Consider the following 57,621-nt stretch of genomic DNA (forward strand, 5'->3'; position numbering starts at 1 on the left):
CCGACGCCGTGGCCCGCGCCAAGGAGTTCACCTGGGACGAGCTCGACACCGCCCCCGCGCAGGCGAGGCTCGACGACCTGCGCGCCCAGCTGGACCGCATCGCCGTCGAGCGTCCCGAACTGGCCACGTTGCAGGCCGAGGCCGCGCAGCACGACGACGACCGCTCGGCCGCGACGCGCCGCCTGGCCGAGATCGACCAGGTGCTCGCGCAGCTCGACGAGAAGCACGCGACGCTCGTCGACATCGAGGACGAGTTCGCGGACGCCGCCGACGCCGACCCCCTGACCGACGACGAGCGGGCACTCCTCGCCCCGCTGCCGTTCGCGGCACCGCGTGAGGCGACCGACGTCGTGCGGCTGTACCGGGACGCGGCGTCGCAGCTGCGGGCCCAGGTCGACGCGCACGACCGCGACCGGGCGAACGCCGAGTCGACGCTCGTCGTCGTCTTCGAGCGGTACCTCGAGCTCGACCGCACCGCGGGCATCGACGCCACGATCGAGAGCCTGCCGGCGGTCCGGGCGATCCACCGGCAGCTCGTCGAGGACGACCTGCCGCACGCGAGACAGCGCTGGCTCGAGAGGGCCGGCAGCGACGTGGGCGACAGCCTGCGGGCGCTGCTCGTCCAGATCGAGGAGGACGGCCACGTCATCCGCCGCGGCGTCCGCCCCATCTCGCAGGCCCTGCGGTCGATCGAGTTCCGGCAGGGCTCGACGCTCGACATCGAGCCGCGGCCGGTGTCGAACGGCGACCTGCTCGAGTTCAAGCGGACGCTGCGCGAGCACACGGGCGGGGCCGGGAGCGGGGCCACGTCCGAGGCACGTGCCTCGGACGGACGGGCTCCGGAGGCGCGGGACGCGTCCGAGGTCGAGCGCCGGTTCCTGAGGCTCCGCCGCGACCTCGCCCACCTCGAGGAGAAGTCGAAGGTCGGTGACGCCTGGCGCCGCCGGGTGCTGGACGCACGGGAGCACTACCAGTTCCGGGCGATCGAGACCCGCGCCGACGGGACGCAGATCGTGCACGAGGGCGTGGCCGGCAAATCCGGCGGCGAGGGGCAGGAGCTCATCGCGTTCGTGCTGGGGGCCGCCCTGCGGTTCCGGCTGGGAGACGGCACCGACCGGGTGCCGACCTACGCGCCGATCGTCCTCGACGAGGGCTTCGTCAAGGCCGACGCCGAGTACACCGGCCGGGCCCTGGCGGCGCTGACCTCGCTGGGCTTCCAGCTCGTGGTGGGCGCGCCGCGCGACAAGGTCAACGCCTTCGAGCAGCACGTCGAGAGCGTGGCGTACATCTCGAGCGATCCGTCGAACCCCGAGCTGTCGCGCATCTACCCCTTGACCATCCGGCAGGCGATCCAGGTCGAGCAGCACGGTCTCGACCCCGCGGCGCTCGCCTGACCCGCGCCTCCTCGTCCCCCTCCGTCCGAGTGGGCAGAAGATGTCCTCCGCACGCCGGGGAAGGACATGTTCGGCCCACTCGGACGCAGGGAAGGCCGCTACGCGGCGCCCGGCGCGAGGAAGCCCGTCTCGTAGGCCATGATCACCAGCTGCGCCCGGTCGTGGGCATCGAGCTTGGTCATGATGCGGTTGACGTGGGTCTTCGCGGTGTGCGGCGAGATGACCAGGTCGGTGGCGATCTCGGCGTTGGCGCGACCCCGGGCGACGAGCAGCAGCACCTCGCGCTCACGGTCGGTGAGGTGCGCGAGCTCGGCCGGCACGACCGGCGACGACGCCCCCGACGACGACTCCCCTGACGACGTCGTCCCCGAGACCGATCCCGCCCCGCCGCCATTCGGCAGGACGTACTTCTCGATCAGGCTGCGGGTCGCGACGGGCGACAGCAGCGACTCCCCCGCGTGGACGGCCCGCACCGCCCGGACGATCTCGTCGGGCTCCGCGCCCTTGCCGATGAACCCGCTCGCCCCGGCGCGCAGGGCCGCGACGAGGTACTCGTCCTCCTCGAACGTGGTGAGGATCAGCACCTTCGTCCCGGCGAGCAGCGGGTCGGCGCAGATCTCGGCCGTCGCGCCGATGCCGTCGAGTTCGGGCATGCGGATGTCCATCACGACCACGTCCGGACGCAGGGCCGACGCCCGCATCACCGCCTCCCGGCCGTTCACGGCGTCGCCCACGACCTCGACCCCGTCCTCGCCGTCGAGGATGTCGGTCACGGCCTGACGGATCAGCGGCTGGTCGTCGACGACGAGCACGGTCGTCACGAGGCTCCCCCGCTCCCACCGGACGAGCCGGACGAGCCGGCCGAGCCGGACGAGCCGGCCACGTCGACCCCACGCGTCACCGGCAGCACGGCCGCCAACCGGTAGCCGCCCGGTGTCGGCCCGGTCTCGACGACGCCCCGAACCGAGGCGACGCGTTCGCGCAGACCGAGCAGCCCGTACCCGCCACGGACGTCCGCCGCTTCGGTCACGTCCCGCGACGCCGGCACGGGGTTCGTCACCACGACCGACACCTCGTGCTCGTCGACCGCGACGAGCACGTGCGCACGGTGTTCGGCACCGTGCTTGCCGGCGTTCGTCAGCCCCTCCTGCACGACCCGGTACGCGACGAGGTCGACCGCGCCCGTGACCGCGGCGAGCGGGCCCTCGACCCGCGTGCTCACGACGAGGCCCGCGTCGGCGAACCCTGCTACGAGTTCGTCAAGTCGTGCGAGGCCCGGTTGCGGCGACGCGACCCGCTCGGAGTCACCGGCACGCAGCACCTCGAGCAGGTCCCCGATCTCGCCGAGGACGGTCCGGGAGGCGCGGCGGATGGTCGCGAGGGCCGTCACCGCCTTCTCGGGTCGCGTCTCGATCGCCGACGACGCGACGCCCGCGTTGAGGCTGATCACCGAGATCTGGTGGGCGACGGCGTCGTGCAGGTCGCGGGCGATGCGCAACCGCTCCTCGGCCACCCGGCGCGAGGCCTCGGCCTCACGGGTGCGTTCGGCTCGTTCGGCGCGTTCGGTGACGGCCTCGATGTACTCCCGTCGGGAGCGGCTGGCGTCGCCCGCCGCGGCGGCGAAGGCGACCAGGAGCGTGAACTGGACCACGGGCAGGTCGACGACGCGTCCCCCCACGCCCAGCAGGCCGAGCAGGGCGACGGCCAGGACCGTGGCGACCGTCACGACGATGGTGCGGCGGCGCGGGGTCCGCGCGGCCACGGCGAAGACGGCGATGCCGGTGGCGAGGACGACGCCCGGTGCGAGCGTGCCGAGCAGGGCGGCGATGCCGAACAGGCCGACGATCGCGGCGAGCACCGGGACGGGGCGTCGACGACGGAACGGCAGCAGGACGACGGGGGCGACCACGACCGCGACGGCCAGCCCGCCGGTCGGCCGGAACCCCGCGACGGGGAAGGGGGCGAACGCCGCACCGACGACGAGCACCGCGGCGATCGTGTCGCCCAGCCACCAGGGGACGCGAGGTCGCGGGTAGGCGGGCTCGCGCCTCCCGCCGTCCGTCGTCGTCATGACCCCATCGTGCCCTGGAACGCCAGCGGCCGAGTCCCCCTCTGGCCCGACGTCGCGTACCGCAGGTGCGGTACTCGACGGCCGGCAGGTGTCCGCGGTGGGGGGACGACCCGGTCGGCGCGGCCCGCGAGGGTGGGTCTCGGCCCCGGAGACACCGGGGCCGTCAGCGACAGGAGCACCATGGCGCCGATCATCTCGGTCCGAGACGTCCACCGTTCGTACGGGCGCGGCCCGAACCGGTTCGAGGCCCTGAAGGGGGTGAGCTTCGACATCGCCGAGGGCGAGAGCGTCGCGATCGTCGGCAAGAGCGGCTCGGGCAAGTCGACCCTGATGCACGTGCTCGCCCTGCTCGACGCCCCGACGACCGGCACCGTCGAGCTCGAGGGGGTCGACACGAGCACGCTCAAGGGAGGGCGCCTCAACCGGACGCGCAACAAGACGTTCGGCTTCGTGTTCCAGCAGTTCTTCCTGACGTCGAGCTCGTCGGTGCTCGAGAACGTCGTGCTGCCGATGAAGATCGCGGGCGTGCCCCGCGGCGAACGCCGTCGCCGCGGCCTGGCGGCCCTCGAGCAGCTCGAGCTCGCCGACAAGGCGAAGAACAAGGCCCTGAACCTGTCGGGTGGTCAGAAGCAGCGCACGGTGATCGCGCGCGCGCTGGTCAACGACCCGCGCATCATCTTCGCCGACGAGCCCACCGGCAACCTCGACACGGCGACCGGGGCGGTCGTCGAGGACATCCTGTTCTCGTTGAACCGCGAGAACGGCATCACGCTGATCGTGGTGACCCACGACGAGGAGCTCGCGGCGCGCTGCGACCGGCGCATCGTGATCCGCGACGGGTTGATCGTCGACGACGAGGCCGAGGTGGCCGCATGACGACCATCGACCTGCTGCTGACCGCCGTCTCGAACACGTTCCGGTCGAAGACGCGGACGATCCTGACCGTCCTGGCGATCTTCGTCGGCGCCTTCACGCTGACGCTGACGAGCGGGCTGGGCACCGGCATCAACGCCTACATCGACGACACGGTCTCGGCCGTGGGCTCGTCCGACACGATGACGGTCACGAAGGCCTCCGACGACGCGCAGGGTCTCGGCGGGGCGAACTCGGGCCCGGCCGAGTACGACCCCGACACCGTCGCCGCGGGCGGGTTCGGCGCCCCCGGGGCGACCGTCGTCGCCCTGACCCCGGACGACGTGACGACCCTCGAGGGCGTCGACGGCGTGCTGGCCGTGCAGCCGACCGAGTCGCTCGCGACCGACTACGTCGAGGGCGAGAGCGGCACGAAGTACGTCGTCTCGGCGAGCGCCCTCGTGCCCGGGCAGCAGCTCACCCTGACGGCGGGCGCCCAGCCCGACGACGACGCGACCGACCTGCAGGTGGTCGTCCCGACGTCGTACGTCGGTCCCCTGGGGTTCGCGGACGACGAGGCGGCCGTGGGTCGGTCCGTCACGCTGGCCGTGACCGACGCCACGCGCACGCAGCACACGGTCACCGCGACCGTCGTCGGCGTCGCGGAGGAGAGCATCGCCTCGCCCGCCGGAGCGGCGGTCACCCCGAACGCGGCCCTCGGCACGGCCCTGTTCGACGCGCAGAACGTCGGGCTGCCCGCCGACCAGGTCGACCGCTACGCGCAGGCCACGGTGCGGTTCGCCGCGGACGCGTCCGACGGGCAGGTGAGCGACCTCAAGGAGCGTCTCGCCTCCGCCGGCTACACCGGCACGACCGTCGCCGACCAGCTGGGCACCTTCACGACGGTGATCGACGGCATCGTGCTCGTGCTCAACGCCTTCGCGATCATCGCCCTGCTCGCGGCGAGCTTCGGCATCGTCAACACGCTGCTGATGAGCGTCCAGGAGCGCACCCGCGAGATCGGCCTGATGAAAGCGATGGGCATGGGCAGCGGCAAGGTGTTCGGCCTGTTCAGCCTCGAGGCCGCGTTCATCGGGTTCCTCGGCAGCGCGATCGGCGTGGGCGTCGCGATGATCGCGGGCAGCGTCGTCAGCGCCACCCTGGCCGGGTCGCTGCTGTCGAACCTGCCCGGGCTGACGCTGATCGCGTTCGACCCCGTGTCGATCGCGCTGATCATCGTCGTGGTCATGGTGATCGCGTTCCTGGCCGGGACCCTGCCCGCCGCCCGCGCCGCCAAGGCCGACCCGGTGGAGTCGCTCCGCTACGAGTGAGGCCGAGGAGGCGCGGGGCAGCCCCGGAAGGACGCCCCGGTCTCGTGCTCCAGCAGCGTCCACATCCAGTCGAGCGCGACGCCGGGCGTGAGGCCGGGGGCCTTCTGGGCGAGCTGGGTCGCGAGGCCGTCGCTGTAGGCGGCGAGCTTGAGGGCGAGCGCCGACGGGTCGGCCGTCGCGAACCGGCCCTGCTCGACCCCGCGGCGGAGCGTGCGGGTCAGGCAGGCCTCCCACACGCGGATGCGCTCGACGTACTCGGCGGCGACGGCGGGCTTGCGCGCCACGGCCGTCCAGTAGTCGGACCAGAGCCGCCAGTGCTCGTCGGTCGCGTCGGTGTCGGCGAACAGGGGCTCGACGAGCATCCGCACCCCGACGACCGGGTCGGGCTCGACGTCGACCGCCTCGATGATCGACGAGTAGAACCGGGCGGTCTCGAGCACGACGACCTCGTTGAGGATCTCGGCGACGCCGTCGAAGTGGTAGGTCACGGTGCCGACCGAGACCCCGGCCGCGGCGGCGATGTCGCGAAGCCGGGTCGCGCCCATGCCCTCGCGGACGATCACCTCACGGGCGGCCTCGACGATCGACGCCCGCCGGACGACCGGCTTCTGTCGCACGCCCGCGCCGCCGGTGGCCACGCCGCTCACGCCGCCGCCGCTCACGCCGACGTCCGGGGCACGAGCTCGTCGAAGGTCCGGTCGGCGACGAGCACCGTCTCGGCCCCGGGCCCGCCGTCCCGGGCCCAGGCGCGAACGGTGTTCTCGACCCGGAACGCCTCGGCCGTGGCCGTGATGCGCGACGTGGTCTCGAGCCACGCCTTCCAGGTCGGCTTCTCGAGTCCGATCGCCCAGCGCGACTCGGCCGACGCCGACAGCGGGTCGCCGTCGACGATGCGGTAGGTCTCGCGGCTGTCCTCGGTGAAGACCAGGCCGTCGGGGTACTCGCGTCCGCCGCCGTAGCCGGGGTCGACGTCGAGCACCCACTCGCCCGTGCCGACGTCGTGCGAGACGCTGCGCTGCGGCAGGTCCGTGGCCGGCGGCAGGGCGCGGACGGCCAGGGGCTCGGCCCGCTCGGGCGCCTCGAACGCGACGCCGTCGTCGACCGGGTGCTCCGCCGACCCGTCGCCGGGCCCGCGCGTCCACACGGGCAGCGTCACGCTGCTGCGCGTCGGGTCGAGCGTGAGGGTCGCTTCGACCGGGTGCGGCCAGACCCACGGCCAGTAGGCGCTCGACACGGCGATCCGGAGGCGGTGGCCGGCCGGGAAGGAGTGCCCGGTCGAGACCAGGGCGACGCGCACGACCTGCTCGACCCGCGCCTCCATCGGGTCGTCGGCGCGGTCGCGTCCGTTCCGCTTGTTGAGGTTGAGCACGCCGCGGGTGACGAGCGTCGACGAACCGTCGGGGGCGACGTCGCAAAGGCGCACGACGACGGTGCCGTCGGGCACGTCGCTCGCCACGGCGAGGTCGGCGACGACGCTGCCCAGGACGTCCAGCGGCGAGTCGACCGGCAGGTCGAAGCAGACCGAGCGGCCGTCCTCGGCGCGCTGGTCGGGCGGCAGGTCGGTCGCGTTGCCGAACGGGAAGAAGCGCCCCGCGTCGAGGCCGGTGCTCTGCGGCGAGCGCACGACGACGGGGCCGTCCGCCCCGCCACGCAGCGAGACCAGCGGCACGATGCGCGCCTCGGTCGAGGGCGACGGCCAGGTCGAGGCCGCGACCCAGCGCCCGGTCCGCTCGGCGTAGTACGTCGCCGGCGGCTCGGAGTCGTTGATCCAGGCCCGCAGCGCGGGCTCCGCGTCGACGCCGTTGGGGCAGTCGAGCAGCCAGCGGTCCCACCAGCGCAGGGTCTCCTGCAGGAACCCGATGCCCGGGCCGGGCGCCAGCCCGCGGTCCGGGTACTGGTGCGACCACGGCCCGATGATGCCCTTGACCGGTGCGTCGACGTTCTCGACCAGCCGCAGCACGGCGTCGCGGTACGGGTCGGCCCAGCCGCCCACGGCGAGGACGGCGGCCGTGATCGACGAGTAGTCCTCGCAGACGCTGCCGTGCCGCCAGTAGTCGTCGCGTTCCTGGTGCGAGAGCCAGGTCGTCGTCATCGGTCGGTTGTGTTCGAGCCGCTCGCGCCAGCGGGCGACCCAGTCGGCGCCGACGACCTCGGGCCTCGGCGGGCGCGAGTTGAACGCGAACATCGTGCCGCCCCACGACGCCATGTCGATGCCGAGCACGGCGCCGCCCATGTAGTGCACGTCGTTGTCGTAGCGGTCGTCGGTCGAGCAGACGGTGACGATCGCCTTGAGCGCCGCCGGAGCCCGCCCGGCGAGCTGCAGCGCGTTGAACCCGCCCCACGAGATGCCGAACGCGCCGACCGCGCCGGTCGACCAGGGCCGGGCGGCGAGCCACTCGATCAGGGCGATGCCGTCGTCGAGCTCCTGCACCGAGTACTCGTCGTCGAAGAGGCCGTCGCTCGACCCCGTGCCGCGGATGTCGACCCGCACCGACGCGTAACCGTGCGCGGCGTACCAGGGGTGCCGCTCGCTGTCGCGCGGAGCCGTCCAGTCGTCGAGCCGGTAGGGCAGGTACTCGAGCAGCACCGGCACGGGCTCGTCGACCACGGGGGCCCAGATGCGGGCGTGCAGTCGCGTCCCGTCGGGCATCGGCACCCATTCGTCGCGCACCTCGACCTCGAGCGGGCCGCTGCCGTGCGGGCGGTCGGAATCCTGCCGCCCGGGGGCGTCGGCGAGGTCGGCGCGCGGGGCTCCGAGGGTGCGGACTCCCCCGGCCCACGCGGGCTCCTGCAGGAGGCGCGGGTCGCCCAGGAGGCGCGGGTCGCGTGCGCCGTCCCCCCGCTCGTCGCCTCGGGGGCCCGGGTCGGGTCGGCCGCTCGTGCTCACATCGCCTCCCAGCGCTTCACGTGGTGTCCGTCGCCGTGGTCGTCCCAGCCGTCGGCGTCCCGCCAGCGGGGCCGGGCGTCGCCCACGTCGGGCAGCTCGGTCGTGCCCGGGTCGAGGGTGGCGTCGAGCAGGGTGCGCGTGTACGGGTGGTTCGGCCCCTGGAAGACGCGTTCGGTCGGGCCGACTTCGACGATCCGGCCGCCGGTCATGACGGCGACCCGGTCGGCGACTCCGCGGACGACCGCCAGGTCGTGGCTGATGAAGAGGCAGCTGAGCCCCTTCTCGTCGCGGAGCCCCGCGAGCAGGTCGAGCACCCCGGCCTGCACGCGGACGTCGAGCGCCGTCGTGATCTCGTCGGCGATGATCAGCTCGGGCCCGGCGGCGAGCGCCCGGGCGATGCCGACGCGCTGGCGCTGGCCACCCGAGAGCTGGGCGGGCAGGCGCGAGGCGAACTCGGGCGGCAGTCCGACCTCGACGAGCAGCTCGGCGACGCGCTCGGGGCTCGACTCGCCCGTGAAGAGCTTGAGCGGTCGGGCGATCGCGGCGCCGACGGTGCGGCGGGGGTTGAGCGAGGTGTCGGCGTTCTGGAAGATCAGCTGGATCGACCGGCGCAGCGTCGAAGTGCGCCCGGCGACGGGCCGGGTGAGGTCGCTCTCGACCCCGTCGGCCCCGTGGAAGGCGAACCGGCCCGACTCGGCGGGGATCAGCCCGGCGAGGGCCGTGGCGAGGGTCGACTTGCCGCTGCCGGACTCCCCCACGACGGCGAGGGTCTCGCGGCGGCCGATGGTGAACGACACGCCGTCGACCGCGGCGGGTAGGCCACGCCCGTACCGGACGACGAGGTCACTCGCCGTGACGACCGGCCCCGTGGCGGCTGCTGCGGGTGCGTCAGGTGCCGCGGGTGCTGCGGGTGCTGCATGCTCGTCGCGCCGCGTTTCGTCCTGCACACCGTGACTGGTCGCGGTGCCGTGCACGGAACGCGGTGCGCTGGCATCGGAGTGCACGCGCGGGATGCTCGCGAGCAGCTCGCGGGTGTACTCGTGCTGCGGGTCCGCGAAGAGCGACGCGGTCGGCGCGTGCTCGACGATCCGGCCCTCGTGCATGACGGCGATCTCGTCGGCCATGGTCGACACGACGCCGAGGTCGTGGCTGACCAGCACGATCGCCATGCCGAGTTCGACCGCCAGGTCGCGGATCAGCTCGAGCACGGCCGACTGCGTGACGACGTCCAGTGCGGTGGTCGGTTCGTCGAGCACGAGCAGCTTCGGCCGCGCGGCGATGGCCATGGCGATCGCGACGCGCTGCTGCTGCCCACCCGACAGCTGGTGCGGGTAGCGCCGCACGATCGTCTCGGGGTCGGGCAGGCGGACGTGGCGCACGAGTTCGAGCACGCGGTCGTCGCCTCCGGGCAGGCCGTGGCTCTCGAGCGCCTCGCGCAGCTGGCGTCCGACGCGCATCGACGGGGTGAGCGCCTGGCCGGCGTTCTGGGCGACCAGGGCCGCCGTGCCACCGCGCAGGGCCCGGCGCGCCCGCTCGTCGAGGGCGAAGACGTCGTCCCCGGCGACGCGGACGCTGCCCGACACGACCCGCGACCCGCGCCGCAGGTGCGCGAGCAGGGTGCGGGCGACGGTGGACTTGCCGCTGCCGCTCTCGCCGACCAGGCCGAGCGCGCGTCCGGCGGCGACGTCGAAGCTCACGCCCCGCACGACCGGCACCTCGCGGCGACCGGCGGCGTACGAGATGGAGAGGTCGTCGACGCGGACGACGGGATCGGGGGCGACGTCGACGAGGCGACCCGCGCCTCCTGCGGTGGTGGTGGCGAGGGGCTCGTTCACGAGACCGCCCCCTTCTGTGCGCGGTCGACGCCCAGCGACTTGCTGAGCCCGTCCGCGCTGAGGTTGAGCCCGATGACGAGCGTGGCGAGGGCGACGACGGGGGCGAGCGTGCCCCACGGGACGACGGTGAGGGCGGTGCGGTTCTCCTGCACCATGAGGCCCCAGTCGGGCGTCGGCGGGTTGGCGCCGAACCCGAGGAACGACAGGGTCGAGATGAGCAGCACGATCCAGGAGGCGCGCATCGCGTACTCGACGAGCACCACGTCGGTGACGTTGGGCACGATCTCGCGGAACACGATGCTCAGCGGCTTCTCGCCGCGGGCGCGGGCGGCGGTCACGTAGTCCTGCGTGATCACGGTGCGGGCGGCACCGCGGACGACGCGGGTCACGGCCGGCGCGTAGATCACGGTGACGGCGAGCACGATCACCCAGAGGCCCGAGTCGAACACGGTCACGACGACGAGCAGCGCCAGGATCGACGGCACGCTGAGCAGGGCGTCGACGATGCGCATGACGACCTCGTCGAACCAGTTGTCGGCGTAGGCGGTGACGCAACCGAGCACGGTGCCGATGCCGACCGCGATCGTCGTGGCGAGGAAGGTGACGACGAGTGCGTACCGGCCGCCGTTCAGCGTGCGCGACAGGATGTCGCGACCGTACTGGTCGGTGCCGAGCCAGTGGGCCCAGCTGGTGCCGGTCAGGGCGGCTCCCGAGTCGGTGGCGACCGGGTCGTGGCCGGTCAGCACCGGGGCGAGCAGCGCCAGCAGGACGTGCAGCGCGATCAGGCCGAGCCCGATGCTCAAGGCCGAGGAGGCGCTGAGGCTGCTGGTCAGGGACGTCGCGCTCGCGCGCAGTCGCCTCGGCCAGCCGCCCGCGGCCTGCGGTCCGGCCGATGCCGGGCCGCCGACCTGCGCGCCCGGGGTGGCGGGGTCCGCGGTCGTGGCGACCCGCGCCTCCTCGGCGGTGCGGTGTCCGGTGATGCCCTGGCCGCTGTCGGCGGGCGGGGTCCGGTCGTGTGCGGGGCTCATGAGCGGGCCTTCCGTCGGGTGCGCAGCCTCGGGTCGAGGGCCAGCGCGATGAGGTCGGCGGCGAGGTTGCACACCACGTAGACGAGGGCGCTGACGACGGCGATCGCCTGGATCGTCGGCAGGTCGCGGTTGAAGACGGACTCGAGCATGAGCTTGCCCATGCCCGGGTAGTTGAAGACGTTCTCGACGACCACGACGCCGCCGAGGAGCCAGGCGACGTTCAAAGCGACGACGTTGAGCGTCGGCAGCAGCGCGCTCGGCACGGCGTGACGCCAGACGACCTGGCGCGTCGACAGGCCCTTGAGCTCGGCCGTCGTGACGAACTCGCTCGCCATCACGTCGATCGTCGACGAGCGCGCCGTCCGCACGATGTAGGCGGCCATGGCGAGGGTCAGCACGATGACGGGCAGCCAGATGCTCGGCAGCAGTTCGGCGACCGTCGCGTCCTGGCCACGCAGGACGACCGCCGGGAAGATCGGCAGCGCGATGGCGAACAGCAGCACGAGCACGGTGGCGACCATGAACTCGGGCACGCTCATGACGACCAGGCTGATCAGCGAGATCGCGTGGTCGCTCGGGCGTCCGCGGCGGACGCCGGCGATGACGCCGAGGGTCAGCGACAGGGTGACGCCGACGATCATGGCGGGCAGCGCGATCAGCATGCTGTTGCGGAAGGCGATCAGCAGGTCGGGGCCGACCGGCAGGCCGCTGACGAGCGACACGCCGAAGTCGCCGTGGGCGGCACCGGCCAGCCACTGGCCGTAGCGCACCCAGACGTTCTGGTCGAGGCCGAGCGTCTCGCGCAGGGCGGCGACGGCGTCGGGGGTGGCGTCCTGACCGAGCAGCTGCTGCGCGACGTCGCCGGGCAGGGCCTGCACCGCGAAGAACACGAAGAACGAGGCGAGCAGCACGGTGAGCAGGGCGGTGCCGACGCGGCGGGCGACCACGATCAGGGTCGCGGCGAGCGGGGACGTGGGGTGCGGGCCGCCGGCGTGCGGGCTGCTGGCGGTCTTACCGCCGGCGGCCGGGCCGCCGGTGCTCGGGCGGCTGGCGGTCGGTGTGGGGCTCATGCGCGGAGTCCGATCTGCAGGTAGTCGAACTCGAAGCCGAACTCGCGGTAGTTCAGGACGTTCCGGGACAGGCCGACGAGGCGGTCACCGAACATGGGGGTCATGTCGGCGGAGTCCTCGACGACGATGCGCTGGGCGTCCTGGTAGAGCGTCATGCGGCGCGTGTCGTCCATCTCGGCGCGGGCGTCGTCGAGCAGGCCGTCGAAGGTCGGGTTCGACCAGGCGCTCTCGTTGTACGACGAGCCGGTGCGGAAGATCTGGTTGAGCAGCTGGTCGATCGGGCGTCCGGTGAACCAGTAGCTGACCATGAGCGGCTTCTGCATCCAGATCTGCGTGTAGTACGAGTCGGACGAGGCGTTGCGCACGGTCAGGTCGATGCCCGCGTCGCGGACGGCGTCGCGGTAGGCGACCGCCATCGGGGTGAAGACGGATTCGTAGCTGGAGGTGTAGATCTCGGTCTTCAGTCCCTCGCGGCCGGCCTGCTTGAGCAGGGCGCGGGCCTGGTCGGGGTCGTAGGCGCGTTGGTCGTCGAGCCAGACGGCCTGCGAGGGAGGCACGGGGTTGTCCCAGCCGGGCGAACCGGTGCCCTGCAGGGCGGTGGCGACGATCGCCTGCGGGTCGTAGGCGAGCTTCATCGCCTGGCGGACGAGCGGGTCGCTGAACTCGGCGCTCGTGGCGAGCATCGGGATCGTGTACCACTGGGCGTCGGGGGCGCGGGCGACGGTGGCGCCGGCCGAGGCGCTGACGACCTGGGCGGTGGCGAAGTCGAGGTTGGTCTGGCTGATCAGGTCGATCTGGCCGGCGAGCAGGGCGTTGACGCGGGCGGTGGTGTCCTGGATCGAGAAGAAGTCGATGCCGTCGAGGACCGGACGGCCGGCGAAGTGGTCCTCGAAGGCCTCGACGCTGCCGGTGCCCGCGGGCTCGAAGCTCGACAGGCGGAACGGTCCGGTGCCGATGCCCGTGCGGCCGATGCCGCCGCCCTGGCTCGGGTCGGCGCTGCCCTCGGGGACGATGTAGCACTGGTACGCGGTGAGCAGCGAGGGGAACTCGGCGTTCGGCGTCAGCAGGTCGAAGCGCAGGGTGAGCGGGTCGACGGCGGTCATGCCGCCGGGGCCGATCATGGCGGCGAGCACCTCGCCCTGGGGTGAGGCGGTGTCGGGGTCGAGGATGTGCTCGATCGAGTAGATCGCGTCGGCGGCGGTGAAGCGGCGGCCGTCGTGGAAGCGGACGCCCTCGCGCAGGCGGAAGGTCCAGCTCGTGCCGTCGGCGTTGGCGGACCAGTCGTCGGCGAGGTCGGGCACGGTGACGCCGGCGTCGTCGAGCTTGACGAGTCGGTTGTACAGGGCACCGAGGTACTCGTAGGCCGAGAGCGAGCTGGCGGAGTCGAGGGTCTCGGCGGCGGAGGCGGCCGGCCGCGCGATGCGGAGGCGTCCGCCGCGGGCGGGGGTGCCGGTGGCGGCGGCCTCGGGGATGGTCGGGGTGCTGCGGGCGGGGGTGCAGCCGGCCAGGGTGAGCAGGCCGAGGCCGGCGAGCCCTGCGGCGCCGGCGAGGACGGTGCGGCGGCTCGGGCCCGTGCTGCGGTCTGCGCTGCTCGGGCGTGCGCCGCGGTCTGCGCTGCTCGGGCCCGCGCTGCCGTCGGCGGCTCGCGCCGGGCGGAGCGCGTGTTGGTGTTCGGGGACGATCGGTGTCATGCGGGGATGGCCTTCCGTTTATCGTTCGGGTGAACGATAAGGGAGGTTCGCGGCGGCGGCCAGCTCGCCGGAGCCCCGGAGGCGCGGCTCGGGACTCCCCCGCAGCCCCCGTTCTCCGCGCCCCGCCGCGGATGCGGGCGTGCTCGTGCGGCAGCGTGCACGGGCTGCAGTCTTCACCCACTCGTTACACGAGCTCGCCTCGCCGACGCGACCCGCGCCTCCGCGAGCTCGCCCGCTCGTCTCGGTCGAGTGGTCCCCGAACGTCCTTCCCCGCACCACGAAGACCGTTGTCGGACCACTCGATCGACTCGCCGGGGCGACGTCCGAGCAGGAGGCGCGGGTCGGCCCGCCCGCGCCCGTCACCCCCGCGACGGCTCGAGTGGGCAGAAGCTGCTCGTCGAGGACCGCCCGGCAGCATCTTCTGCCCACTCGCCCGGCTCGATCGGCCCCGGAGGACCGGCGTGCCCCTCGAAGCGGGACTCCTTCCGGTGCCGGGCCGCGCCCTAGTCTCGGCTCATGGCCACCCCGACCACGCCCCGCCTCGCGCTGGGGCGACCAGCTCTCGCCTTCGGGCTTCTCGGGGTGTTCGCCTTCCTGTCGGACACGGCCTTCACGTGGTGGACGTTCACCCGTCCGTCCGCGCCGGTCAGGTACGTCGCGGTCTCGTCGACAGACGGGTTCGACGGGTTCGACGGGGTGCAGACGGTCGGCGGCCCGTTGCTGCTCATCGCGGTCCTCTCGATCGGGTTCGCAGTCGCACTGCTGGTGGTGATGCTCGCGCACCGGCTGGTCAGTGCGCGTCCCGGCCGCGGTGGTCGCGCCTCCTGATCGTCCGGTCTGGTGGTGACACGGCCGAGCACCTAGCCTCAGCAGATGGATGCTTCGTCTCCCGCCAGGCGTCGTCGCCGCCTTGGCCGTCTCGCCCTCGTCTTCGGCATCGTGGGCGTCGCCGCCGCCGTCGGGTTGATGGTGATCAACGAGGTGGCGCCCGGCATGAGCGGTGCCGCCCGCTATTCCACCGCCCCGGCGATCGACTGGTTCACGATCATGCTGACCGTCGGCGGCCTGCTGTGGGGGCTCTCAGTCATCGCCCTGCCGACGGCGCTCGTGCTCGGGCTCATCGTTCTCGTGCGGTGGATGTTCGTCGACTGACCGCCTCGACCCTCCTGATCGGATTCCCGTGATCAACCTCGTCGCCCTCATCCCCGCATTGTTCACCGTGGCCGCTCTCGCAGTGGCCTGGTCGGCATCGGGCGGAACGACGACCCGGGCGCGCCGGTGGAGTGCCCGCGCTCTGGCGGTCTGGGCAGCCGTCGCCGTGGTCGCGCTCGCCGCGTTCCTCGTCGGCCTGCACCTGCAGCACGCCGACCTCGCCGTCTGGTCGGCGTTCGCACTGATCGCTGCAGCTCTTGCCGCCGTGACCGCGGCGGCCGCCCGCGTGGTGTCATCGCTCGTGCGGTGATCCGGTACGTACCGGATCGCCACGGGCGGCCTTGCCGTCTCTGGGCCAAGGCCTCAGGGCCCGCGGCTCAGGGCCCACGGCCCACGGCGCAGGGCACCTACCCGAAGGTCGAGACGACCGTGCTCGTGACCGTCGCCATCACCGCGATCGCGACTCCCCCGCTCGTCCCGAGAACGCCGAGCGCCGTGCCCACCCGCCACCGCCGACGCCGCCGAGCCGCGTCGTCGATGTCGCGGCGCAGGCGCTCGAAGCGGTGTTCGTGACGGAGCGTGTCCGTCAGCACCAGCGCCTCCGTGTGCCAGGTGCCGCGTTCTTCGGCGACCATGGCCAGATAGGCCAGCGCCTCGGGCGAGTGCACCCGCGGCCCGTTCATCAGCCACTTGCGAAGGCGGGCGGCCACGACCACCGGCACCGTCGGCTGCTTCTTGCCGACTGACAGCGAGGCCTCGCCCACGAGCACGATGACGGGCGTGACGACGACCTCGAAGTCGGCCGCCGTCGACAACAGCCGGGAGGCGCGGGTCGCCTCGTACGCCGAGTTGCGCGAGTGCGTGGTCCGGTGTCCGCCGACCGTCACCAAGCCGCCGCCGACCCAGACCTTTTTGCCGGCGTGGTGCTTCGTGTTGACGGTGAGGACGCCCGTCGGCCCGATGACGACGTGGTCGATGTCGGACTCGCCCGAGCCGACCGGGACGGAGTGCAGCACGGTCCACTCGGGCCCGAGCTCGGCGAGCACGCGCGCGACCTCGATCTCGCCGAGGGCGCCCTGGTACCAGCTGCGGGCGTCGGCGCTCAGGGGCGTGTGCCCGAAGAGGCGCTGCCGCCGGGTCAGTGCGGGCGCCTCGGCCTGGACGCGCAGGCACTCCTGCATCACCGAGTAGGCCGGCCGCCGGGCCTTCAACGTCATCGCCACGCTTCCGCGCGCCACGGTCTCGCTCATGTTTCCCCCTTGCCCACACGGTAGGGCGACACGTGACGTGCAGACGAGCCCCCGTTGGGGAGGTCAGCCCGCGCCCGGGTCGGAGGGCCCGCTCGAGTGGTCAGAAAACGTCCTTCCGCCGCGCGGGAAGGACACTTTCTGACCACTCGACATCCGATCAGCAGCACCAGCACCAGCACCAGCACCGGGTCGCGGGCGCCCTACGGCGAACCGAGCACGTCCGTCGCCGCCTGATCCGCCCGCCACGCCCCGACGAGCGTGCCGAACAGCAGCGCGACCATGCTCACGATCGCCCAGATGGCCATCGCGTCCTCCGACGGGCCCGTGACGAGCGGCACCACGACCGACCCCACGGCGAGCGCGCACCCCACCGTCACCGGCACGAGTGCTGCACGGTGCCCGGCCCGCCACGCCTCGGGCGACGCCATCACGTGCCGGAACCGGATGCCGGCGAGGTGGTTCACCCCGAGCCAGCCGCGGGCGGCGGCAAGCGTCGTACCGAAGACGACGGCGCACCCGGCGAACACGATGAGCGGAACGACGACGAGCATCCCGCCAGGCTAGGTCGCCGCCTCCGGACGCGACTCCCCCGCGCGGCCCGTTCTGAGCCGCCCTGGCCCACCCCGGCATGAACGAGTGGGCAGAAAGTGTCCTTCAGCCGTTCCCGAAGGACACTGTCTGCCCACTCGAGCCCGACGAACCCACCGAGCCCCAGGAAGAATCGCCCCATGCCCCTCGTCCGCATCGCCCCGACCGATGCCGATGCCGACGCCCGAGCCGACCTCCGCGCCTTCCTCGCCGCCGCCGACCTCACGCTCGCCGGTCTCGACTCCCCCTCGCCGCGCCTCCGGCTGTGGGTCGACCGTGACGCCACCGGCACGGTGGTCGGCAGCACCGGCTACGAGCTCAGCGCCGACGGCGAGCATGCCCTCATCCGCAGCGTCGCCGTCGCCCCCACCGCTCGCACGCGCGGCGCGGGCTCCCGTCTCGCCCGCCACGCCCTGGCCGACGCCGCCGCGCACGGAGCCCGCCACGCCTGGCTCTTCTCCCGCCGCTCCGGACCGTTCTGGCAGAAACTCGGCTTCACCCCCGCCGACCGCGACACCCTCGCCGCGGCCCTCCCCGACACGCACCAGGTGCAGCTCTTCCGCGCCTCCGGCCAGCTCGCCCGCGAGGTCGCCTGGTCGCGCCCCCTCGACGACCTCCGCCCGCCCACCCCCTAGGAGGCGCGGGTCGGTCCACGCCCGCCCCACCGGTCATCGAATGGTCCCGTATCGTCCTTCCCCTCCCCGCGAACGACGATCCAGGACCACTCGACCCCGACCCGCCGAGAGTGACACCCCGTACGATCGCCCCGATGGTCGATCTGCAGCCACACTCCCCCACCTGGGCCGACGACTACCGCCGTGAGGCCGAACGTCTCGCGACCGCCCTCGGCACCCGGGTCGACGCCGTCGAGCACATCGGCAGCACGGCCGTCCCCGGCCTCCTCGCGAAGCCGATCATCGACGTCGCCGCCCGCATGTCTCCCGGCACCGACCCGTTCGCCCTGGGCGCCGACCTGGTCGACCTCGGCTACGAACGACACGCAGCGGGCCCGAAGACCCACGCGGTCTACGTCCGGCTGGACGAAGCGCGACGCACGCACATCCTCCACGCCTTCCGCCCCGATCAGTGGGACGCCTGCAACCAGCGACTGTTCCGCGACCGCCTGCTGCGCGACCCGGTCGCGCGACGGCGCTACGCGACCCTCAAGGAGGCGCTGGCCGGCCTCGACGACGGACGCGCCTACACAGCCGCCAAGACCGAGCTGATCACCGACCTCGTCGCCGACGAGCGAGCGGCTCGTGGGCTCCCTGCGGTGACGGTGTGGGACAAGTGAGCCGCCCCCGTTCGATCGCCCCAGCCCGCTGCGCCCGATAGCGTCGATCCGATGAGCACTCGCACACGGATCGAGCTGGGCCGCCGCGCCGACCTCGGAGCCGACTGCGCCAACTGCTTCGGCCTCTGCTGCGTCGCGCTGGCGTTCACGAAGAGCGCCGACTTCCCGTTCGACAAGCCGGCCGGCGACCCGTGCACGAACCTCGACGAGCACGACGGGTGCCGCATCCACCCGCAGTTGCGCGAGCGCGGGTTCAAGGGCTGCACGGTGTTCGACTGCTTCGGGGCGGGTCAGAAGGTCAGTCGGCAGACGTTCGCCGGGCGATCGTGGCGCGACGACCCCGCGACCCGTGAGGCGATGTTCTCGACGTTCCCGCTCGTGCGGCGGCTGCACGAGCTGCTCTGGTACCTCGACGAGGCGGTCACGCTGGTTGAACGCGAAGGCGAACGCGACCTCGCACGCGCAGGCGGGCCCGCACACGCCGCTGCGCACGGCCGCACCCGCACCGCCGCCACCCCTGACCCGGCCCCGTGGCTCGCCACCTTCGAGCACGTCCGCCACCTGACCGACGGCACCCCCGACGAGCTGGCCGCCCTCGACGTCGACGCCGAGTACGACGCGGCGCGCCCGCTGTTGGTGCAGGCGAGTGAGGTGGCCCGGGCGTCCGTGCCCGCGCCTCCTCGGCGGTCGAGGGGCAAGGGGCCGACGCTCGAGCCGGGGAGCGACCTGATGGGAACGGCCCTGGCCGGGGCGGATCTGCGGGGGCGGACGCTCCGCGGCAGCATCGCGATCGCGGCGGACCTGCGCGGGGCCGACCTGGACCGCTGCGACCTGCTCGGTGTCGATCTGCGCGACGCCGAGCTCGGCGGGGCAGATCTGTCGGGGGCGATCTACCTAACGCAGATGCAGGTGAACAGCGCCCGAGGCGATGCGGCGACGCTCCTGCCCAAGGGCTTCGCGCGGCCGACGCACTGGGCAGGCTGGCGCTAGCTTTCGTGCCTCTGGCGGCGCCTCCGTCGCGGGGCTAGCCTCCCCGGCATGAGGACGCTCACGTACTCCATCAACGTCACGCTCGACGGCTGCATCGACCACCGTGAGGGCCGACCGGATGCCGAGGTCCACCAGCTTGCGACGGAGGCTCTCGCCCAGGCCGACGGTCTGCTGCTGGGGCGGGTCACCTACGAGCTGATGGAGCAGTCCTGGCGTCCGCCCGCCTCGGAGGCGTTCCCCGACTGGATGCAGCCCTTCGCGCGAACCATCCACGAGATCCCCAAGTACGTGGCGTCGACGACGGTCGAGAGCGTCGACTGGAACGCCGAGCTGCTCGCCGGTGACGTGCGCGAGGCGGTGCGCGAGCTGAAGAGCCGTCCCGGGGGCCCGCTCCGTCTCGGAGGTTCCACCTTCGCCACCGACGTCGTCGGCTGGGGCCTGGTCGATGAGTACGAGTTCACCGTCTACCCCTGGGTCGCCGGCCACGGCCCCTACCTGCTCGCCGGCCTCCCCCGCCCCCTCGACCTCACCCCGACGGCCCGCTATGACCTCGCCTCCGGCGCCGTCGCGACGACGTACCGTCCGCGCCCTTGACACCTCGGTACAGTCGCATTTATCGATGCCGTGAACTTAAAAGGGGGCGCGATTCACTTGATCCCCGCGACAGGACCAGACTCCAAGACCATTGCGTCGTCGCGCAGACCCTTGCGGTCCTCGCACGTTGACAGATGAGGGCCAACTGCGTGAGTGCTAGCTGCCTGGGGCATGCCCGACGACACAGGAAGCAGGCCCCTCCCCCGAGCATCCTTTGCTGACAAATTTCGAGAGGGGCGACCTACGCAGTCGGTGTCTCCCCAAACCTGGCCCATGCTGCCTCCGCCACCATCGCGTCGTGACTGAAGTAAGGATGCTCCCGATGTATGTTGCACTATCTGTGTGCCGCTCGAAGGTTCTCCAGCTCATCGCCGCCTCCGTCGCGACGAGGGATGATGTGGTCAACAGCCGGGGAAAGATCGTCGTGAACGTGAGCGTCTCGAGCGATAGGCAGCTGACAAATCTGGCACGTCCAGGCATCCCGCTTCAGCACAGCGATGTGATTGTGGGAAAACTTCGGGCTGCTACGCGGAGAAGCGCCGTTCGCACTTTCTCTTAGCCCGACACTTTCACCTCGGGAACGCGCGCAATCGAAACAGGGACATTCAGTCGACCGTCCCGAAGAGTCGAGATGACCTCGCCGACAAGTCTCATGCGCTGCAGCGAACCTGAAACCCCTGGACTCCGCCTCAGCCCGCAACTCGGGCGTGAAGTAGACGAGAAGCCGGTCGGCGTCTTTTGATCCGCAGAATGGACAAAAGCCCGAGATCGCGACGCGATAAAGCAATGAGCAGTCGTTCGAACAGTACGACCGGTTTCGGTTGTGAGTACTTACCGTGACACCACAGCCCTTGCAGATCAGATCCTGCAATGGTCGCTTCTGACGGGTCATAGGCACGAGCTCTAGCGTGCAAGCTGGACGGCGCGCGTACTGCCAGGCGCTGGAAGCGTGCCCGGCGAAACACCGACGATGCTTTCGATGGTTTGGACCGAGCTAGCAAGCTCTCCGCGGAGGTCCATGAGTGCGAATTGCCAGCGCTCGGGCTCAAAGTCCATCCGGTCTTTGTACTCCACGCACGACAGGACCATGCGCTGCAGCTCGTCGCGCAGATCGTCATTCGGTCGAATCTCATCACGCACTGCCGAAATGCGCTCTTTCGCCGACTGAACGCTGGAGAAGCACCGTTCGGCGTCGACTCCGCCGTCCCCTTCAAAGGGATCGATGGGCTCAAAGGCCCGACGAGACGCGAGATCGTCGGCCAAATTATGGACGAGCTGTCTGTTCCTGCGCTTCTGATCATTTTTGAAGGTCGCCAGTCCAGTGCCTACGGCGAGGGCCGCACTGATCAGAGCGACGGTGAGATCGGGGATGAAAGAGGTCCAGTTCATGTCGCCATGCTGGCAGTAAATGACACACGCTCAGAACTGCGACATCGGGATCGTCAATTTCGACGTTAGTCGACCAGCGTTGGGTCGGGCAGAATCACAAACACGATCAAGGGGGATGCAATGCAGGTGACGATCAACGCGTCGACGTACGAGCTGACGAAAAAGGGCATCGAAGTCGACTTGGCTTCGCGCACCCCGGAACCGGTGACCACCTACTGGGTCGACGTTGCAGGTCGACGGTTCCCGGTCAAACAGGTCTTGTCGGCCGCAACCGGGCTCACCAACCGCGACTTCGACTCGGGAAGAGCCCAGTCCGTCCTTCGACGTCTCGGCTTCGACGTCCAGAGCTCAGCTCCCGGCGCCCGCGGTCGCGTCCCCGGTTCGACGCGCAGCTTCGCCGGCGTCGAGTGGGGCCTCGCCACCTCGCCTGACGATTACGAGGAGGCCCCTTCTGGCAAGCTCCACCTGCCCGGGTGCGCGCACGGTGTCGGAACACCCGTCCGCACGTGGTCGCCTGACGAGACCCTTTCGGCCTGGCGGAACGCCCCCGACGTCGAGCTCCGTTCACAGACCGACCCCGGCTGGTGTTCCGATTGCGCCGCCATTCGCGGGACGAGAGACCCGGCCTCGCCCGCGACGCCCGAAGACAAGCCCGTCCGGACCGGCCGCGCCGAACGGCATGCCATCTCCGAAGCCGCCCGCCTGGTGCTCGGGCCCGGCTTGCGCGGTGAGGGCTCTGTCTTCGACAGCGGTGTTGTCACATGGACCGCCGAGACGGCCCGCTCCCTCGACCGTGCCATGGACGCAGCCTCGACTGACGGCACGTTCCGCGACCGGCTCGTCCGACAGCTCGCGGGCCAGCCCCGCGCCGTCGTCCTGCTCGCCGCCGAACTCTGCTTCGTCCAGCGCCTCCCTCTCGTCAACGTCCTCCCGCAGACCAAGCGGCGACTGCTTCAGGACATCCTCGATGCCCTCGATGACACGCCGTCGGTGCCCGAGCAGGTCGTCGACGCCCTCCACACGCTCGGCGTCTTCAACGGCGGGCAGGGCTTCAACCAGCAGATACCCCAGCACGTGCAGTGGCTCTGCCGCTTCATCGTGCTCTGGGACGATCTCGCCGAGGACGCCCGAGAAGAGGCACTCGACGATCCGTGGGCGTTCCGCGCTCGAGCCTTGGAAGTCGGCGACGACGGCGCTCCGATCCGCAATTCGCTCCTCGCCCTGGTCTGGCCGACCTACTTCGAGCGCATCGTCTCGGCAGCCGACAAACAGTCAATCCACGAGGCCTTCGGCGCGGCCCTCAATGATTCCACTGGTGACGTCGACCGCGACCTGCTCGCCCTCCGTGACCGCCTCGACCCCGACGGTCATCTCGACATCGACTGGTACGCGTCACCCTGGCGTGACGAGTGGCGTGCACCCAAGGCGGTCGTCGAACGCCACGGCTGGGCCGTTCCCGCCGCCATCCCCGGCCGCCCCTTGGTCGCGCCGTCTCTCGATTTCGACCCGGGCGAGGCTGTCGATCGCCGATCGATCCGCGATGCTGCCCTCCGCGCTGGAGCAGGTCGGCGACCAATCGAGGACGTCCTGTCTCAGGTCGACGCCGCTACCACCTTCTACGTGACCATGCGGTCCGGAGACCAGGTGTTCGTGAACCAGGACCAGTCCGTCCACGTCGGTGTCATCGGTGACCTCACCTCAGAAGGCGAGCGCCCCGTCGACTGGTGGCCGCCCGTCGCAGAAGCCGACGTGCCCCACGCTGTTCTCGACCTCCTGGCGAGCAACTCCACCATCTCGGACGCCCACTACTTGATGCACGATCCCACTCCCGCTGACATAGTCGCTCTCCCCGAGGCCACACCAGAGTTTGCCGCCCGCCTCCACTACGACCGCCCCTGGCTCACCGACGTCATCGACCTCCTCGACGAACGCCGGCAGCTCATCTTCTTCGGCCCTCCCGGCACGGGCAAGACCTACCTCGCGCGGGCGCTGGCCGACTTCGTCGCCCCTAGTGGCGCCACGAAGATCGTGCAGTTCCACCCGTCGTACTCCTACGAAGATTTCTTCGAGGGCTTCCGTCCCACCGTCGACGACAACGGCACCGCCACGTTCCGGCTCGCCCCCGGCCCCGTTCGTCTCCTTGCCGATGCGGCCGCAGCCAACCCCTCGGTGCCCCACGTCCTGATCATCGACGAGATCAACCGGGCCAACATCGCCAAGGTCTTCGGCGAGCTCTACCTCCTACTCGAGTACCGAGACGCGAAGGTCTCGCTGCAGTACTCCCCCGAAGACGACTTCCGCCTCCCCGAGAACCTGTTCGTCATCGGCACCATGAACACCGCTGACCGATCGATCTCACTCGTCGACGCAGCGATCCGCCGCCGGTTCGCCTTCGTCGAACTGCACCCCGCCGAAGAGCCCGTCCGCGGCCTCATCGACCGATGGTCCACCGCCCAGCATCACGACGTCAGCCGCGGAGCGCTACTTCGTCAGCTCAACGACCGCATCGGCGACACCGATCGCGACTTCCAGATCGGCCCGTCGTATCTGATGGGCGCATCAGCGCGAACCGCGCGCGGCCTTCTACGCATCTGGGAGCACGACATCCTGCCCCTCCTCGACGAGCACTACTACGGCCGCATGTCCCGCGCCGAGGTGCGGGCACGGTTCGGTCTCGCCGCCCTCGAGCCCGGCGTCGTCGACGCGGGCGGCGCCCTCGAGGTCGGTGACGATTTCCCCGAGACGACACCCCGATGACGCGCCTCGACCTCCGCGAGAACGGGGGCTGGTCACCCGCCCCCTTCGACCTCGAGGTCATCGAGCGCGCCTGTGACACGGGCCTGCTCGAGTCCAAGATCACCTCGACCGGCCCGCAGGTGAAGCCCCAGCTCAACCGGGTCGGCTCCGTCGCAGTCGGCGGCCACGAGATCGTGGTCCAGCCCAAGGCACCGTTCTCGTCCGTCCTCTTCATGCTCGGCTACGCCGCAGATCCGGGATTCCGACCCGACGAGGTCGCTGGCACGGGTGCCGACATCTTCCCGGCCATCGCCGAGACCTACGCCCGTCTCATGGAGCGTGCCCTCGGCCGCGGAGTCCTCCAGGGCTACCGCCGTCTCGACGAGACCGCCGTCGCCATCCGCGGGCGCATCCGCTTCTCCGACCAGATGTCCCGCCGAGGCGGCCAGCTCCTCCCGGTCGAACTCACGGTCGACGAGTACACCGTCGACATTGCTGAGAACCAACTCCTGAGGGCAGCGGCCCGCGTCCTGCTCGCACTACCCCGAGTCACCAAGGAGGCGCGGCGTCGCCTGGTCCACCTCGAGTCCCGTCTCGTAGACGCCTCGCTGGTGCACCCTGGCGAGTCCCTGCCGTCGTGGCAGCCCACCCGCCTGAACGAGCGGTACCAACCAGCGGTGCGCTTCGCCGAGCTGATCCTCGCCCGTGTCGCGCCGTCGACGACCGCTGGCGGTGAGGCGGTCGCGTCGTTCGTGGTCAACATGGCCGAAGCGTTCGAGGGCTTCGTCACGGCGGCGCTGACGGAGTCGTTCGCCGCGGTCTCGACCGGCGTCAGCGTCGGCCAGTACCCGACGCACCTCGACTGTGAACGCGAACAGCCCATTCGCCCCGACTTCGTCCATCTCATCGGCGACGTCCCCGCCGTGGTGGTCGATGCCAAGTACAAGATCGGTTCACTCAGAGTTGAGGACCTGTACCAGATGCTCGCCTATTGCACCGTTTTGGGCCTGGATGAGGGCACACTCATCTACGTCGCCGATACGGCGGCCCTGCCAGGGCAACGCACGTCGATCGCACTTTCTACCGTGGTGGTTCAGTCGGTTCGTGTGAACGTGACCCTGGCTCCGCGAGACATGGTCGAGGTGCTCCGCCAGTTCGTACGATCGACGGCGGAACCTCGAGTGGCTTCATGCGAACCAGTCCACTGAACGACTGACACAGACTGTCCCCCGAATGGGGCTCATCGTCGAAAGCGGATACGTCAGTGAGCAGTTCTCGCGTCCCCTAGTCTCTTGAGAAACCGTCACAACAGGGGGACAACGATGGAGTTTGCCGAGCGACTCGCCGCACTTGCGCTGAAGGTCAAGAACCAGCGCGAAGCCATTCAGACCGAAGAAGCGACGAAGAACGCGTTCATCATGCCGTTCATCTCGACGATCCTCGGCTACGACGTCTTCAACCCACTTGAGGTGGTACCCGAGTTCACAGCCGACGTCGGCGTGAAGAAGGGCGAGAAGATCGACTACGCCATCATGCGCGACGGCGAAGTCCAGATTCTGATCGAGTGCAAGAAGTCGACCGAGCCCCTGCGAATCGAACATGCATCACAGCTGTTCCGCTACTTCGCCGTGACGAACGCTCGAATCGCCGTGTTGACGAACGGCGAGAGCTACCACTTCTACACGGATCTCGACAAGCCGAACCGCATGGACGACAAGCCATTCCTCGTGCTCGACCTGTCCGACATCGACGAGACGCTCCTCCCCGAGCTCAGCAAGCTGACGAAGGATGTCTTCGACCTCGACTCAGTCATCAGTGCGGCGGAGGAGCTGAAGTACGTCGGCCAGCTGAAGCGAGCCATAGCAGCCCAGTTCCGTGACCCCTCCGACGACTGGATCAAGTTCGTCACGACCCGCGTCTACGAGGGCTCGTTCACTCAGAAGGTCCGCGACCAATTCACGCCGCTCGTGGTCAAGGCATCGAAGCAGTTCCTGAACGACCAGGTGAACGACCGTCTGAAGACCGCGCTGGGCTCCCCTAATTTCCCGTCGATGCCGGCCGAAGCCCCCGCGGGCGCTGTGAGTAGCGAAGCCGTCGTCGAAGCCGACCTCGATCGGGACACCGAGACGGAGACCACCCTCGAAGAGCTCGAGGGCTACCAGATCGTCAAGGCAATCGCCTGCAGCGAGGTCAAGCCGGAGCGCATCGTGCACCGCGACGCGAAGTCCTACTTCGCCGTCCTGCTCGACGACAACAACCGCAAGCCGATCGCGCGCCTGCACTTCAACGGCAAGAAGCAGAAGTACCTCGGCGTCTTCGATGCGGAGAAAGTCGAAACCAAACACGCTATCGAGTCCCTCGACGGCATCTATGAACACGCGGATGCGATCCGCAGCGTCATCAAGTCCTACGCCTGAGCCCGAACCTCAAGCTGAAGCATCACACCGACCTGACCCGAACGGAATCGACTGTGACCACTGCACCAATCCTGCTTTTCCTGCACGGCGTAGGAAAAGGCGACAAAGATGACAACTGGCGAGTAACCCTCTCAAAAACTCTCGAACAGCTGGGCTATCCGGCTCTCGAGGATGCGCGGATCATCGCGCCCAAGTACGCGCATGCGTTGAAAGACTGGGACGTCAAGGAAGACATCCCAGACGTCACGCTCAAGGCTCCGGCTCGTGACGCGGCCCGCCAGAACCGCCGCGCGTTTGAGGCCCGAATGGGAGCAATCGAATCTCGACTAGGCAGGCACGAGCGTGGACAAGGCATTCCGGGACTCGATGCTGCAGTAGGTGTTGGGATCGCTGCACCCTTCTTTCAACAGGCTCACAACTACCTCACGAGACCACAGATCCGAGCCCAGGTCCTCAACCGGATTCTCGCTAGTTTGCCGGCATCGGGGCGACTCGTGATCGTAGGCCACAGCCTCGGATCGGTCATTGCGGCAGATCTTCTTCGGCGTCTGCCAGCTGGTCTCGAGGTCGCGGGAATGGTGACGATTGGCAGCCCCCTTGCCAACGGCGCCTTCGACGTCGACAAGTTGAAAGAGACCCTGCGGGAGCCACCGACCAGCTTGTCGTGGTGGGTCAATTTTTGGAATGTGTCTGACCCGATCGCTGCCCACCGCGGCCTCTCGTCCGTCATACCGTGGCTGGTCGACTTCAGAATCGAGACCACGAAGGACCTCATTCAGGGGCACCTCGCGAAGGAATACCTGCAATCGGAGGCAGTAGGGACGGCAATCGGTTTTGCTCTCCATGGATCGGCGTCCCGCGAAGTCTCGATTCGCGAGCTCGGCGTGGACGTGCCCCTCGATCCAGCCGAATCGCTTGTCATGTTGGCCCTTCGCTATGCCCATCTGATGAGACAGCAGCTGAAGGGCGACGAACTCGACAGGTTCACGGGAGCCTTGCGACGGGTTCAAGCCGATGCGGTCCAGGAAATTGTTGTTCGTAACCAGGAAGCAGGAAAATCGGTTCCGGGTGAAGTAACTCGGCTCGCCTTCGATGCGAGCGATATCACTGCACCGCTCGTTGAGCCGCTCCCGAGCCGTCACCGCACGAAGGAGGACGCAGTAGTGCTCCTTACGGTCCTGGCAGCAGAGAACGTCATTCGTCCCTATGAGATCGACCTACCTCGGGACAAATGGCAAGCGGCCATGAAGGACCTCACGGCCGAAATGGGACTCGGCTCCCAATATGGCCTGGACGTCTTCGAGGCAGCAAAGGAAGCCCGCACTGAACTGACTCCAGGACGTGGCGTCAACTGGATCAAGTGGGGTGCCTTGAGTGTCGGGGCCGCGGCCCTCGTCGTCGCGACGGGTGGGCTGGCGCTGGCTGCCGCGCCCGGTCTGGCTGGTGCCGCTGCGCTGACCAGCGCCTTGGCCACATTCGGCCCGGGCGGCATGATCGGTGGCCTCTTGACAGCGGGAACGCTCGTCTCCGCTGGCGGTGGAGGAATTGCCTACGGTCTCGCTGGCCAAGGAACGAGCGCAGACACGCTGGAGGCGGTGGTGGAGCGTCGGTTGGCGGCCACCATGCTTCGCCAACGGCAAAAACTAGAACCCGACCCTGCTGTCTGGGGCATCCTGACTCAGATCGAGCGCGAGGTGAGGCGCGAATACGAGCGGATGGACGAGTTCAGTGACGAGGCATCTCCCGGCATCAAGGAATTGAAGCGAAAGATCGTAACCGTGGAGCTGGCGCTGCGTTACCTCTCCGCCAAAGGACTCGAACCCGGCCTAAACCCCGATCGAGAGACGCCGTGACGGTTGTAAGGGCTACTTCGTGACCACAGGGAAATCGATTCGCCTCTTCCTCGTCGACGGAACCCCTGGCGGTCTCGTAACTGCCGAAATCATGAACTGGACGGGTCATGTCCTCGCCGGGCCCCGGAGTGACCTTGCCGCCCTGCTGCGCAGAGAAGATGCACACCGAACGGGTGTCTATCTCCTTGTAGGTGATGACCCGGAGAGGCTCGGAGGCGTCCAGATTTACATCGGAGAAGGTGACGATATCGGCGCGAGGTTGAGTGCCCATTCACGTGAGAAGGACTTCTGGCAGAGGTGCGTCATCGTGACGAGCAAAGACTCCAACCTCACGAAGGCGCACGCTAGGTACCTCGAGGCCCGACTCATCGACGGGGCACGCAATGCACAGCGGTCACATGTGACGAATGCGACCGCACCCACCCCCATCGCCCTCCCGGAAGCCGACGTTTCCGACATGGAGAGTTTTCTCTCACAGGTCGAGATCGTCCTGCCCGTTCTCGGTCTCAATGTGCTTCGGTCTACTCACCGAGCTGCACGCCCGCCGCTCAGCTCACCGGCCCTCTCGCCCGTCATCCCAGCCTTCACACTGAACCAACAGAAGGAGAGCCTCGTCGCCCACGCGATGGAAGTCGACGGAGAATTTACCGTTCTCACCGGTTCACAAGCGCGCACCAATCGCGTCGGCTCGAGCTCATACGACCGTCTGCGCGATCAACTTGAAGCCGACGGCACCATTAACGTCACAGACACTCCAGCGACTTTTACTCGTGACGTCGTATTCGCTAGCCCATCGGCTGCTGCGTCCGTAGTCACGGGACGAGCATCCAACGGTCGAGCAGCCTGGGTGGAGGCCAGGACAGGAATGACTTACGGTGACTGGCAGCTTCGGGACCTCTAGCTACGACGAACCGGCCTCGAGTCGAGATTCACTTCTTGTTATGGTCGGGCTGACAGGATTTGAACCTGCGACCCCTTGACCCCCAGTCAAGTGCGCTACCAAGCTGCGCCACAGCCCGAGAAAACCGTTGCTGAGCAACTGCCTTCTTGGTGTTGCCCCGACCGAGGCAACCCGACAAGCATAGCCGATCCAGCGACCTCCAAAGTCCACTCACAGCCGGCCCCTCGCACTGGGTACATGACGATCTCCCAGGATTCCGCATACATGAGTCATGATCTCCTTCGTGGGGATCTCGGACTGGACGCGCGGCGAGTACGAGCGACGCCTCACGCTCTGGAGCGAACTGGCCAAAGTCGGGAACGCCGAGGGCCTCACCCCGGCCGCCATCCGCGTCCTCGGCCTCTACAAAGGCCAAGCCGGCATCTTCTTCGACGGCACCGGCGACTGGACCAAAGGCTCACCCGGCCGCGTCGCCCTCACCCTGCAGCACACCGGTACGTCCTACGCCGACGACCTCACCGACGAGCACCTCGACTACCACTACCCGTCCACACAACGTCACGCCTCGTTCGACCGCAACGAGATCGAGTCGGTCAAGCGCGCCCAGAGCCTTGGCCTCCCGCTCTTTGTCGTGACCCCCAATGCCCTGCGCTCGACCCTCAAGGACGTCCGACTCGGCTACGTCGACACCTTCGACGACGATGCCGCCGTCTTCTACCTCTCCTTCGTCGAGTCCGTCCTCCCCCTCCCATCCGACGACGAGCTGCCCGCCTCAGAAGAAGAGGTCGACCTGTTCGGCGGCCTCCCCGAGCAAACCCTCCGACTCGTGCAGCAGCGTACCCAGCAGCGCCGCTTCAAGATCGACGTCTTAAACCGCTACGGCCCGACCTGCGCCCTGTGCGACATCACCGTCCCCCGACTCATCCAGGGTGCGCACCTCATCCCCAAGAGCATCGGCGGCGCCGACGAAGCTCTCAATGGCCTGCCGCTGTGCCTCAACCACCACGTCGCCTTCGACGCGTTCCTCTTGCGCCTCGAGCCGGACGGCAGCCGCATCACTTACGCGCCTGGCATCTCGAAGGCCGACCTGCAGGTCACCCGCGACGACCTCCTCCACCTGCCGGCGGCACCGTCCGCCTCAGCCCTCCGGAAGTTCTACCGAACGGATGCCGCGCTGGCGGCCTTCTCTACCTGGTCCTAGACCGAACGGAGTGTTTCGCCCCGTTACACCCCACGGGACGGCAGGCACCCCGCCCACCTACCGTCGTGACATGCCCACCTCGACGACCCGCGCCTCCTCGGCCCTGCCGATCCGTCTGCGCGGCATCGGGAAGCGCTTCGGCGAACGCCCCGTCCTCCACGCCCTCGACCTGGACGTGACGGCCGGCGAGATCATCGCCATCGTCGGCCCGTCCGGCTGCGGCAAGTCGACCCTGCTGCGCCAGGTGGGCGGCCTCGACCAGCCCGACTCCGGCACCGTCGACATCGACGCCTCCCCCACCCGACCCACCGACCAACGCTGCGCCATCGCCTTCCAGGAGCCGCGCCTCCTGCCCTGGCGCACCCTCCGCCAGAACGTCGAACTCGGCCTGCCGAAAGGTGAGCGAGGGAGCAAACCAGACAAGGGCGCCGGCCGGGCCCGCATCACCGAACTGCTCGACCTCGTCGGGCTCGGCAGCTCGGCCGGCCTCCGCCCCCGCCAGGTGTCCGGAGGCATGGCCCAACGCACCTCCCTCGCCCGCGCCCTCGCCCGGGCCCCCAAGGTGCTGCTGCTCGACGAGCCGTTCGGAGCCCTCGACGCCCTTACCCGCCTCCGCATGCACGACCTGCTGCTCGACATCCACCGCGCCGAGCCCACCACCGTCCTGCTCGTCACCCACGACGTCGACGAAGCCCTCTACCTCGCCGACCGCATCGTCGTCCTCGCCGACCTCTCGCGGCCGCGGTCGCAGCCCGCCGGCGCCACGGGCACGGCCGACACGGGCGCAGCCAACGCTGACGCAGCCGGCCCCACCGCAGGAGGCGCGGCGCACGCCCCCACCGCAGGAGGCGCCCCCAGCATCCAGCGCATCGTCACCGTGCCCGGCGACCGCCCCCGCGACCGCGACGACCCCGCCCTGGCCGAGCTGCGCCTCCAGCTGCTCGCCGACCTCGGCGTCCACCGCGTCCATGCCGGCAACTCGACCACCAGAACGCTGACCGCGACGGCCACCGCCGGACGCCCCCGTACCGAGACCGCACCCGAACCGACCCCCGCAGACCACCGCACCGCCCCCGACAGCACGGAGACGAACCGATGACCTTCCGCACCTCCCCCACCACCCGCACCCGCGCCTCCTGGGCCGGCGGTCTCGCTCTCGCCGCGGCGAGCGCCCTCCTCCTCACCGGCTGCGTCGCGGGTGAGGACGCCGGCACCGGCGCGGCCGACGCGGCAGGCGGCGCCGGGGCGAGCGACGGCGAGTGGTCGACCGACACGCTCGACATCGACTTCGCGACCTACAACCCGCTCAGCCTCGTCGTGAAGGACCAGGGCTACCTCGAGGACGCCCTCGGCAACGACGTCACCGTCAACTGGACCCAGTCGGCCGGCTCGAACAAGGCCAACGAGCTGCTGCGCGCCGGAGCGGTCGACGTCGGCTCGACCGCCGGCTCGGCCGCGCTGCTCGCCCGCTCGAACGGCTCCCCCATCAAGACGATCGACGTGTACTCGCAGCCCGAGTGGTCGGCGCTCGTCGTCCCGGGCGACTCGACCATCACCGACGTCGAGGGCCTCCGCGGCAAGACGATCGCGGCGACCACCGGCACCGACCCGTACTTCTTCCTGCTGCAGGCGCTCGACCAGGCCGGGCTCAGCGCCTCCGACGTGACGATCCAGAACCTGCAGCACGCCGACGGACGCGCCGCCCTCGAGAACGGCAGCGTCGATGCCTGGTCCGGGCTCGACCCGATCATGGCCGCCAGCGAGGCCGAGTCGGGCACCAAGCTGCTCTACCGCAACGTGGACTTCCTCAGCTACGGGTTCCTCAACGCGACCGAGTCGTTCCTCGAGGCGTCGCCCGACGTCGCGCAGGTCGTCGTCGACTCGTACGAGAAGGCCCGCGCCTGGGCGCTCGAGAACCCGGACGAGACCGCCGCGATCCTCGCGAAGGCCGCCGCGATCGACCCCGCCGTCGCCACCACGGTGATCGACCGCACCCACCTCGACATCGACCCCGCCCCCGGAGCCGACCAGCGCGCCGTCCTCGACACCGTCGGCCCGATCCTGGTCGAGTCGGGCGACGTCCCCTCGCAGGACGACGTCGACGCCGCCCTCGACTCGCTCTTCGACGACTCGTACGCGAAAGCCGCGTCCACCTCGTGAGCAGCACCCTGACCGCCACCCCCCGAACCGAGGAGGCGCGGGTCGCCGACGACGGACGCCGCGCCTCCTCGTCCGGGTCGCCCGCCCCGCGACGCCCGGGAACCCCGGGCGAGCCTGCTCCCCGCCGCCTGGCCCTGCTCGGGGTGCTCGTGCCGGCCGCCGTGCTCGCCGCCTGGGTGCTCGCCACCACCGTCGGCGGAGTGCCCTCGTACCGCCTGCCGTCCCCTGCGGACGTGGCGCGGGCAGGAGTCGACCTCGCCGCCACGGGTCAGCTCGGCCTCTACGTCGCCATCTCGGTGCAGCGGGTGCTGATCGGGTTCGTGGTCGGGTCCGTTATCGGGCTGGTCGTCGGCGCCGTCGTCGGGTTGTCGCAGGTGGGCGAGGCGTTGCTCGCGCCGTCGATCGCGGCCGTGCGGGCGGTGCCGTCGCTGGCCTGGGTGCCGTTGCTGATCCTGTACCTCGGCATCGGCGAGGACTCCAAGGTGACGTTGATCGCGATCGGTGCGGCGTTCCCGGTGTTCACCACGGTCGCGGGGTCGCTGCGGCACGTCGACCCGCAGCTCGTCGAGGCCGGACGCGCCTACGGCCTGCGGCGGGTGTCGCTCTTCACCCGGGTGCAGCTGCCGGCCGTGCTGCCGTCGCTCGTGTCGGGGCTGCGGCTCGCGCTGGCGCAGGCGTGGCTGTTCCTGGTCGCGGCCGAATTGATCGCATCGTCGATGGGCCTCGGCTTCCTGCTGACCGAGTCGCAGTCGAACGGACGCGTCGACCGGATCTTCCTCGCCATCGTCCTGCTGGCGCTGCTTGGGACGCTGAGCGACACCGTGCTGAACGTCGTGCAGCGCGTGGCGCTGCGGCGCTGGCGGTAGGCGGCGGGCGGCGGGCGGCGGGCGGCGGGCGGTCTGCCGTGCCGCCCGGGCATGACGCCAGGAAGTGGTCACTGCGCCAGGACTAAGCCTGGCGCGGTGACCACTTCCTGGCGACGTGGCCCGCCCCACCCCGCCACGAAGTACACACGCCGCCACGACATCGCGTGGCGGCGTGTGTACCTCGTGGCGTGATGCAAGCCGACCACCTGCCGTCCGCTCGCCGCGCACCCTGCCCGGCCCGCGCCTCCGACGTTCGCCCCATCCGCACGCCGCGCGTCCTGTCCGCCCCGCGCCTCCTGCACTCGCCCCGTCCGCACGCCGCGCACCCTGCCCGGCCCGCGCCTCCTGCACTCGCACCGTCCGCTCGCCGCGCACTCTGCCCGGCCCGCGCCTCCTACCTTCGCCCCGTCCGGACGCCGCGCACCCTGCCCGGCCCGCGCCTCCTGCGCTCCGCTCCCTGCCGTCCTATAGCGGGACCTACGCGGGCAGGCTGTGCCGACCACCGCAAGCTGTGCTGAACGCCGACCGCCGACCGCCGACCGCGGCCCGCGGCCCGCGGCCCACGGGCTGTGGGCTGTGCTGCCGGCTGCAAACTGTGCCGCCCCGCGACCGACGCCCGCCGCCCGCTGCCCGCCGCCGGCCGCCGCTGGCCGCACGTCGCCCCCTACGCCGCCACCCGCCGCCGCTCCCGCCCGCGCATCACCACGACGACCGCCACCATCGCCGCGAGCGCCAGCCCCACGATCACCGGGGCTCCGACGTCGACGGCGCTCTCGAGCCCTCCGCGGGTCGCCTGCGCCCCGAGCCACAGGGCAGTCGCCCCCTGCACCAGGTAGGCGACGAGGTACACGGCCGACAGCGTCCCCGCCCGGTGGTGTTCCGGAGCGAACCGCGACACGATCCCCAGCCCCGACGCGAAGAAGAGGCTGTAGCCGACTCCCGACAGCACGCAGAACGCCAGGAACAGCCCCAACGACTGCTGTGCCGCGGCCAGCACCAGTGCCGTGAAGCTGAGCGCCGTCGCCCCCGCCGCGACGACGACGGCGACGACCACCGGGACGCGTCGTGACGCGAGCGCCACGACTGCGATGACCACCATCGACAGGGCGATCACCGCGCCGGTCACGAAGGCGTTGTCGCTGCCGATCAGCGTCACGCCGATCTCGGCACCGAGCGAGAGCACCACGGCCCCGAGAGCGTAGGAGGCGCTGACACAGACGGCCGCGGCGCCCACCGCCCCGAGGAGCGCGCGCGGCACGCTCGGCCACCGTGGCCTCCACTGCCCGGCCTGCTCGTCCCGGTCCCGCGGCAGCCGCCAGACGAGGACGAGCACGCCCACCTCGACGACGAGCAGAACCCAGTACGTGAGGTGCAGCGGTTCGGGCGCGTACTGGACGAGCGCTCCGCCGAGCAGCGTCGCGAAGACGAGGCCCACAGCGGTGGAGGCGGTGCTGATGGCTCCGGTGCGCGCCGAGTTGACGGGACCGGCGATGTCGATCATCGCGGCGGTGGCGGGGCTGAGCGACAGGCCGACGCCGAGGCCCATGAACGCGCGGCCGACCAGCACCCAACCGACGTCCGGAGCCAGCGCGAACAGCAGCACACCGACGATCGACGCGCTCACGCCGAGCAGGATGCTCGCCCGCCGGCCGATCGTGTCGCTGAGGCTGCCGAAGACGAGCAGCACGACGACGAGGACGAGCGGGTAGACGGCGAAGATCGCGGTCGTGACGAACGGTGTCAGCTGCCAGTCGGTCGCGTAGAGCGGGTAGACCGGCGTCGCGGCGCCGCTCGTCCACAGGGCGAGGGCGAGGACGGAGGCGCAGGCCCAGAACGCGAGCCGGTCCGGCCCGTCGGGACGGACGGAGGCAGCGAGGTCACGGGGCATGTCGGCGACGCTAGCACCCTGGATACGAAAAGCCTATCGAGGTAGGGTGTCGGCATGGCTTCTCGTGGACCCCTCGACCCGCGTTGCGGCATCGCGCGCAGCCTCGACCTGCTCGGCGAGCGCTGGGCCCTGCTCGTGGTGCGGGAGGCGCTGCTCGGGCACACCCGGTTCTCGCAGTTCCGGGCGCGGCTCGGCCTGTCGCCCGACGTGCTGACGGCCCGGCTCGAGTCGCTCGTCGCCGCCGGCGTGCTCGAGCGCTCGACCTACCGGGAGGACGGAGCCCGAGAGCGCGTCGAGTACCTGCTGACCGACGCCGGCCGCGACCTCTCCCCCGTGCTGGCCGCCCTCGCCGTCTGGGGCGACGAGCACGATCCGCACCCCGACGGCGCCGCACGGCGGTTCAGCGTCGCCGGCTCGGGCGAGCCCGTGCGGGTCGCGTTCGTCACGGGCGACGGCCGCGAGGTCGAACCCGCCGACGTCGAGATGGTTCCGCGCGCGGGCGCTTAGGCCGCGCCTCCTCGGGTCCGCGGCCGTTGCCGCCGGCCCACCTGCCTGCTTTCGCCCGGCTGTCGGTCCACCCGCCAATCCCGCAGCCCCGCCTGCGAGCCCGCCTGCCCGCCAGCCCGCCAGCCCGCCAGCCCGCCACGAAATAAACACCCCGCCACGGAATCAGATGGCGGTTTGTTCATCTCGTGGCGTGGTGCGGGGCGCGCGGACTCTCAGCCCGCGCTGTCGACCACGTCGGGCTTGGCCGGTCGCGGGAAGGCCGCGCGCATGTGGTCGCTCGTGAGGAGGTCACCGATGCCGATCATCAGCAGCGAGAAGACGATCTGTTCGACGACCATCCACCCGGGGTAGAGCCCGGGGATGGTCGCGATGATCAGCGTCACGATCGGGAAGATGCGGCTGAACAGGCGGAGGCGCGAGTAGGCCCAGTAGTAGCCGAGCTGGGCGCGCCACGCGAATACGTACAGCGAGGCGGTGATGAACAGGACGACCGTGGAGCGAAACCACACGGCCCACGGGACGTGTTCGCCTCGGCTGGTGAGGACGGCGGCGATGAAGATGGCGGTGAGCCCGACCACGGTCTCGCCGAACAAGAGCCACCGGATGCCGACGAAGCTAAGCACCGTGCGCGGGTGCCGCTGCATGTCCTCGTGGATGACGTAGCCCGAGTGTCGCCCCCCGGCCAGCCGGTCGAGCTGCAGCCGCTGCCACACCCGGTCGGCCGCGGCCGACAACCCCAACCCAGAGGAGGCGCGGTGCCACAGCCCAGCGCCCGTCACCCTCGCACCCCGTCCGCTCGTCTCACGAACACCTATGGTGCCCTATCCCACCCTCAGAACTGACCACCCTCTGCCTGCCCGGGCTGCAGCGTGAAGCACCACGAACTCGACGACACCTGGACCTTCGAGCGGCCCGTGTAGACCGTGATGGAGTAGCGAGTTCCATCTGTGCTCCACACTACGAGCCATTCGTCCCTGCCATCAGGCGTAAAGACCCGCTCGGTCCGGAAGTCCGCAGAGTCAGCCAGTTCTGATTCCACGAGGGAGAAGTACGCCTCTTGTTCTGGGGCTTCGGCGTACTCGATAGTCGTCGACCCGGTCCATTGGTGTCGACCCTCGGAACACGACATCAGGACCCCGTCGGCTGGCTCCAGGATGCCCACGATGCCCTCCGCGCCGCCCATGGACGCCAGGTCTCGTTGAGTCACCATGATGTCGCGTTTCAAGGCCGCGAGATCCACTCGATCGGTCTGTTCGTCTATGTACTTCATCTGCTCAAGCCCCTCCGGGGTCTCTTGGGCGCAACCCGCGACCAAGCTGGACAACACTGCAATCACGGCTGCACACCGAATCGCTATAAATCTCGCCTTGGTTTTAGCCATCAGGGAACAGCTCCCGCCTCAAGGCATCGCGCACCGGTGCATTGTCGTCACTCGATCGAGCGACGAGCGCATGGTTGTCGTCCAGCTTCCAGACCGGGGTGTAGCTTGCCCCGGTCTGCTCGAGTTCCACGTCATGCGGACTCTGGTAGTACCCACGCGAGTCGAAGTCGTCGGACCGGTTCGGGTTCCGCCCGCCCCAGACACCACCGGTTGACTGGGCCTCCATCAGGAAGTCCCAGTAGCTGTAGTCGGTGTAGGTCGTGCCCGCTCGCGGCTCCCACTCCGGCGGCATCCCGGCACCCGCGAGGGAGATCACCTTGTCGTACGTGGCCCCGTGGACCTCGGCGGACGTGATGTTCGCCAACCCCCAACTGTGCCCGATGGCCACGTCGCGGTATCCGGGTTCCGTTCTGATCGGATCCACGGCCAGCCCCCGCTGGAAGTCGTACAGCGCCTTGCTCGTCCCGCGCGCGAATTCGGGGTCGTTGGCCTGCGCGAAAGCCCCGACGAATTCGGCCGGGTTCTTGCTGCCTTCGGCGCCACCCGGGAAGACTCCGTCCTTGAAGACGAACGCCACAGACGTTCCATCCGGATCGTTCGCCTCCAGCCACTTCGCCATCTGCTGCAGACTTCCGTTCTTCCCGTAGAACGAGTCCATGTTCGTCAGCGTCCCCGGCACGTAGGTCAGCACCGTCCTGGTCGATTCGTTCCAGTCGCCGATCATCTCGATGATGCGACTCTTCGTCGGGTCGAAGAGGTACAACTGAACCGTCGGCGGCTCCGCCACCGCTCGCCCGAGGTACGCTCGTTCGCGCGCCAGTGCGGCCAGCAGCTCATCGTCGCCTTGCAGCCCCCGCCGCCCGATCGGCCCCACCATCTCGTCGATCTCGGCCATCCGCCGCTTCGCGTTGAACACGTTCGCCGCGACCCGTACCGACGGCGGCAGACCGTCGAGGGCCCCGATGATCGCCGGAGCCCCTCGCACCAGTGCCACCTGCACCGCGGTCAGCCCATCAGCGTTCCGCGCACCCTGCTGGCCGAGCTCGTCCCACCAGGCCCGCACCCGCTCTTGATCGGCCAGGAACGCCTCGTCGACCAGTTCGGGGTGCTGCTCGAGCAACATCGTCAGCTCGGTGGCCGAGAGCCCTGCCAGCAGCGCCAGCAATTCTTCGGACGACCCCGCGGCCAGGGCCTCCCCGGTGACCTGCGGCAGGGGCCCCATCGCCTCGGGGCTCTGCAGCGCGGCGATGCACCGACGATCGGCCGCAGCCCGCTCTTCGACCAGGTCGGCCCACAAGCCCGCGACGACCTCGAGCTCGCGTTGCTCGTCGTCGATGCGACGCTGCAAGGTCGACCGTTCACCCGAGCGGTACTCGGACTCCACGACGATGCCGATCAGGTCGTCCCGCGCCGCGTCCTGCGCCTCACGCATGATCGTCTTCAAGGCGACCCCCGTCGAGAGGATGTCCTGCTCGGCCATCGCGCGCCGCGCCTCCAGGGTCTGCTGCGACCCCTGGATCAACGACACGTCGACCGCGTACGCCTCGAGCGCCGCCGCGTGGTGCTCGAGGCCCCGAGCCACAGCAGTCACCTCGGCGGACACGTCCGTCATGGACGCGACGAACTGTTCGCCCGAGCGTCCCCGCCAGCACTCGGCACCCCAGCTCGCCGCCTCGGCCAACCGGTAAGCCGCCACCTCGAGATCGTCGACCTCGGTCCGCCTCGTCGTCGCGAGCTGCCGGATGCCCTCGACCGACCCGACCCCCGGGTCGGCGTCGGCACTCACTTGGACCCCACCCCGGCCAGGTCGTCCACCGGCAAGCCGGCGGCGAGCCGCGACTCCACCTGTTCGAACTCGCGCACGAACGTCGTCGTGAAGTCGCCCACCGCCTGGATCGCCTCGACGGCCAACCCCGCCCGTCTCACCAGCTGCCCCGTCGCCTCGTCGAGGACCCCCGCCACGTTCGGTGAGCCGACGTCGGCCGCCGACCCGAGCGTCAGCGTCGCCGACACCTCGGCGTCGACGGCCGCCGTCGACACCCGCCACGCAACCGACGTCAACGTCTTCTCGTCCACCACCAGGTCTGCCATGCACCCTCGCCCTCCATCATGCGACATTCACATATCGCTGCCGATGGGAGCCACCCTAGCAATGCAGAACGCCCGGTGTGGAAACGATCCACAACCGGGCGTTCAGTCCACAGGCGGGCCTGCGGGCGGTGCCGTTCCGTCGACGGGACGGGCACGGGAGAAGGACTACGGGCGCTTGCGCTTCTCGCGGACGCGCATGTTGACTGTGATGGGCGTCCCCTCGAAGCCGAAGATCTCGCGCAGGCGTCGCGTGATGAAGCGACGGTACTGCGGGTCGAGGAACCCGGTCGTGAAGAGCACGAAGGTCGGCGGGCGGTTCGCGGCCTGGGTCCCGAACAGGATGCGCGGCTGCTTGCCGGACCGCAGCGGGTGCGGGTGCTCGGCGACGAGCTCGGCGAGCAGGGCGTTGAACTTGCCGGTCGGGATGCGGGTGTCCCACGACTCGAGCGCGAGCTCGAGGGCGGGCACGAGCTTCTCGAGGTGACGACCCGTGCGGGCCGAGATGTTCACGCGCGGGGCCCACGACACGTGGTCGAGGTCCTGCTCGATCTCGCGCTCGAGGTAGCGGCGACGGTCGTCGTCCAGCAGGTCCCACTTGTTGAAGGCGAGCACGAGCGCGCGACCCGACTCGAGCACGAGGTCGATGATGCGCAGGTCCTGCGTCGAGATCTGCTCCGTTACGTCGATCACGACGACCGCGACCTCGGCCTTCTCGAGCGCGGCCGAGGTGCGCAGCGACGCGTAGAAGTCGGCGCCCTGCTGCAGGTGGACGCGCTTGCGGATGCCGGCGGTGTCGACGAAGGTCCACACGCGACCGGCGATCTCGACCTGCTCGTCGACGGGGTCACGGGTCGTGCCGGCGAGCTCGTTGACGACGACGCGCTCTTCGCCCGCGGCCTTGTTCAGCAGCGAGCTCTTGCCGACGTTCGGTCGACCGAGGATCGCGACGCGACGAGGGCCGCCGATCTCTTGCTTGGCCACGGTCGAGACCGCGGGCAGCTTGGTCATGCACAGGTCGAGCAGGTCGGCGACGTTGCGACCGTGCAGCGCCGACGCGGGGAAGGGCTCGCCCAGCCCCAGCGACCACAGTGACGCGGCTTCGAGGTCTTTCCGGGCGTCGTCGCTCTTGTTGGCGACGAGGATGACCGGCTTGTGCGAGGCACGGAGCATCCGCACGACGGCCTCGTCGGTGGCGGTCGCCCCGACGTTGACGTCGACGACGAACAGCACGGCGTCGGCCAGGTCGACCGCGATCTCGGCCTGCATCGCGACCGAGCGGTCGATGCCGATCGCGTCGGGCTCCCATCCGCCGGTGTCGACGAGCGTGAAGCGGCGTCCGCCCCATTCGGCCTTGTACGAGACGCGGTCGCGCGTGACGCCGGGCTTGTCCTCGACGACGGCCTCGCGCCTCCCGAGGATGCGGTTGACCATGGCGCTCTTGCCGACGTTCGGTCGGCCGACGATCGCCAGCACCGGCAGGGCCGGGGCGTAGGTGAGTGCGTCGGGGTCCCAGTCGGCCCCCTCGAGGACGTCGATGTCGCCCTCGTCGAGGTCGTAGTCGGTCAGGCCGGCGCGGAGGGCTCGGGCGCGCTGGTCGGCGTCCTCGTCGGGCATCGTCTGGATGCGGTCGACCATCTGCTCGTCGAGCTCGGGGTACTTGTCGTCGTCTGCCATGGGGCTTCCTTAAGAAATGGGGGTGCTCGCTCGCACGAGCTCGACCACGGCCTGCACGGTCTGGTCGAAGTCGAGTTGGGTGGAGTCGACGGTGGAGACGCCGGGTGCGGCGGTCATGAAGTCGACGACCTTGCTGTCGAGCCGGTCGCGGGTCGAGAGCTGCCGAGCTGTCTCTTCGGCACTCTGCCCGGTCACCTCGGCCGAACGCCTGGCCATTCTAGCGGCTTCGCTCGCGGTCAACAGGATTCTGACCTGGGCATCCGGTGCGACGACGGTCGTGATGTCGCGCCCCTCGGTGACCATGCCCGGCTTGTCCGTCGACGCGATGATGCGGCGGAACAGGTCGACCATGAACCGGCGGACCTCGGGCAGCTTGGCCACGTGGCTGACGGCCGTCGTCACGCGTGGCGTGCGGATCTCGTCGGTGACGTCGCGACCACCGATCGTCACCGAGGAGGCGCGGGCCGGGTCGATCCCGATCGCGTAGTGGAACGTCGGCAGCGTCGCGATGACGGCCTCGGCGTCGTCGAGGTCGACGCCGCTGTCGAGCGCGTGCAGGGCGAAGGCCCGGTAGGCCGCCCCGGTGTCCTGGTAGTCGAAGCCGAGGGAAGCTGCGGAGGCGCGGCTGACGCTCGACTTGCCGCTCCCGGCCGGTCCGTCGACGGCCACGACGACGTGGCGGTGCACGGCCTCGGCGGTCTCGGCCCGCAACTCTTCGACGTGGGCCTCGCCGGCGGGACCCCCGACGCCGTGATCACCCGGCGAGCGCTCGGGGTCGACGTCCGACGAGCCGACGGGGCTCGTGCCGCCCAGGTCGCCGCTCACGCGAACGCCCCCACGACGGTCCAACCCCGGGTCTCGAGTTCGGTGACGAGTCGGTCTTCTTGTTCGGGCACGATCGATACCTCCGCGAGTCCTACCTGCGCGCCCGGCGAGTGCTCGAGCCGCAGATCTTCCAGGTTGACGCCGATCTCACCGATCTCGGTGAGCAGGCGGGCCAGTTGCCCGGGAGTGTCGTCGACCATGACGATCACCGAGCTGAACTGGGTCTGTTGCCCGTGCTTGCCGGGCAGACGGGCGACGCCGACGTTGCCGGCGCCGATGCTCTCGGCGACGGCGCGGCGACTGCCCGGCGCGTCGGGTGCCTCGAGGGCCTCGACGACGCGGTCGAGGTCGGCGCGCAGGTCGCGCAACACGACGGCCACGCGGGAGGCGTTCGCCCCCAGGATCTGCGTCCAGAGCGCCGGGTCGCTGCTCGCGACCCGCGTGACGTCCCGGACGCCCTGACCGGCGAGGCCGAGCGAGGCGTCGGGTGCGTCGCGCAGACGCGTCGCCATGAGGGAGGCGACGACCTGCGGCGCGTGGCTGACGAGGGCGACGCCGGCGTCGTGTTCCTCCGGCGTCATCTCGATCGGGGTCGCTCCGAGGTCGAGCGCCAGGTCTTCGACGGCGGCCGCCCGACGGTACGTGATGTCGTCGTGCCCCGCGATGACCCAGGGGCGGCCGACGAAGAGGTCGGCGCGAGCCGAGACGGCTCCCCCGCGTTCGCGGCCGGCCATGGGATGCGAGCCGATGTACCGCGACACGTCGGCGCCGCGCGCACGCAACTCGGCGAGCGGGGCGACCTTGACCGATGCGACGTCGGTCACGAGCGCCTGGGGCCAGGCGTCGAGTTCGCGCGCGACGATGTCGCTGGTGACGTCGGGCGGCACGGCGACGACGACGAGCCCGGGGGCGTCGCCGTCGGCCGGGGGCCGCCCGGCGCCGTAGTCGACGGCGAGGCTGCGCGCCGCCGGTGACACGTCGTCGAGGATCACGTCCACGCCGTGCTGACGCAGACGCAGACCGATGCTGGCACCGAGCAGACCCGAACCGACGATGCGCACCTGGCCTGCCAACCGGCGGCTGCCCGCCGTCAGCACGCCGACCGTCGAAGGGTCGGCCGACGGCGCGTGAGCGAGGAGCGCGTCAGACCCGAAGGCGTCGTCGGACGAGGAGGCGCGGTGCGCGTCGGTCACGACCGTCCGCCCCCTCGGGGACCACGTCCCCCGGCGTCGGGTCGGCCACGGTACGGACGGTCGCCGCCACGGTCGTCGCGGCCTCCGCGGTCGTCGCGGCCTCCACGGTCGTCGCGGCCTCCGCGGTCGTCGCGCGGGCCACGGGCGGGTCCGCCACGCGAACCCCCGCGGTCGTCGCGTTGCTCACGGCCCTGGTAGCCGCCGCTGCGCGCCCCGTCGCGGCCTCCACGGTCGTCGCGACCCTGGTAGCCACCGCGCGAGTCTCCGCGGTCGTCACGACCTTGGTAGCCGGCACCGCGCGAGCCACCGCGGTCGTCACGACCCTGGTAGCCACCGCGCGAGTCTCCGCGGTCGTCACGCTGTTCTCGTCCCTGGTAGCCACCACGCGACGCACCACGGTCGTCGCGACCCTGGTACCCACCGCGCGAACCACCACGGTCGTCACGACCGGCACGATCGTCACGTCCACTCCGGTCGTCGCGGCCCTGGTACCCGCCACGCGAGCCGCCACGGTCGTCGCGCGAATCGCGCCCACCCGTGTAGCCACCGGCACCGGCACGACGGTCGTCACGCGCGCCACGGTCGTCTTCGCCCCGCTCCGCTGCGCCGCGGTCGACCCATCCGCGGTTGGTCGCCTTGCCGCCGGCACGGATGCCCGAGGGGCGTCCGGTACGCGGGTCGCGGTTGGCGTCGCGGTTCGGGTACCCCGCCGCGCGCTCTTCTCCAGGGCTCAGCGGACGGTCTCCACCACCTCGAGGCGCACGGTCGTCGCGCGAGACGAACCCGCCTCGCGAGCCGCGATCGTCGCGAGACACGAACCCACCGCGATCGTCACGACCGCGGCCGTCGTCGTTCCGCCCCTGGTAGCCCGGTCGTGCTCCCCCGCGGTCGTCACGTCCCTGGTACCCGCCGCGTGCCGGACGCTCGTCGCGCCCGCGACCGTCGTCGTTGCGGCCCTGGTAGCCACCACGAGATCCACCGCGGTCGTCACGTCCCTGGTACCCGCCGCGAGCGGGACGCTCGTCACTGCCGTGGTAACCGGTGCGAGCCGGTCGTCCCTCGCGTCCGCGACCGTCGTCGTTGTTGCCCTGGTAGCCGCGCACGGGACGCTCGTCGCCCGAGCGTCCGTCGTGCCGGTTGCCCTGGTACCCACCTCGGGTCGGGCTCTCGTCGCGTTGACCGCGGCGCGCCTCCTGCTCTCGCCGGACCTGCGCCCGGCGCGAGGTCGACTCGGCCTGGTCGCGGGCCGCGGCACGGCGACGCTCGGCACGGGCATCGGTCGCGGGATCGTACTCTTCGTCGTCCTCGTCGTAGTAGTCCTTCTCGACCTCGTCCTCGGCGAGGGCCAGCTCGACGACGTCGGCCTCGTCGACGGGGGCGTCGGGGCTTTCGGTGATCGGGGCGGCGTCGACCGTGGAGTCGGCCGTGGCGTCGCGCGAGATCGTGAGGATGGCCCCGAGCTCGACCTTGGTCAGCGAGCGCATGTGGCCGACCTTGAGCGTGCCGAGGTGCAGCGGGCCGAACGACCGGCGCACGAGGTCGATGACCGGGTGGCCGACGGCCTCGAGCATGCGACGGACGATGCGGTTGCGCCCGGAGTGCAGGGTGATCTCGATCAGCGACGAGTCGGACGAACGCGAGAGACCCGCGCCACCGGCGACGAGCGTCGCCTTGTCCGCCGCGATCGGGCCGTCGTCGAGTTCGACGCCGGTCATCAGCTCGTTGAGCACGGCGGGCGTGACGACGCCCTTGACCTTCGCGATGTACGTCTTGGTGACGCCGAACGACGGGTGCGCGAGAACGTGCGCGAGCTCGCCGTCGTTGGTCAACACGAGGAGGCCGCTCGTCTCGACGTCGAGGCGGCCGACGTTGAAGAGGCGCTCTTCGTACTGCTCGGTGAACTGACGCAGGTCGGGCCGGCCGTTCTCGTCGCTCAGGGTGCTGACGATGCCGACCGGCTTGTTGAGCATGACGTAACGACGCGTGGCGTCGAGCTGCACGGCGCTGCCGTCGACGACGATCTTGTCTTTGGTCGGGTCGATGCGGCGGCCGGGTTCGGTGACGACCTTGCCGTTCACCGTCACCCGCCCGGCGGCGATCATGTCTTCGCTGACCCGGCGCGAGGCCACGCCCGCGGCCGCCATGACCTTCTGCAAGCGCTCGCCCGAGGCCAGCTCGGAGTCGTCGGAGGAGAACTGACTACGCGACATCGTCGAAACCTCCCTGGCCGTCCGAGAGCAGGGGCGAGATGAGCGGCAGCTCATCGAGCGAGTTGATGCCGAGATGGGTCAAGAGGAGGCCTGTCGTTTCGTAGTTGATGGCGCCTGTCTCGGGGTCGGTGGACGACTCCGTGATCAGACCGCGACCCAGCAGCGTACGGACGACCGAGTCGACGTTGACCGCCCGGATCTGGGCGATGCTGCTGCGGGTGATGGGTTGCTTGTAGGCGATGACCGCCAGCGTCTCGAGAGCCGCTGAGGACAGTTTCGTCGGGTTCTGCGTCAGCACGAAATCGCGCACGACCGGATCGTGCTCGTCACGGACGTAGAATCGCCAGCCGCCACCGACCTCACGCAGCTCGAAACCCCGTCGGATCGTGCCGTCGACACCGTCGAAATCGGCCACGAGCGTCGTGATCGCCTGCCGCACCGCGGCGACGGGGGCGCCGACGGCGGTCGCCAGGTCGACGAGCGACTGCGGCTCGTCGGCGACCATCAACAACGCCTCGAGGCGACGTGCGACGGCATCGGGTGACGACGGCGATTCGGCGACGGCCTGGACGACGTCGTCGTCGGCCGTGCCCACGGACGAGGAGGCGCGGGTCGCGTCAGCCCTCATAGTCGGCCCCCAGCGCCGCGAGGTTCTCTTCGGTCCAGGTCTCGGCCACCCAGCGCACGCTGAGTTCACCGAGCGGCTCGACCTGCTCGAACGAGATGGACGCGTGGCGGTACAGCTCGAGCAGCGCGAGGAACCGGGCGACGACGACGCCCTTCTCGTCGATTCCCGCGACGAGCTGGCGGAAGGTGAGGACCGACCCACGACGGAGCAGCGCCACGACGACGGCCGCCTGCTCGCGGATGCTGACCAGGGGGGCGTGGAGGTGGTCCAGGCCGACCGTGGGTGTCTCGCGCGGCGTCAGTGCGAGGGTGGCGAGCGCCGCGAAGTCGTCGGGCGAGAGCGTCCAGACGAGCTCGGGGGTCGTGACGCGGTACTTCTGTTCGAGCCGCACCGAGCGGGCGTGACGCGCCGCCTCGGCAGCGCCGTGCTGCGCGAACCACTCGGCGGCCTGCTTGAAGGCCCGGTACTGCAGCAGCCGGGCGAAGAGCAGGTCGCGCGCCTCGAGCAGGGCGACGTCCTCGGCGTCGACGAGCTCGCCCTGGGGCAGCAGCCCCGCCACCTTGAGGTCGAGCAGCGTGGCCGCGACGACGATGAACTCGCTGGCCTGGTCGAGGTTCTCGTCGGTGTCGATGCGACGGAGGAACGACAGGAACTCGTCGGTCACGGCGCTGAGGGCGACCTCGGTGATGTCCATCTCGCGCCTGCTGATCAGCGAGAGCAGCAGGTCGAACGGCCCGCTGAAGTTCTCGAGCCGCACCTCGAAGCCCGACGAGACCTCCGAGCCCGCGAGGGCGGTCTCGTCGGCGCCGGCCTCGGCGGTCGCCGACTCAGGCCGCGGCACCACGCGCGATCAGCTCTCGGGCCAGCTGGCGGTAGGCCTGCGCCGCCGGGTGCTCGGGGGCGAACTTGGTGATCGGGGTGCCGGCGACCGAGGCGTCGGGGAACTTCACGGTGCGGCCGATGACGGTCTCGAGCACCTGGTCGTCGAACGCCTCGACGACGCGTTCGAGCACCTCGCGGCTGTGCAGCGTGCGCGAGTCGAACATGGTCGGCAGGATGCCGTCGAGGGTGATCGCGGGGTTGAGCCGGTCGCGCACCTTCTCGATGGTCTCGACGAGCAGGGCGACGCCGCGGAGGGCGAAGAACTCGCACTCGAGCGGGATCAGCACGCCGTGCGCCGCGGTGAGGGCGTTGACGGTCAGCAGGCCGAGCGAGGGCTGGCAGTCGATCAGGACGACGTCGTACTCGTCGCTGACCTGGCGCAGGATGCGCGCGAGGATCTGCTCGCGGGCGACCTCGTTGACGAGGTGCACCTCGGCGGCGGAGAGGTCGATGTTGGCCGGCATGACGTCGAGGTTGTCGACGCGGGTGGGCACGATGACGTCGTGCGCGTCCTTCACGGCGCCGATCATCAGGTCGTAGATGGTGGCCTGGTCGTGCGACTGCACGCCGAGGCCGGCCGTCAGCGCACCCTGCGGGTCGAAGTCGATGGCCAACACGCGACGGCCGTACTCGGCGAACGCGGCACCGAGGTTGATCGTCGTGGTGGTCTTGCCGACGCCGCCCTTCTGGTTGCAGAGGGTGATGATGCGGGCCGGGCCGTGGCTCGACAGGGGCGCGGGAGTCGGGAACTCGGTGCGCGGGCGCCCGGTGGGGCCGTTCGCGGGGACAGTCGCCGGAGCGCTCTCGAAGAGGGCGGGGGTGCTCGAGGTCGGCTTGGTGCTCACGGGTAAGAGAGTACCGGCGCCCCCCGACGCCGACGGGCTGCCGCGCCCGGCCCGTCACCAGGAAGCCTCATGCCTTGCTTGAGGGTTTTGCCTGGTCAGCGCCAGGTCGGGGCCGGGTCGGGGCCGGGTCGGCCTCGGGTCCCCGCGTGGTGGGCGCCGGGTCGTCGTCGGGTCGTCGCCGGGTCGTCACGCGGGTGACGACGCCCACCGGGCACGCGGGTGCGCCGTCGAGTAGACGTCCCGCAGCGCGTCCGCCGTCACCAGCGTGTAGATCTGCGTCGTCGCGACCGACGAGTGCCCGAGCAACTCCTGCACGACCCGGACGTCGGCCCCGCCCTCGAGCAGGTGCGTCGCGAACGAGTGCCGCAACGTGTGCGGCGACACCTCGACGCCGAGCTGCGCCCGGTCGGCCGCCGCCTGGATGATCAGCCACGCGTTCTGCCGGGACACCCGGGCCCCGCGCGTGCCGAGGAACAGCGCGGGCGTCGGGTCTCCCCGCGGCGAGAACACCGGTCGGGCCCTCACCAGGTAGGCGTCGAGAGCCCGGCGCGCGTAGCTGCCGAGCGGGACGACGCGCTGCTTGTTGCCCTTGCCGAACAGGCGCACGACGTCGCCCTCGATCACGTCGTCGACGTTGAGCGACACGGCCTCGCTCACGCGTGCCCCCGTCGCGTAGAGCAGCTCGAGCAGGGCCTTGTCGCGCAGCCGGGTCGGTTCGTCACCGTCCGTCGCGGCGAGCAGCGCCTCGACCTGACCCACCGAGATCGCCTTGGGCAGGCGACTCGGCAGCTTGGGCGGCCGGGTGGTGGCTGCCACGTCCACCGCGACCAGCCCCTCCTCGAGCGCGAAGCGGTGGAAACCGCGCACCGACGACAACACCCGGGCCACCGAGGAGGCGCCGAGCGGCTTCTCGGCGCGGGTCGCGAGAGCCGCGGGGAACGTCGCGACGTCCGCGGCCTCGACCTCGTCCAGGGTGCGCCGTCCGGCCTCCGCCAGGTGCGCTCGCCAGAGGACGAGGTCGCGGCGGTACGCGGCGGTCGTGTTCGGGCTGAGGCCACGCTCGACCGAGACGTGTCTCAGGTACCTGTCCAGCGCCTCCTCGATCGTCACGAGGTCAGGCTACGGCCGGGACCGCCGTGCCACCTCGGCGACGCACGCCTCAGCGGGACGCGACCGCGGCGAGCGCCGCGATGCTGAGGATCGAGTTGTGCAGCCGGCCGGCCAGCACTCCGTCGACGATCTCGTCGAGCGAGACCCAGCGCTTCTCGATGTCGGCTTCTTCGTCGCTCCGCTCGAACGCGTCCGCCGTGGCGCCGACGCCGGTCGCCCGGAAGACCGTGACCATCTCGTCGTTGCCGCCGGGTGTGGTGTGGAACGAGACGAGCTCGTCCCAGTTCGTCGCCTGCAGGTCGGCCTCTTCGGCGAGCTCGCGCTTCGCGGCGTCGAGCTTGCTCTCACCCTCGGCGTCGAGCAGGCCGGCGGGCAGTTCCCAGTCGCGGGAGCGGATCGGGTGCCGGTACTGCTTGATGACGAGCACGCGCTGCTGGTCGTCGACGGCCAGCACCGCCACGGCACCGGTGTGCGCGACGTACTCGCGCACCATCGGCGAGCCGTTGTAGTCGACGGTGTCGCGCTTGACGTTCCAGACCGCGCCTTCGAAGACGACCTCGGACTTCGTGATCGTCGGCGACGCCGGTTCGTCGGCGAGCGGCTCACCGGTCGTGTCGGTCACGCCACGACCTCGGCGGCGTCGGCTTCGTCGGCGAACAGCTTGCTCGCATCGTGGCGCTCGAGCGACGCCGCCACGAGCCCGGCGAACAGCGGGTGCGCGTCGTTGGGGCGGGACCGCAGTTCGGGGTGGGCCTGCGTCCCGATGTAGAACGGGTGGACGTCGCGGTCGAGTTCGACGTACTCGACGAGCGTGCCGTCGGGTGAGGTGCCCGAGAAGCGCAGGCCCGCGTCGGCGATCTGCTGACGGTACTGGTTCGAGACCTCGTAGCGGTGGCGGTGACGCTCGGACACCAGCTCGGACCCGTAGAGGTCGGCGGCGAGCGAGCCCGGCGTCAACGCGGCCGGGTAGAGGCCGAGGCGCATGGTGCCGCCCAGGTCACCGTCGGCGATGATGTCGACCTGCTCGGCCATGGTCGCGACCACCGCGTACTCGGTGTCGGGGTCGAACTCGGACGAGGAGGCGCCGGTCAGGCCGGCCTCGTTGCGCGCGTACTCGATGACCATGCACTGCAGGCCGAGGCACAGGCCGAGCGCCGGCAGGCCGTTCTCGCGCGCGAAGCGCAGCGCGCCGAGCTTGCCCTCGATGCCGCGGATGCCGAAGCCACCGGGCACGCAGATGCCGTCCACCTGGCTGAGGGCCTTCGCGGCGCCCTCGGCGGTCTCGCAGTCGTCGGAGGGGATCCAGGTCAGCGACACCTTGGTCTGGTGTGCGAACCCGCCGGCCTTGAGGGCCTCGGTGACCGAGAGGTAGGCGTCGGGCAGGTCGATGTACTTGCCGACCAGGCCGATGGTGACCTCGTGCTTCGGCTCGTGGACGGCGGTCAAGACGGGCTGCCAGCCCGACCAGTCGACCTCGCCGGCCTTCTCGCCGAGGCCCAGGTGGTCGATGATGTACGCGTCGAGCCCCTGGTCGTTCAGCATGGCCGGGATGTCGTAGATGCTCGCGACGTCCTTCGCGTTGACCACGGCGTCCTCGTCGACGTCGCACATCAGGGCGATCTTCTTCTTGTTGCTCTCGCTGACCGGACGGTCGCTGCGCAGCACGAGGGCGTCGGGCTGGATGCCGATCGAGCGCAGGGCCGCGACGCTGTGCTGGGTCGGCTTGGTCTTCTGCTCGCCCGACGCGCCCATGTAGGGCACGAGGGAGACGTGCACGAAGAAGACGTTCTTGCGACCGAGCTCGTGGCGCACCTGACGGGCGGCCTCGATGAACGGCTGGCTCTCGATGTCGCCGACCGTGCCGCCGACCTCGGTGATGATCACGTCGGGCTTGGGGTCGTCGTCGGCCTGCTGACGCATGCGCCGTTTGATCTCGTCGGTGATGTGCGGGATGACCTGCACGGTGTCACCGAGGTACTCACCGCGTCGTTCCTTCGCGATGACGGTCGAGTAGATCTGCCCCGTCGTGACGTTCGCTGACTGACCGAGGTCGATGTCGAGGAACCGCTCGTAGTGCCCGATGTCGAGGTCGGTCTCGGCGCCGTCGTCGGTGACGAAGACCTCACCGTGCTGGAACGGGTTCATGGTGCCCGGATCGACGTTCAGGTACGGATCGAGCTTCTGCATGACGACCCGCAACCCGCGGGCCGTGAGCAGATTGCCCAGGCTGGCGGCCGTCAGGCCTTTTCCGAGGGAGGAGACGACGCCTCCGGTGACGAAGATGTGCTTCGTCGTGCTGGCATCTGGACCCGAGTTCTCAACGTTCACCACGGGATTCCATCCTATGTCACACCGAGCCGTTCCGACAGACCACGCCTGTTACGAACGTGTGTCGGCCGTGGCCGGTCGGCGGGCCGACGAGGCGAGTTCGAGCAGTTCACGGGCATGCTCGAGACCGCTGGAACTGTCGGGCAGTCCCGAGAGCAGCCGGGCCATCTCGGCGACGCGCTCGTCGCCCTCGAGCTGGTGCACGCTGCTCGCCGTCACCTCGCCCGAGGCGTCCTTCACGACGCGGAGGTGGTTGGTGGCGAACGCGGCGACCTGGGCCAGGTGCGTCACCACGATGACCTGTGCCCGTTCGGCGAGCGCCGCCAGGCGTCGGCCGATCTCGATCGCGGCCGAACCGCCGACGCCGGCGTCGACCTCGTCGAAGACGAAGGTGGGCACGTCGCTCGACCCGGCCATGACGACCTCGAGCGCGAGCATGACGCGCGAGAGTTCGCCGCCGGACGCGCCCTTGCCGAGGGGGCGGGGCTCGCTGCCGGGGTGCGGCCTCAGCAGGAGCGAGACGACGTCGCCGCCGCTCGTCCCGAGCTCGTCCCGAGGCGAGACCTCGACGACGATCTCGGCACCGGTCATGGCGAGGGCGCTCAGCTCGGCGCTGACCCGCGTCGAGAGGTCGGCCCCGGAGGCGCGGCGCAGGTCCCCGAGGACGCCCGCCCGTCGTTCGGCCTCGGCCCGCAGCTCGGCGACCTCGTCGTCGAGGTGCGCGAGGCGGTCGTCGTCGCCGTCGAGCTCGACCAGGCGTCGGCTGCCGTCGTCGAGGAGGCGGATGACGTCGTCGAGGGTGGGGCCGTACTTGCGGACGAGCCCGGCGAGGTCCGCGCGGCGGGTCTGCACCGACTCGAGTTCGACGGCCACGTCGGCGTCGAGGGTGCCGAGGTAGCTCGACAGGCGGGAGGCGGATTCGCCGACCTGCACGCTGACCTCGGCCAGCAGGTCGGCGATGGGCTCGAGCGCCGGGTCGTGCGGGGCGACGCGTTCGATCTGACGGCGTGCCTCCTCCACGAGGGAGACGACGTCGCGGGTCCCGTCGACCGCGTCGGTCGAGAGCACCTCGTGGGCGAGGCCGGCTGCCAGCCTGAGGTCTTCGGCGTTGCTGAGTCGCTCGGCCGCGGCATCGAGCTCGTCGAGTTCGTCGGCCACGGGGGCGAGGCCTTCGATCTCGTCGATCGCGGCCCGCAGGGTGTCGGCCTCGTCACGTCGGGCGTCGCGGTCGCGGGTGATCTCGTCGAGTTCTGCTCGGGCGGCCAGCCAGGCGTCGTACGCGCCACGGTAGTGTGCGGCGGCCTCGGCGAGGGCGGCCCCGCCGTGCGCGTCGACGGCCGCGCGTTGGGCGGCAGCGGACTTCAGTCGGATCTGCTCGGACTGGCCGTGGACCACCACGAGGTGGTCGGCGAGGTCGCCGAGCACGCCGATCGGGGCCGTGCGTCCGCCGACCACCGCACGGCTACGTCCCTCGGCCGAGACCACACGACTGAGGAAGAGCTCGCCGTCGTCGACGTCGCCGCCCGCGTCCCGGACGCGCTCGACGATGGCCCCCTCGGCGGGGACCAGCCAGCGCCCGTCCACGACGGCCTGGGGGCTGCCCGAGCGGACGACGCCGCTCTCGGCACGCTGACCGAGCAGCAGGCCGAGCGCCGAGACGACCATGGTCTTGCCCGCCCCCGTCTCGCCGGTGACGGCCGTGAATCCGGGGCCGAGCGGCAAGGTCGCGCGACCGATCACGCCGAGGTCGCGGATCGAGATCTCTTCGATCATCGGTCGCCCTCGCGGGCCGGATCGGACGTGGTCGGGGTGATGGAGGCCCCGACGGCGACGTCCTCGACGGTGGCCGGTCCGCGCCAGCCCGTGACGGGGAGCTGGAACTTGGCCACGAGGCGATCGGTGAACGGGCCCGTCCGCAGGCGGGCCAGTCGCACGGGCTGGTCGGAGCGGCTGCACTCGACCCGGGCCCCCGGGGGCAGGTCGTGCTCTCGGCGACCGTCGCACCACAGGATGCCGCGAGCGTCCGTGCGGCTCAGCACCTCGACGGCGAGCACCGAGTCGGGCCCGACGACGAGTGGTCGGGCGAAGAGCGCGTGGGCACTGAGCGGCACGAGCAGCAACGCCTGCACGGCAGGCCACACCACCGGGCCGCCGGCCGAGAACGAGTAGGCCGTCGAGCCGGTCGGCGTGGACATGACCACGCCGTCGCAGCCGAAGGACGACAGAGGACGACCGTCGACCTCGATTACGACCTCGAGCATGCGCTCGCGTGAGGCCTTCTCGACCGTGGCCTCGTTCATGGCCCAGGTCTCGTAGACGACCTCGTCACCGTTGGTGACCTTGACGTCGAGCGCGAACCGCTCCTCGACCTCGTAGTCGGCCGCGAGGACGCGGGCGACGGTGTCGGCCATCTCGTCGCGCTCGCTCTCGGCCAGGAACCCGACGTGGCCGAGGTTGACGCCGACGATGGGAGCGCGGGTACCGCGGATCAACTCGGCGGCACGGAGGATCGTGCCGTCGCCACCCAGGACGATGACGCATTCGAGGTCGTCGCAGGCCACGCCGTCGAACAGGATCTCGACGTCGTCGATGGCGGCCGTGGGCTGTGCCCGACGGATGTCGTCCCACTCGTCGCGGGGAAGGACGGGAACCACACCGGCGTCGCCCAACAGCCCGCAGACCTCGAGGGCGGCGTCGATGGAGTCGGGACGCCCCGTGTGCGAGACGACCAGGATGTGTCGTGTCGAAGAGATGTCGTTCACCCTCTCGTCAAGCTGTCGGCCGTGCTGAGCCATTCTGTCGGATTCGTCCCGACCGAGGCCGAGAAGTGCACACAGTACTCGCGGTTGCCCGAGCCGCCGACGATCGGGGACGAGATGAGCCCGGCCGTGCCGAGCCCCAGGTCGTGGGCGGCCCACAACACCGTGGTGACGGCCTCGTTCCGCAGCACGGGGTCGAGCACGAGACCCTCCCGGACGCCCTGTCGGCCGACCTCGAACTGCGGCTTGATCAGCAGGACGAAGTCGTTGTCCACACCCACGCTCGCCATGAGTGCGGGGAGCACCATCGTCAGCGAGATGAACGACACGTCGGCCACCACGAGCGACACCGAGGAGGCGCGGGTCGTCAACGCCGCGAACCGCTCGGCCGTCAGGTACCGCGCGTTCTCGCCCTCGACGATCGTGACCCGCGGGTCGAAACGAACCGGGTTGGCCAACTGACCGTGGCCGACGTCGAGGGCGACCACGTGCTCGGCCCCGCGCTCGAGGAGGACCTGCGTGAACCCGCCCGTGGACGCTCCGACGTCGAGGGCCGTCCGGCCCGTGGGGTCGACCCCGAACGCGTCGAGCGCGCCGAGGAGCTTGTGTGCCGCACGACTCACGTAGTGGTCGAGGCCGGCGACGGCGACGTCGTCCGACTCGCCCACCCGAGCGGACGCCTTGACCACCCCCACGCCGTTGACGGTCACCAATCCGTCCGACAGCAAGCGGGCGGCATGCGTCCGTGACCGGGCGAGACCACGCCGGGCGAGGACCGAGTCGAGTCGATCCCCCGGCGCCTCGGCGGCCGTCATCGACCGCCCTGACCGATGTCGTCGGTGGTGCCCTCGAGCACGGCGCGGAGCTCGTCGTGGATCGCGGCGAAGGCCTCGGCCCGCGAGGCCAAGGGGAGGGACTCGATGCCCGACAGCTGCTCGGCGGACGCCACCTGCGCCTCCTGACGGTCTGCGGCGTCCACGACGTCGAGGTCGGTGTCGCCGCGGACGGTCGCGTCGGGATGGTCGCTCATGGTGCCGTCCAGACTAGCCGCCGCCCCTGACGGTCGGGTCGGGAGCGATCAGCCGTCGGCGTGCAGCTTCGGGTCGACGTCGAGCCCGTAGATGGCCTTGCCTGTCCCCCACACCGCGGCGGCCCCCGCGCGCAGCAGGTCGACGGGGTCGCCTCCGTCGGACAACACCCGCACCACGTGACCGCGGACGGCGACGCTCGCCCCACGGACCGTGACGACGTGCACGTCCTCTTCGTCGTGTTCGACGGTGTCGGGGTACGGCTGGTCCAACTCACGGAGGTCGCCGACGATGAAGTCCGGCCGGGACTTCGCGTCGGCGGCGAGCACCTGCTTCGCGCCGTCGATGCCGGTCAGCACCAGGATCGAGACGAGTCCCGCGGCGTTCGCGCCGACGATGTCGGTGTCGAGCCGGTCCCCGATGAACGCGGCCTTCGTCGCCCCGAACCTCTCGACGGCCGCGGTGAAGATCGGGGTCTCGGGCTTGCCGGCGGTCACGGGCAGGCGCCCGACGGCCGTGTGGACCGCGGACACCAGCGTTCCGTTGCCGGGCGCGACACCACGCTCCTGCGGGATCGTCCAGTCCGTGTTCGTCGCGATCCACGGGATGCCCGTGTGCAAGGCGAAGGACGCCTCGGCGAGCTGCGCCCATCCGACGTCGGGGCTGAAACCCTGCACGACCGCCGCGGGCGCGTCGTCGGCCGAACGGGTGACGACGAAGCCCTCGGCCTCGAGCACCGACGTCAGGCCCTCGCCGCCGACGACCAGCACCGTCGAGCCGGCGGGCACGGCATCGACGAGGAGGCGCACGGCGGCCTGCGGGGACGTCACCACGTCGTCCGCGTCCACCGAGAGTCCGTAACCGGCCAGTTGACCGGCCACCGTCTCGGCGGTCCGCGACGCGTTGTTCGTGACGTACCCGACCCGACGGGTGCGAGCCAGATCCGTCAGACTCTCGACCGCGTGGTCGATGGCGTGCCGCCCCCGGTAGACGACCCCGTCGAGGTCGGCGAGGACGGTGTCGACGCCGTCGAGAGGCGTCACCGCGTCAGGCACGGTGGTCGTCGACGTGGCCCGTGCCCTGCGGGGCCGTCTCGGGATCGGCAGTCTCATCGTGGTGGCCCTGCTCCTCGTCGTGCTGCTCGTCCGTCTGATCGTCCGGACGCTGCTCGGGTCCGTCCAGGTCGTCGGCGCCGCCCTGAGGCTCCGCTGACACCCCGCCGGGCTCGCCGAGTGCCGGCTCACCGGACTCGTCAGACGTCGGTTCATCGGCATCTTCGGTGGTCAGCTCAGCGGGCTCGTCAAGGGCGACGGGTCGTTCGTCGGAGAATTCGACGTCCTCCTCGACGATCTCCACGGTCTCGCCGTCGGCGCCACCGTGTTCGAGGGCCGCGAGAGCGTCCTCGGCCCGGTCGGCGAGTTCGAGCCATTTCTCCCCCTCGTCGGGGCGACCCAGATCCTCGAGGACCGTGCCGTAGGCGGCGAAGAGGGCCGGGCTGTAGCTGAAAGCCTTCGTCCGGTCGAGTTGGGGGATCTCGAGCTCGCCCAGAGCAGCTTGGGGTTGGCCGAGGTCGAGACGGGCACCCGACATCGCGATGGCCAGTGAGACGCGCACCTGGACGTCGAGTGTCGACACGTCGACGGACCGCCCGAGCTCGAGCGCCCGCTCGGGACGACCCAGACCTCGTTCACTGTCGACCATGAGAGGCAACTGGTCATCACGGCCCGAGATGCGACGGTAGGTGCGTAGTTCGCGGAGGGTGAGGGCGTAGTCCCCCACCTGGTAGGCCGTGATGGCGATCGTCTCGCGGACGACGGAGATGCGCCCGGCCCGACGTCCCGCCGAGAGGGCGTGCTTGTGGGCTTCCTCCGGGTCCTCGTCGATCAGACGACCAGCCATGACCAGGTGCTTGGCCACCCAGTCCGCGTTCTCCTTGCTGAGCGTCTTGAGCTCACCACGGGCGACCTTGTCCAGATCACGGGGCTCGACGTCATCCGGGACGTGCGCGACCTCTTGCGCCGGACGGACCGACTTGATGCCGAACGGGTCACGGTCTTCCGGGGTCTCGCGGGGCGTCCAGCCCTCTCGACGGTCACCACGTCCCGTCGAACCGGCACGAGGCCCTGCTCCGCGACGATCGTCGCCACCCGGGCGACTACCGCGCTGCGGACGGTCGCCCGACGACGGACGATCTCCCCGCTGAGGCCGGTCACCATACGAGGGACGATCCCCTCGCTGCGGCCGATCACCGGAGGACGGACGATCCCCGCGCTGTGGCCCGCCGCTCGAGGGTCGCCCCCCGCTGGGGCGTCCGTTGGAGGGACGTCCCTCGGACGGACGCTCGCCGCGCGGAGGACGCCCGCCGGCCGGGCGATCGCTCGACGATCGGCCCCGGTCACCGAACGAGGGTCGGCCTGTGCCCCCACCGCGGTTCACTCCCCCGCTGCCAGAGCCCGAGGAGGGACGGCGTGGGCCGTCCTTGCGGTCGTCGTCGTCGCGATCAGTCACCGAAGTGCTCCTCTGTTGTTCTCTGCCAGCTGTCGAGTTGTGAAGGGTCGACTCTACCAAAGCGACCACGACTGCAGGAGGCGCGGTTCGGCTGGGCGAGAATCGTCCCGTAACGCAGAAAAGCCGCCCCAACTGGGGCGGCTCTTCTGGTGTTTCGTGTGCTGTTCGCACTAAAAGGAGTCCGGCGGTGTCCTACTCTCCCACAAGGTCCCCC

At 70.4% G+C, this 57,621-nt stretch carries 52 protein-coding genes, 1 tRNA gene and 1 pseudogene (1 of these 54 running past the window's edge); 20 read left to right on the forward strand and 34 right to left on the reverse strand.

Annotated elements, in window-relative coordinates:
- On the forward strand, positions 1–1,394 hold the 3' portion of the coding sequence (locus tag IFT79_RS09845) for an ATP-binding protein (protein ID WP_192123852.1). It extends 2,062 nt beyond the left edge of the window; the window shows 1,394 of its 3,456 coding nt (coding positions 2,063–3,456); its start codon lies off the left edge, out of view; the stop codon is at positions 1,392–1,394.
- Between the two features lie 98 nt (positions 1,395–1,492).
- Here IFT79_RS09845 and IFT79_RS09850 read toward each other — a convergent pair whose 3' ends face one another.
- Both IFT79_RS09850 and IFT79_RS09855 read right to left on the reverse strand, forming a co-directional pair.
- Entirely contained in the window at positions 1,493–2,215 is a 723-nt protein-coding gene (locus tag IFT79_RS09850) for a response regulator (protein WP_192123853.1), read from the reverse strand.
- Positions 2,212–3,465 (reverse strand): sensor histidine kinase, encoded by a 1,254-nt coding sequence (locus IFT79_RS09855; protein ID WP_192123855.1) that lies wholly within the window; start codon positions 3,463–3,465, stop codon positions 2,212–2,214. The genes IFT79_RS09850 and IFT79_RS09855 overlap by 4 nt, the downstream gene beginning before the upstream one ends.
- A gap of 180 nt (positions 3,466–3,645) precedes the next feature.
- Here IFT79_RS09855 and IFT79_RS09860 point away from each other — a divergent pair, with 180 nt between their 5' ends.
- Entirely contained in the window at positions 3,646–4,341 is a 696-nt protein-coding gene (locus IFT79_RS09860) for an ABC transporter ATP-binding protein (RefSeq protein ID WP_043595759.1), read from the forward strand.
- Positions 4,338–5,648, forward strand: a complete 1,311-nt coding sequence (locus IFT79_RS09865) for an ABC transporter permease (protein ID WP_192123857.1) — start codon at positions 4,338–4,340, stop codon at positions 5,646–5,648. Before IFT79_RS09860 ends, IFT79_RS09865 begins: the two co-directional genes overlap by 4 nt.
- Here IFT79_RS09865 and IFT79_RS09870 read toward each other — a convergent pair.
- The 6 genes from IFT79_RS09870 to IFT79_RS09895 are packed head-to-tail and all read right to left on the reverse strand — an operon-like array spanning position 5,639 to position 14,159.
- Positions 5,639–6,295 (reverse strand): TetR/AcrR family transcriptional regulator, encoded by a 657-nt coding sequence (locus tag IFT79_RS09870; protein ID WP_342211812.1) that lies wholly within the window; start codon positions 6,293–6,295, stop codon positions 5,639–5,641. The two genes, IFT79_RS09865 and IFT79_RS09870, sit on opposite strands and share 10 nt — an antisense overlap.
- Positions 6,296–6,306: 11 nt before the next feature.
- Positions 6,307–8,535: a CocE/NonD family hydrolase gene (locus IFT79_RS09875; RefSeq protein WP_342211813.1), complete on the reverse strand. Its 2,229-nt coding sequence runs from the start codon at positions 8,533–8,535 to the stop codon at positions 6,307–6,309.
- Entirely contained in the window at positions 8,532–10,370 is a 1,839-nt protein-coding gene (locus IFT79_RS16690; RefSeq protein ID WP_192123859.1) for a dipeptide ABC transporter ATP-binding protein, read from the reverse strand. The genes IFT79_RS09875 and IFT79_RS16690 overlap by 4 nt, the downstream gene beginning before the upstream one ends.
- Complete coding sequence (locus IFT79_RS09885; RefSeq protein ID WP_249407874.1) at positions 10,367–11,398, reverse strand: ABC transporter permease; 1,032 nt, start codon at positions 11,396–11,398, stop codon at positions 10,367–10,369. The genes IFT79_RS16690 and IFT79_RS09885 overlap by 4 nt, the downstream gene beginning before the upstream one ends.
- Entirely contained in the window at positions 11,395–12,468 is a 1,074-nt protein-coding gene (locus IFT79_RS09890) for an ABC transporter permease (RefSeq protein WP_192123861.1), read from the reverse strand. Before IFT79_RS09890 ends, IFT79_RS09885 begins: the two co-directional genes overlap by 4 nt.
- A complete protein-coding gene (locus IFT79_RS09895) occupies positions 12,465–14,159 on the reverse strand; it encodes an ABC transporter substrate-binding protein (RefSeq protein ID WP_192123863.1) in 1,695 nt (564 codons plus the stop codon). Before IFT79_RS09895 ends, IFT79_RS09890 begins: the two co-directional genes overlap by 4 nt.
- A gap of 516 nt (positions 14,160–14,675) precedes the next feature.
- Between IFT79_RS09895 and IFT79_RS09900 the strand changes: the two genes are divergently transcribed.
- The 3 genes from IFT79_RS09900 to IFT79_RS09910 are packed head-to-tail and all read left to right on the forward strand — an operon-like array spanning position 14,676 to position 15,621.
- Positions 14,676–14,987, forward strand: coding sequence for a hypothetical protein (locus tag IFT79_RS09900; RefSeq protein ID WP_192123864.1), 312 nt, complete (start codon positions 14,676–14,678; stop codon positions 14,985–14,987).
- A gap of 45 nt (positions 14,988–15,032) precedes the next feature.
- Positions 15,033–15,311 carry a hypothetical protein gene (locus IFT79_RS09905; RefSeq protein ID WP_157489944.1) on the forward strand — a complete coding sequence of 93 codons (279 nt, stop codon included), beginning with the start codon at positions 15,033–15,035 and terminating at the stop codon, positions 15,309–15,311.
- A 28-nt stretch (positions 15,312–15,339) separates the two neighbouring features.
- Positions 15,340–15,621 carry a hypothetical protein gene (locus tag IFT79_RS09910; protein ID WP_192123866.1) on the forward strand — a complete coding sequence of 94 codons (282 nt, stop codon included), beginning with the start codon at positions 15,340–15,342 and terminating at the stop codon, positions 15,619–15,621.
- Between the two features lie 97 nt (positions 15,622–15,718).
- On the opposite strand, the gene IFT79_RS09915 is transcribed toward IFT79_RS09910, so the two are convergent.
- The gene (locus IFT79_RS09915; RefSeq protein ID WP_192123868.1) at positions 15,719–16,561 is read right to left on the reverse strand and encodes a nuclease-related domain-containing protein; all 843 of its coding nucleotides are present in this window, start codon (positions 16,559–16,561) and stop codon (positions 15,719–15,721) included.
- A 200-nt stretch (positions 16,562–16,761) separates the two neighbouring features.
- A complete protein-coding gene (locus IFT79_RS09920; protein WP_192123870.1) occupies positions 16,762–17,112 on the reverse strand; it encodes an SdpI family protein in 351 nt (116 codons plus the stop codon).
- Between the two features lie 177 nt (positions 17,113–17,289).
- On the opposite strand from IFT79_RS09920, the gene IFT79_RS09925 reads away from it, so the two are divergent.
- From IFT79_RS09925 to IFT79_RS09940, 4 genes are all read left to right on the forward strand, one after another.
- On the forward strand, positions 17,290–17,784 hold the full coding sequence (locus tag IFT79_RS09925) for a GNAT family N-acetyltransferase (protein ID WP_192123872.1): 495 nt from the start codon (positions 17,290–17,292) through the stop codon (positions 17,782–17,784).
- 134 nt (positions 17,785–17,918) lie between these two features.
- Positions 17,919–18,443 carry a GrpB family protein gene (locus IFT79_RS09930; RefSeq protein ID WP_192123874.1) on the forward strand — a complete coding sequence of 175 codons (525 nt, stop codon included), beginning with the start codon at positions 17,919–17,921 and terminating at the stop codon, positions 18,441–18,443.
- Positions 18,444–18,494: 51 nt separating this feature from the next.
- Complete coding sequence (locus IFT79_RS09935; protein WP_192123876.1) at positions 18,495–19,433, forward strand: pentapeptide repeat-containing protein; 939 nt, start codon at positions 18,495–18,497, stop codon at positions 19,431–19,433.
- A gap of 48 nt (positions 19,434–19,481) precedes the next feature.
- Positions 19,482–20,027 (forward strand): dihydrofolate reductase family protein, encoded by a 546-nt coding sequence (locus IFT79_RS09940; protein WP_192123878.1) that lies wholly within the window; start codon positions 19,482–19,484, stop codon positions 20,025–20,027.
- Between the two features lie 334 nt (positions 20,028–20,361).
- Here the strand turns inward: IFT79_RS09940 and IFT79_RS17065 are convergent, their stop codons facing one another.
- Together IFT79_RS17065 and IFT79_RS09950 are read right to left on the reverse strand one after the other, a co-directional pair.
- Complete coding sequence (locus IFT79_RS17065; RefSeq protein ID WP_446718857.1) at positions 20,362–20,919, reverse strand: HNH endonuclease; 558 nt, start codon at positions 20,917–20,919, stop codon at positions 20,362–20,364.
- Between the two features lie 11 nt (positions 20,920–20,930).
- A complete protein-coding gene (locus tag IFT79_RS09950; protein ID WP_192123882.1) occupies positions 20,931–21,416 on the reverse strand; it encodes a hypothetical protein in 486 nt (161 codons plus the stop codon).
- 798 nt (positions 21,417–22,214) lie between these two features.
- Here IFT79_RS09950 and IFT79_RS09955 point away from each other — a divergent pair.
- From IFT79_RS09955 to IFT79_RS16905, 5 genes are all read left to right on the forward strand, one after another.
- Complete coding sequence (locus IFT79_RS09955; RefSeq protein WP_192123884.1) at positions 22,215–24,173, forward strand: McrB family protein; 1,959 nt, start codon at positions 22,215–22,217, stop codon at positions 24,171–24,173.
- The gene (locus IFT79_RS09960; protein ID WP_192123887.1) at positions 24,170–25,360 is read left to right on the forward strand and encodes an McrC family protein; all 1,191 of its coding nucleotides are present in this window, start codon (positions 24,170–24,172) and stop codon (positions 25,358–25,360) included. Before IFT79_RS09955 ends, IFT79_RS09960 begins: the two co-directional genes overlap by 4 nt.
- A gap of 114 nt (positions 25,361–25,474) precedes the next feature.
- Positions 25,475–26,569 (forward strand): type I restriction endonuclease, encoded by a 1,095-nt coding sequence (locus IFT79_RS09965; RefSeq protein ID WP_192123889.1) that lies wholly within the window; start codon positions 25,475–25,477, stop codon positions 26,567–26,569.
- A 53-nt stretch (positions 26,570–26,622) separates the two neighbouring features.
- Complete coding sequence (locus tag IFT79_RS09970; RefSeq protein WP_192123891.1) at positions 26,623–28,422, forward strand: alpha/beta hydrolase; 1,800 nt, start codon at positions 26,623–26,625, stop codon at positions 28,420–28,422.
- A gap of 19 nt (positions 28,423–28,441) precedes the next feature.
- Positions 28,442–29,323 carry a DUF4357 domain-containing protein gene (locus tag IFT79_RS16905; protein ID WP_192123893.1) on the forward strand — a complete coding sequence of 294 codons (882 nt, stop codon included), beginning with the start codon at positions 28,442–28,444 and terminating at the stop codon, positions 29,321–29,323.
- Between the two features lie 41 nt (positions 29,324–29,364).
- Here IFT79_RS16905 and IFT79_RS09980 read toward each other — a convergent pair.
- A tRNA-Pro gene (locus tag IFT79_RS09980) sits at positions 29,365–29,441 on the reverse strand.
- A 153-nt stretch (positions 29,442–29,594) separates the two neighbouring features.
- Here IFT79_RS09980 and IFT79_RS09985 point away from each other — a divergent pair.
- The 4 genes from IFT79_RS09985 to IFT79_RS10000 all read left to right on the forward strand — a co-directional run bounded on the left by IFT79_RS09985 (position 29,595) and on the right by IFT79_RS10000 (position 33,550).
- Positions 29,595–30,524 carry an HNH endonuclease gene (locus IFT79_RS09985; protein ID WP_192123895.1) on the forward strand — a complete coding sequence of 310 codons (930 nt, stop codon included), beginning with the start codon at positions 29,595–29,597 and terminating at the stop codon, positions 30,522–30,524.
- A 70-nt stretch (positions 30,525–30,594) separates the two neighbouring features.
- On the forward strand, positions 30,595–31,623 hold the full coding sequence (locus IFT79_RS09990; RefSeq protein WP_192123897.1) for an ABC transporter ATP-binding protein: 1,029 nt from the start codon (positions 30,595–30,597) through the stop codon (positions 31,621–31,623).
- Complete coding sequence (locus tag IFT79_RS09995) at positions 31,620–32,684, forward strand: aliphatic sulfonate ABC transporter substrate-binding protein (RefSeq protein WP_192123899.1); 1,065 nt, start codon at positions 31,620–31,622, stop codon at positions 32,682–32,684. Before IFT79_RS09990 ends, IFT79_RS09995 begins: the two co-directional genes overlap by 4 nt.
- Complete coding sequence (locus tag IFT79_RS10000; protein WP_342211814.1) at positions 32,681–33,550, forward strand: ABC transporter permease; 870 nt, start codon at positions 32,681–32,683, stop codon at positions 33,548–33,550. Before IFT79_RS09995 ends, IFT79_RS10000 begins: the two co-directional genes overlap by 4 nt.
- Before the next feature lie 664 nt (positions 33,551–34,214).
- On the opposite strand, the gene IFT79_RS10005 is transcribed toward IFT79_RS10000, so the two are convergent.
- On the reverse strand, positions 34,215–35,438 hold the full coding sequence (locus IFT79_RS10005; protein ID WP_192123901.1) for an MFS transporter: 1,224 nt from the start codon (positions 35,436–35,438) through the stop codon (positions 34,215–34,217).
- Positions 35,439–35,492: 54 nt separating this feature from the next.
- Here IFT79_RS10005 and IFT79_RS10010 point away from each other — a divergent pair, with 54 nt between their 5' ends.
- Positions 35,493–35,945 carry a winged helix-turn-helix transcriptional regulator gene (locus IFT79_RS10010; protein ID WP_123569915.1) on the forward strand — a complete coding sequence of 151 codons (453 nt, stop codon included), beginning with the start codon at positions 35,493–35,495 and terminating at the stop codon, positions 35,943–35,945.
- A gap of 212 nt (positions 35,946–36,157) precedes the next feature.
- Here the strand turns inward: IFT79_RS10010 and IFT79_RS10015 are convergent, their stop codons facing one another.
- The 20 genes and pseudogenes from IFT79_RS10015 to IFT79_RS10110 form a co-directional block, all read right to left on the reverse strand.
- Positions 36,158–36,724, reverse strand: a complete 567-nt coding sequence (locus tag IFT79_RS10015) for a hypothetical protein (protein ID WP_342211815.1) — start codon at positions 36,722–36,724, stop codon at positions 36,158–36,160.
- A 53-nt stretch (positions 36,725–36,777) separates the two neighbouring features.
- Positions 36,778–37,326 (reverse strand): hypothetical protein, encoded by a 549-nt coding sequence (locus tag IFT79_RS10020; protein WP_148053606.1) that lies wholly within the window; start codon positions 37,324–37,326, stop codon positions 36,778–36,780.
- On the reverse strand, positions 37,319–39,022 hold the full coding sequence (locus IFT79_RS10025; protein WP_192123903.1) for a hypothetical protein: 1,704 nt from the start codon (positions 39,020–39,022) through the stop codon (positions 37,319–37,321). The genes IFT79_RS10020 and IFT79_RS10025 overlap by 8 nt, the downstream gene beginning before the upstream one ends.
- Before the next feature lie 86 nt (positions 39,023–39,108).
- On the reverse strand, positions 39,109–39,417 hold the full coding sequence (locus tag IFT79_RS10030) for a hypothetical protein (protein ID WP_192123905.1): 309 nt from the start codon (positions 39,415–39,417) through the stop codon (positions 39,109–39,111).
- A gap of 165 nt (positions 39,418–39,582) precedes the next feature.
- Positions 39,583–41,052, reverse strand: coding sequence for a ribosome biogenesis GTPase Der (gene der / locus IFT79_RS10035; RefSeq protein ID WP_369794368.1), 1,470 nt, complete (start codon positions 41,050–41,052; stop codon positions 39,583–39,585).
- Positions 41,053–41,100: 48 nt separating this feature from the next.
- Positions 41,101–41,778 (reverse strand): (d)CMP kinase, encoded by a 678-nt coding sequence (gene cmk, locus IFT79_RS10040; RefSeq protein WP_192124008.1) that lies wholly within the window; start codon positions 41,776–41,778, stop codon positions 41,101–41,103.
- Positions 41,779–41,912: 134 nt separating this feature from the next.
- A complete protein-coding gene (locus IFT79_RS10045; RefSeq protein ID WP_056044918.1) occupies positions 41,913–43,010 on the reverse strand; it encodes a prephenate dehydrogenase in 1,098 nt (365 codons plus the stop codon).
- A gap of 1,514 nt (positions 43,011–44,524) precedes the next feature.
- Positions 44,525–45,319 (reverse strand): annotated as a pseudogene (locus tag IFT79_RS16395) (pseudouridine synthase); the annotation flags it as partial.
- Complete coding sequence (gene scpB / locus IFT79_RS10055; protein ID WP_192123907.1) at positions 45,309–45,947, reverse strand: SMC-Scp complex subunit ScpB; 639 nt, start codon at positions 45,945–45,947, stop codon at positions 45,309–45,311. The gene scpB and the pseudogene IFT79_RS16395, both read right to left, overlap by 11 nt.
- On the reverse strand, positions 45,937–46,791 hold the full coding sequence (locus IFT79_RS10060) for a segregation/condensation protein A (protein ID WP_192123909.1): 855 nt from the start codon (positions 46,789–46,791) through the stop codon (positions 45,937–45,939). The genes scpB and IFT79_RS10060 overlap by 11 nt, the downstream gene beginning before the upstream one ends.
- Positions 46,775–47,674, reverse strand: a complete 900-nt coding sequence (locus IFT79_RS10065) for a ParA family protein (RefSeq protein WP_056044876.1) — start codon at positions 47,672–47,674, stop codon at positions 46,775–46,777. The genes IFT79_RS10060 and IFT79_RS10065 overlap by 17 nt, the downstream gene beginning before the upstream one ends.
- A gap of 186 nt (positions 47,675–47,860) precedes the next feature.
- On the reverse strand, positions 47,861–48,784 hold the full coding sequence (xerD, locus tag IFT79_RS10070) for a site-specific tyrosine recombinase XerD (protein ID WP_123569910.1): 924 nt from the start codon (positions 48,782–48,784) through the stop codon (positions 47,861–47,863).
- A 49-nt stretch (positions 48,785–48,833) separates the two neighbouring features.
- Complete coding sequence (locus IFT79_RS10075) at positions 48,834–49,406, reverse strand: NUDIX domain-containing protein (RefSeq protein ID WP_056044878.1); 573 nt, start codon at positions 49,404–49,406, stop codon at positions 48,834–48,836.
- Positions 49,403–51,112 carry a CTP synthase gene (locus IFT79_RS10080; protein WP_082452737.1) on the reverse strand — a complete coding sequence of 570 codons (1,710 nt, stop codon included), beginning with the start codon at positions 51,110–51,112 and terminating at the stop codon, positions 49,403–49,405. The genes IFT79_RS10075 and IFT79_RS10080 overlap by 4 nt, the downstream gene beginning before the upstream one ends.
- Before the next feature lie 51 nt (positions 51,113–51,163).
- Positions 51,164–52,885: a DNA repair protein RecN gene (gene recN, locus IFT79_RS10085; protein WP_192123910.1), complete on the reverse strand. Its 1,722-nt coding sequence runs from the start codon at positions 52,883–52,885 to the stop codon at positions 51,164–51,166.
- A complete protein-coding gene (locus IFT79_RS10090) occupies positions 52,882–53,865 on the reverse strand; it encodes an NAD kinase (protein ID WP_233568379.1) in 984 nt (327 codons plus the stop codon). Before IFT79_RS10090 ends, recN begins: the two co-directional genes overlap by 4 nt.
- A gap of 5 nt (positions 53,866–53,870) precedes the next feature.
- Complete coding sequence (locus tag IFT79_RS10095) at positions 53,871–54,686, reverse strand: TlyA family RNA methyltransferase (protein WP_192123912.1); 816 nt, start codon at positions 54,684–54,686, stop codon at positions 53,871–53,873.
- Positions 54,683–54,901, reverse strand: a complete 219-nt coding sequence (locus IFT79_RS10100; protein ID WP_192124010.1) for a hypothetical protein — start codon at positions 54,899–54,901, stop codon at positions 54,683–54,685. The genes IFT79_RS10095 and IFT79_RS10100 overlap by 4 nt, the downstream gene beginning before the upstream one ends.
- 48 nt (positions 54,902–54,949) lie before the next feature.
- The gene (locus IFT79_RS10105) at positions 54,950–55,942 is read right to left on the reverse strand and encodes an HAD-IIA family hydrolase (RefSeq protein WP_342211816.1); all 993 of its coding nucleotides are present in this window, start codon (positions 55,940–55,942) and stop codon (positions 54,950–54,952) included.
- Positions 55,943–55,946: 4 nt separating this feature from the next.
- A complete protein-coding gene (locus IFT79_RS10110; RefSeq protein ID WP_192123916.1) occupies positions 55,947–56,798 on the reverse strand; it encodes a hypothetical protein in 852 nt (283 codons plus the stop codon).
- Between the last annotated feature and the right edge of the window lie 823 nt (positions 56,799–57,621).

The organism is Frigoribacterium sp. CFBP 8759 (assembly GCF_014841655.1).
GTDB lineage: Bacteria > Actinomycetota > Actinomycetes > Actinomycetales > Microbacteriaceae > Frigoribacterium.

Bases quoted from the DNA above. Each gene is read 5' to 3' on its own strand.
- IFT79_RS09855 (WP_192123855.1), bottom strand. From the start codon at position 3,465: ATGACGACGACGGACGGCGGGAGGCGCGAGCCCGCCTACCCGCGACCT.
- IFT79_RS09860 (WP_043595759.1), top strand. From the start codon at position 3,646: ATGGCGCCGATCATCTCGGTCCGAGACGTCCACCGTTCGTACGGGCGC.
- IFT79_RS09865 (WP_192123857.1), top strand. From the start codon at position 4,338: ATGACGACCATCGACCTGCTGCTGACCGCCGTCTCGAACACGTTCCGG.
- IFT79_RS09885 (WP_249407874.1), bottom strand. From the start codon at position 11,398: ATGAGCCCCGCACACGACCGGACCCCGCCCGCCGACAGCGGCCAGGGC.
- IFT79_RS09890 (WP_192123861.1), bottom strand. From the start codon at position 12,468: ATGAGCCCCACACCGACCGCCAGCCGCCCGAGCACCGGCGGCCCGGCC.
- IFT79_RS09895 (WP_192123863.1), bottom strand. From the start codon at position 14,159: ATGACACCGATCGTCCCCGAACACCAACACGCGCTCCGCCCGGCGCGA.
- IFT79_RS09900 (WP_192123864.1), top strand. From the start codon at position 14,676: ATGGCCACCCCGACCACGCCCCGCCTCGCGCTGGGGCGACCAGCTCTC.
- IFT79_RS09905 (WP_157489944.1), top strand. From the start codon at position 15,033: ATGGATGCTTCGTCTCCCGCCAGGCGTCGTCGCCGCCTTGGCCGTCTC.
- IFT79_RS09915 (WP_192123868.1), bottom strand. From the start codon at position 16,561: ATGAGCGAGACCGTGGCGCGCGGAAGCGTGGCGATGACGTTGAAGGCC.
- IFT79_RS09920 (WP_192123870.1), bottom strand. From the start codon at position 17,112: ATGCTCGTCGTCGTTCCGCTCATCGTGTTCGCCGGGTGCGCCGTCGTC.
- IFT79_RS09925 (WP_192123872.1), top strand. From the start codon at position 17,290: ATGCCCCTCGTCCGCATCGCCCCGACCGATGCCGATGCCGACGCCCGA.
- IFT79_RS09930 (WP_192123874.1), top strand. From the start codon at position 17,919: ATGGTCGATCTGCAGCCACACTCCCCCACCTGGGCCGACGACTACCGC.
- IFT79_RS09935 (WP_192123876.1), top strand. From the start codon at position 18,495: ATGAGCACTCGCACACGGATCGAGCTGGGCCGCCGCGCCGACCTCGGA.
- IFT79_RS09940 (WP_192123878.1), top strand. From the start codon at position 19,482: ATGAGGACGCTCACGTACTCCATCAACGTCACGCTCGACGGCTGCATC.
- IFT79_RS17065 (WP_446718857.1), bottom strand. From the start codon at position 20,919: ATGACCCGTCAGAAGCGACCATTGCAGGATCTGATCTGCAAGGGCTGT.
- IFT79_RS09950 (WP_192123882.1), bottom strand. From the start codon at position 21,416: ATGAACTGGACCTCTTTCATCCCCGATCTCACCGTCGCTCTGATCAGT.
- IFT79_RS09955 (WP_192123884.1), top strand. From the start codon at position 22,215: ATGGACGCAGCCTCGACTGACGGCACGTTCCGCGACCGGCTCGTCCGA.
- IFT79_RS09960 (WP_192123887.1), top strand. From the start codon at position 24,170: ATGACGCGCCTCGACCTCCGCGAGAACGGGGGCTGGTCACCCGCCCCC.
- IFT79_RS09965 (WP_192123889.1), top strand. From the start codon at position 25,475: ATGGAGTTTGCCGAGCGACTCGCCGCACTTGCGCTGAAGGTCAAGAAC.
- IFT79_RS09985 (WP_192123895.1), top strand. From the start codon at position 29,595: ATGATCTCCTTCGTGGGGATCTCGGACTGGACGCGCGGCGAGTACGAG.
- IFT79_RS09990 (WP_192123897.1), top strand. From the start codon at position 30,595: ATGCCCACCTCGACGACCCGCGCCTCCTCGGCCCTGCCGATCCGTCTG.
- IFT79_RS09995 (WP_192123899.1), top strand. From the start codon at position 31,620: ATGACCTTCCGCACCTCCCCCACCACCCGCACCCGCGCCTCCTGGGCC.
- IFT79_RS10005 (WP_192123901.1), bottom strand. From the start codon at position 35,438: ATGCCCCGTGACCTCGCTGCCTCCGTCCGTCCCGACGGGCCGGACCGG.
- IFT79_RS10010 (WP_123569915.1), top strand. From the start codon at position 35,493: ATGGCTTCTCGTGGACCCCTCGACCCGCGTTGCGGCATCGCGCGCAGC.
- IFT79_RS10020 (WP_148053606.1), bottom strand. From the start codon at position 37,326: ATGGCTAAAACCAAGGCGAGATTTATAGCGATTCGGTGTGCAGCCGTG.
- IFT79_RS10030 (WP_192123905.1), bottom strand. From the start codon at position 39,417: ATGGCAGACCTGGTGGTGGACGAGAAGACGTTGACGTCGGTTGCGTGG.
- der (WP_369794368.1), bottom strand. From the start codon at position 41,052: ATGGTCGACCGCATCCAGACGATGCCCGACGAGGACGCCGACCAGCGC.
- scpB (WP_192123907.1), bottom strand. From the start codon at position 45,947: ATGAGGGCTGACGCGACCCGCGCCTCCTCGTCCGTGGGCACGGCCGAC.
- recN (WP_192123910.1), bottom strand. From the start codon at position 52,885: ATGATCGAAGAGATCTCGATCCGCGACCTCGGCGTGATCGGTCGCGCG.
- IFT79_RS10095 (WP_192123912.1), bottom strand. From the start codon at position 54,686: ATGACGGCCGCCGAGGCGCCGGGGGATCGACTCGACTCGGTCCTCGCC.
- IFT79_RS10100 (WP_192124010.1), bottom strand. From the start codon at position 54,901: ATGAGCGACCATCCCGACGCGACCGTCCGCGGCGACACCGACCTCGAC.
- IFT79_RS10110 (WP_192123916.1), bottom strand. From the start codon at position 56,798: ATGGCTGGTCGTCTGATCGACGAGGACCCGGAGGAAGCCCACAAGCAC.